The sequence below is a fragment of the Pseudomonas sp. CFBP 8772 genome, from assembly GCF_014841665.1.
Taxonomy (GTDB): Bacteria; Pseudomonadota; Gammaproteobacteria; order Pseudomonadales; family Pseudomonadaceae; genus Aquipseudomonas; species Aquipseudomonas graminis_B.
In genome coordinates this window covers 1-55,914 of sequence record NZ_JACYUI010000005.1, presented here as the reverse complement: position 1 = coordinate 55,914, position 55,914 = coordinate 1, and the positions used below count along the sequence as shown (strand labels likewise).

Genomic DNA, 55,914 nt, shown 5'->3' with positions numbered 1-55,914 from the left:
ACCCGAACGCCGGCAAATCCCCAACGGCGCCCAGTAAATGACGCCCGGTGATGTGGGACTCGATGCCTTCGCTGGCGAGCATGGCCTGCAGCAGCTCACCTTCCATCAGGTGTTCGGGCTCATAAATCTTGCGCATCACTCGTTCTCGCTGCGGACGTCCAGCGTCCATTCTTCTCCATCGGTCTGCAGGCTGAAGATGATCGGCCGGCAGCAGACGGAACAATCTTCAATGTAGGTCTGATCGCCGCCGGACAGATCCAGCACCGCTTCCACCGGTTCGCCGCAATAAGGGCAGTCGTAATCCTGTATTTCCTGCATCGCAGTCTCCGGGCCCAGTTTTGCGTATAATCGCCGACTTGTTTGCCGGTCGAGCTTTATTCCTCAGCATCCGGGCATCAGCCTGAGTCGACATCTTCAGCGAAGCCGCTTTATCGAGCGGCCGCCGCCCAGGCACCACGCCTGCGGTGTCGTGACTCGCTGCGGCACCGGACTCGACCTCCTTTACCTTAGCCGTTTCCGACAAGAGAGCATGATGGGCGAATTCGATGCCATCCGACCATACGACGACACCGAAGTAAAAGCCGTGCTTGATCGGCTGCTGGGTGACAAGGCGTTCCTCGCGATCCTCACGCATTTCCGATTTCCGCGTCTGGCCGGCTCCCTCGGCTGGATTCTGCAGCCGGCCATCGCGCGCAAGCTGCGTCGCCAGTTCGCCGGTATCGATACCGTCGCGGCCTTGCAGGACAAGGTCGAGCATTACGTCGACCACACCATCGAACGCGCCACTGACGGTGTGACCTACACCGGCGTCGAGCAGTTCAAGTCGGGGGTGGCGTACCTGTTTCTGGCCAACCACCGGGACATCGTGATGGACCCGGCTTTTGTCAACTACGCGGTCTACCACGCGGGCCTGCCAACCCCACGCATTGCCATTGGCGACAACCTGCTGCAAAAGCCCTTCGTCAGCGACCTGATGCGCCTGAACAAGAGCTTCATCGTGCACCGCTCGATCATCGGGCGTCGCGAGAAGATGGCGGCCTACCAGTTGCTGTCGGCGTACATCAATCATTCGATCCGCAATGACTGCCAGTCGATCTGGATCGCCCAGGCTGAGGGCCGCGCCAAAGACGGCGACGACCGCACCGAATCGGCCATCCTCAAGATGTTCCACATGAGCCGCAAGGACGAGCCGTTTGGCGAGGTCATTCAGTCGTTGAACCTGACGCCGGTGTCCATCAGCTATGAGTACGATCCGTGTGATCACGCCAAGGCGCGGGAGCTGTACATCCGCGCCACCACCGGCAGTTACACCAAAGTGCCGGGCGAGGACGACGTCAGCATTGCGCTGGGGATCACCGGCTACAAAGGCCGCGTGCACGTGAACTTTGCCCCGCCGATCACCGAGCTGTTCGAGGACACCAAATTGCTGGCCATCGAAATGGATCGGCAGATCCTCGGCGGCTATCGGCTGTTCCCGGTGCATTACCTGGCGTACGCGCAGTGGGCTGACGCCGACCCCGAACTCAAGGTGCCGAAGGCCGCCGAGGTGTTCCCGGCGGACGAGCTGGAGCGTGCGGAGGATGAATGGCAGCGCCGCCTCAATGGCTGCCCCGCCGAGCACCGTCCGTTTCTGATTCAGCAATACGCTATGCCGGTACGCAATCAGTACCGGGTGAAGGCCGGTTTGCCACTTTAAGGCCGCCTTCCCTTCCAAGAATAAACGGCGCTCTCAGGGCGCCGTTTTTCGCTGTGCGCCTCCGTTGGTTGTCGATACCCGCCTTCACAAATGTGTCACCGCTGACACACTCAAGCGTAAGACTGGCTTGCTAGGGTCGTCGCCTATCCAAACGAGTGAAGGCGTACGCTATGCGATCCAGCAAACCGGTTGCCCATGTGATGGTGTCTTCCCTGGTACTTTCGTTGCTCGCCGTGTCGGTTCAGGCAGCGAGCCGTGCGGGAGACGACACCATCAACGGTGTCGACCTGCTTTCCGGATTCGACACGCTGTGGACGACCGGTGCGACCTGGGACACGGGCACACCCACCGCCCTGGGTCAGAGCCTGCTACGGCGCAACCTGCAAATCGTGGTCGACCGCGCCAACACCCGGACCCTTGCCCAGGAAACAGCCGCCTACTTCGACGACCGTCGCGACCAGAGCTATAGCGCAATCAGCGGCCTCGGCTCGTTGAGCGCTGCCTTCAAAGCGGGCGCTGGAGCCTTCACGACCATCACCCAGTTCGACGACAGCAACAAAACCGTCAAATACGACGACAAAGGCAACGGCGCAGGCAGTTCGTCTTCGGCACTGGGCAAAGTCGTCGATCTGGTCAGCGCTGTGCGCAACGATGCCTCGACCACGCCCGCCAAATCCCACTATTTGTATCCGCGACCGTGGCGGCAAAGTCTCGACGGCCAGAGTCTGGCCTTCGTGGTGGCGCCCTCCCTGCGCCCGGCAGAAAGCACCACGCCGGCCAGCGACTCGGGATTCCCCAGCGGCCATACCAACGCCGCGTACCTGTCTTCATACGCCCTGGCCTACGCGATTCCCGAGCGTTTCAGCGAGTTGATGCTGCGCGCCTCGGAAATTGGCGACAACCGCATTGAGGCCGGCATGCATTCGCCGTTCGACGTGATGGGCGGGCGCATCACCGCAACCTATTTCGCCATCGACAACCTCTCCAACCCGGCCAATGCCCAACTGCGCGCCGATGCTCGCGCACAGGCACTGAGCTATTTCACGGCGCAGTGCGGCGGTGACGTCAACAACTGCATGGCGACCATCGACCCGGCGACCGATCGCACGTCTCAACACGCTCAGGACAAGGCGCTGTTCACCTCGCGCATGACCTATGGCTTCGATCCGGTGGGCCCGACCAACCTGGCCGCCGTGGTGCCGACCAACGCCGAAGTGTTGCTGGAAACCCGCTTCCCGTACCTGGACGCCAGTCAGCGCCGCGAGATTCTGGCAACCACCGAGATTACGTCCGGGTACGCGGTGATCGATCAGTCAGGGGGCTACGGCCGTCTGAACCTGTACGCAGCGGGCGATGGGTATGCGGCGTTCAACTCCAACGTCACGGTCAACATGGACGCCAGCCTCGGCGGCTATAACGCCATCGACGCCTGGCGCAACGACATCAGCGGCAGCGGCGGGCTGATCAAGAACGGCAGCGGCAATCTGATCCTGACGGGCGACAACACGTACTCGGGCGGCACGGTGATCAACGGTGGCGTGCTGACCGGCCATGCCAAGGCATTCGGCAGCGGAACGATCACCGACAACGCGACGCTGGTACTCGATCAGTCGACCAACGACACCCTCGCCAACACCCTCACGGGCAACGGTGCGTTGATCAAACGGGGCGTTGGCTCGCTGAACCTGACCGGGAACAACAGCCTGTCCGGCGCAACGACGGTGCAAGCAGGTCGGCTGGCGGTCAATGGCAACCTGGGCAACTCCATCGTCAGCGTGCAGCAAGGCGCAACGTTGGGCGGCAATGGCACCGTCGGCGGCATCAATGTCGCTCAGGGCGGCGTGGTGGCACCGGGTAATTCGGTCGGGCAACTGAACGTCAATGGTGACGTGAACCTTGCTCAGGGCTCGGTCTACCAGGTCGAATCGGACGCCAACGGCAAAGCCGATCGCATCGTCGCCAGCGGCCGTGCGACCCTCAATAACAGCACGCTGTCGCTGGTTGAGGGCGGTAACTGGGTGGCCGCGAGCCGTTACTCGATCCTCTCGGCAGCCGGTGGCGTCAGCGGTGCATTTGCCAACGTGCAAACCAACTTCGCTTTCCTCACTCCGACGCTGAATTACACGGCGACCGATGTCGGACTGACGCTGGACCGCAACGCACAGACCTTCGCCAGCCTGGCGACGACCCGCAATGCCAGAGCCGTCGCGCAAGGGCTGGACAGCGCAGGGGCTGGCAACGCGCTCTGGGGTCAGGTGGTGCAGGACGACGCGTCGACCGCGCAGGCCACGTTCAAGGCGCTGTCCAATGAGCTGCATGCGTCGACCCAGTCCGCGCTGATCGAAGACAGCCGCCTGGTGCGCAACGCGGTGAACGATCGCTTGCAGCAAGCGCAGTCGGCACCGGCACTTCGCGGCACGACGCAGACCCTCGCCGGAGATGATTCCCGTGGCGTGGTGTGGACTCAGGCCATCGGCGCGACCGGCAAAATCGACAGCACCGGTGACGTTTCGGGCCTCGATACGCACACCAGCGGCTTGTTGTTCGGCGCTGACGTGCCGCTCGACGAGACCTGGCGCGTGGGTGCGCTGGCCGGTTTCAGCAACAGCAGCTTCGACCTGCGCCATGCCTCCGGTTCCACTGACAGCGACAACTACCATCTGGGCGTGTATGCGGGCGCCAAGTGGGGCCAACTGAGCCTGCGCCTCGGCGCGGTCCGCACTTGGCACGAGCTGACGGCCAAGCGCACGCTGGACTTGCCGGGTGCTTCCGAGCGTTTCAAGGAAGATTACAACGCAGCGACCAATCAGGTGTTTGGCGAACTGGGTTACGCCATCGAGCTGGGCAACGCGCAGGTTGAACCCTTCGCCAACCTCGCCCATGTGCGACTGGACACGGACTCCTTCGATGAGAACAGCAACGCGATCAGGCTGGAAAACAAGTCTCAGGACAACGACATCACCTTCAGCACCCTCGGCCTGCGTGCCGCCACGCGGTTGAACGCTGGCACCGTCGCGATCAAACCCAACGCGACACTGGGCTGGCGTCGAGCCTACGGCGACGTGACGCCAGAAAGCCGTGCGGCCTTCAGCGGCGGCGACACTTTCGAACTCTCCGGCGCACCGATTGCCCGCAGCGCAGCGGTCCTTGGCGCAGGTGTCGATCTGGGGTTGAGCGACACGCTGAGTGTCGGGCTCAGCTACAACGGACAGGTGAGCAACGATGCGTCGGATCAGACGTTGAATGCGCGGGTGACGCTGGCTTTTTAAGCGATCAAAGCTTGGTGCTCACCCACGACAACAATAGCGCGAACGCCAGGCACGCCGTGCCGAACCGATAGCTCAGGCGGATCATGCGCAAGGTGGGCACATCCATCAGGTGCATGGGCTCGTCGATCGGGGCTTGCTCGGTGAGGTGGTGCAAGTGGGCCATCTCTCGCTGCTCGCGAGTGCGGGTGGTATGGAGCAGCCAGATGCCGGGGCCCGCAGCGAGCAAGGCGCAGAGGTTGACGGCGAGACCGGGGGCGTGATGGATAAGCGACATGGTGCCTCGATGGCGCCTGGTTCTTGGGCGCCGCAGACTCGGTTTGGATCTGCCGCTCACACTAATCGCTGTCACCTTAACGTCACCTGAACCGGGCACTGTGTGGGACCTCAAACCGACCCACCGCCACGGAGAGCGTCATGCTGCACGCCCACAACCAGGACCGCCTTTACCTCATCGCCCCCAGCGACGAACAGGAAGCATTGATCGACGCGCTGGCGTTCAACGTCCAGGACAGGCACTGGCTGGTGTATTGCGCCCTTGGCGGCCATGCGCACAACGACCTGCCGGAAGTGGATCTTCAAACCGGTTTCAGTTTTCTGGATTTCTATCAGGCGGCTTGAGTGCGCCGCGATGAAAATCCCGAGTGCCCTCCCGCTGAATGAACAAAAGCCCCGGCTTCTCGCGAAACCGGGGCTTTTTGTTTATCAGCATCAGGCGTTGAGCTTATTGGCCGAGGGTGCGGCCAATGGTCTGATCCTGGAACAGGCGAGTCAGGGCGTCGCTGAGCACGTCGCTGATCAGCTTGGTATTGGTCTCTTCGTTTGGCGCCATGCCGAAACGTTGATCCATCGAAGCCGCATAACGGCCGCTGTAGTTACGACCGCCATTCTGAACGTCAGCGCGGAACGTGGAACTGATGTTGGCTTCGGTGACGTACAGGCCTTCTTTCGGCGACTGATACTTTAGGTCAGCCAGGGTGACGGTCAACTGCGGGCCACTGCCGTTTGGCACGGGCGTGAAACCGAGCAACCGCACACCTGCTTCAGCCTGAGCCTGCAACCTTGGCAGCAACTGCTGACCGTTGACAGTGATCGAACTGGTTTCCGGGTACAGGCCACCACGGGTGCCCAGCTGCTGCGACTGACGACCGTCAACCACGCGCACGACCACTTGCTGGCCGTGACCGACCGGAGCCAGTTGAGCGTTCAGCTTGGGTTCCGGGGTGAGGGATTGCGGGCTGTGGGCACAGCCCGCCAGGGTCAGACTGCCAGCGGCAAGCAAACCGAACAGAACGCGACGCAACATGCTCATTTCTCCATGGGCCAAGGCACAAAATGTGCCGCAGTATAGCGACCTCCCAAGGCCGCTCACTAGGGTAAACATACGACAAAGTGCCATTGCAGCGGTTCCGGCCAGGCAGGAATGCTCCCGCGGTCAAAATGAACACAATTGCGCAATCGCAACGTCACAGCGGTGTCATGCCTGGCGGCCATACTTTTTTCAACTCTCCAGCAAGGAGTCCTGCCATGGACTTTCTTTGGTCGTTGTTCTCGCTGCGCCGCCGTCATCGCCACTATGCACGTCTGGACACCCACGGCATCTGCCTGGCGTTCAAGCACTGCGCCGAAACGCCTTGCGGTCAGGGCTGGGTCGAGGTCCACGAGGCAAACCTGTGCTGGCTGCAGCGCCCGCTTCCTGCGAGCGCCCGCGTGACTTCCCGGTCACGTGCGATTACCGCCCGGCATATGCTCAGCATCTGACCAAAAGCCGAATAAAAGTCATTTTTCCTGGATCATTTCTGACCGTTTCATCGCTATAATCTTCCCCCGATTATAAGGACGTCTCCTGATCGGGCCTCGCAGCATCGTCGATAACCACTGTCGACTCCTCCGTACCGCCCACAGAGAGCCTTCCACACAGACATGTGCAGCCCGATGTGGCCGCGGCGCAGACGCCGGATCGTCGATCCATTCGATCGTCCTGCGCCAGTCCTTGCCTCACATCGCGTATGAACCTGATCTGCCAGAGCTGCCATCGCGCAGCCCTTTTTGAGGTTCGCGTCTCCAAAAGAGCGTGAAAAAAACGGGTTTTCACAACTTCACAAGAGTGTGGCAAGCAAATGAATAGTTTCGCGTTTGTAAATGCACCGTTAGCGTCTGACCCAGCCCCCTTGCAAAGGACCGACCGCAACGCAGTCTCCGTCAAAAGAGCCTGAAGCCTGTCCGCTACGGATTTGGTTGCACAACCGGACGCCTTGACGATAGTCGAATGGCTGCACGGGCCGAAAAATGCGTTCATGCTTGCCTCATAAAAGCATCAACCAGGCTCGTTCGGTGGCGTCCGCTGAAGATGCAAAAAATTGCGAAGAATCGGACATGGCGATCCCGGCCAGGTTGAACGAGGCACTGCGCGAACACCGCGCCGCCCGAACCTGGCGACTGACCACGGGAACGCATGCCGTCAATTTGGTGCTGCAGATTTTGGAGACGCGTTAATGGCGTATAACGAAGCAGTCGACGTAGTGCTGGTCGGGGCAGGCATCATGAGTGCCACCCTCGCCGTACTGCTCAAAGAGCTGGACCCGAACCTCAAGGTTGAAGTCGTCGAGCTGATGGATTCCGGTGCTGCAGAGAGCTCCAACCCCTGGAACAACGCGGGCACCGGCCACGCCGGGCTGTGCGAGCTGAACTACACGCCGGAAGCGGCCGATGGCTCGATCGATACCAAAAAAGCGATTCACATCAACACCCAGTTCGAGGTCTCGAAGCAGTTCTGGGCCTACCTGGCCCGCAAAGGCACGTTTGGCTCATCGCGCTCGTTCATCACGCCGGTTCCGCACCTGAGTTTCGTTCAGGGTGAAAAGGGCATGGCGTACCTGAAAAAGCGTTACGAAGCCCTGCGTACCCACCACTCCTTCTCCTCCATGGAATACACCGAAGACAAAGCCAGACTGGCCGAGTGGATGCCGCTGATGATGCCTGGCCGTCCTGTCGATGAGCCTATCGCAGCGACCCGGGTCATGCACGGCACCGACGTCAACTTCGGCAACCTGACCAACCTGCTGCTCAAGCATCTGGCCAGCGCACCCGATGCGCAGGTCAAATACTGCAAACGGGTTACCGATCTGAGCCGCAAGGGCGACGGCTGGACCGTCACCATCAAAGACGTGAACAGCGGCAGCACCCGTGACATCGACGCCAAATTCGTGTTTCTGGGCGCGGGCGGTGCAGCACTGCCATTGCTGCAGATGTCCGGCATCGAGGAAGGCAAGGGTTTCGGCGGCTTCCCGGTGAGCGGCCAGTGGCTGCGTTGCGACAACCCTGAAGTGGTCAAGCGCCATCAGGCCAAGGTGTACAGCCAGGCGGCGGTGGGTTCGCCGCCGATGTCGGTGCCGCACCTGGACACCCGCGTCGTTGACGGCAAGACCTCCCTGCTGTTCGGCCCGTACGCCGGTTTTACCACCAAGTTCCTCAAGCACGGTTCGCTCATGGACCTGCCGCTGTCGATCCGCGCGGCCAACATCGCGCCGATGCTGGCGGTGGCCCGCGACAACATGGACCTGACCAAATACCTGATCAGCGAAGTGCGGCAGTCGATGGAGCAGCGGCTCGATGCACTGCGCCGTTTCTACCCGGAAGCCAAAGCCGAAGACTGGCGTCTGGAAGTGGCCGGCCAGCGCGTACAGATCATCAAGAAAGACCCGAAAAAAGGCGGCGTCCTGCAGTTCGGTACCGAGTTGGTGTCGGCGAAGGACGGTTCCCTCGCCGCACTGCTGGGCGCCTCGCCAGGCGCTTCGGTGACGGTTTCGATCATGCTGGATCTGATCGAGCGCTGCTTCCCGGACAAAGCCCGCACCGAGTGGGCCGCCAAGCTGAACGAGATCTTTCCGGCGCGTGAAAAGGCACTGGAAACCGATGCGCAGCTTTATCAGCGCGTCAGTGCCCAGAGCGACGCCAGTCTGGATCTGGCGCAGAACAGCGCAGCGGCAACGTTCGCCTGATCGCTGGCCTGCTCTAAGAAAGCTGTAAAACAAAACCCCGCCACATCAGGCGGGGTTTTATTTTTTGCATTAGGCCGGATTGGCTGTAGCCGCAAAGCAATTTTGCGGCTTGAACATCACTTCATCACGAATCTGACGGAATACGCCTGCATCGAGTTCGTGCCTTTGATCACCGAGGCAATGCACTCGGCTGGGACCTTCCCGATTGATGTGCCCGTTGCAGATTTCTCCGGCGCCGGCGTGATCGAGACCCAACTGAACGTCACTGAGTGGGCCGCCCTGAACTCACAGACTTTGCCCTCCCCGCTCACGCGGAAGCTCGCCGCATCATTGCGCGGATTCTTCAGCGGGATGGACACAGACGCGGTGGGTGCGTCAGCCGAAAAGCCATAGCCGGTGTAATCGGCATTGGCCGGCGCCCAACTGGCCCATACCAGCGCGAGGTCGGTGCCAGACTGATTCCACATTTCGATGTTGAGCTGGATTTTGCTGGGATAAGCCGCCTGAGCGGATACTGCCGCAACCATCATGGTGATGACGGCGATACTGCGAGTGACGTAATTTCCTATCGTTTGCATGTCATGAATTCCCTTTCCAATCATTAAGGCGAGCGTCCTGCTCGCGTCCTTGTGAACGGTGTCACAGGTCTGATTATGGTTTGACGCACGGCTTTCGGTAGTCGCAAACGCCGAAGGCTGCGGTAGGAAGGGTCTTTCGATTATGTAGTGACGGGGTGGAAGCAGGAACCTGCTGAATAACCGGAGGGGAGCATTGGGCGCCGGAGGATGGCGCCCGGGAATTGCATGATTCAGCCTTTAGCGTTCTTGATCAGCTCAATGTATTCGTCGGCGTTGCGTTGATCCTTGATCAGCGTAACGAAGTCATCGCCGTGCTCGTCTTTGCCGTCGAGGTCGTAACCGGCTTCCTTGAAGAACGTCAGAAAACGCCCGAAGTCGTCGACGCGCAGGCCACGGTAGGCCTTGATCAGCTTGTGCAGCGAAGGCGAAGTGGCGTCGACCGGTTCGAAATCGAGGAACAGCTTGATCTGGGCGTCGCCGATTTCATCGCCAATCACCTGCTTCTTATCTTTACGCATTGCTGACTCCAACTGACTTGCGGGACATATCACGGGCGGGCAGTTTACCCCCCGCCCGGCCGCGGGCTCAACGCGCGCGTACGCTGCCGGTGTGCAGGTCAGCCCAGACGTGACCGTTGGCATAGCTGAGGAACTGGCAGTAGACCTTTTCGTTACGCAGCAAATCCACGAGCACGCGGTATTGCGTTGCCGGGTAATACAGCGTCAGCGTGCGCGAAGGTTCGTCGTAGGTCGGTTTTTTCAGGCTTTTGCTTTCGCCGTCGAAGTGGATCAGCACGTCGGCAATGGTCGCCCCCTTGTTCATGGGTTTGCCTTTGAGGCGCAGGATCAGCGGTGAAGTGACCGGGATCGGCTGCTGATTCGACTGCCGCTGGCTGCCGACCACCACCGAATACTCGGTGATCTGCAGCAATTGCTGCTGCTCGGGTTCGCCCTCGCGCACAGACAACTCGTCCGGCGGCAGGTATTGCGCGTGCATGGGTTCAGAGAAGGCGGGGAGTGGCAGCGTCAACAGCAACATAAACGCAGCGGTACTTCGAAACGATAACGTCATGGGCGCCTCCCGAAAAAGTGGGGGGCACTCTAGCATGCGGAGTCATGCCGCCCCTCCACACTCTCCGGTCCCTGCAACACCCGAAATCTTTGTTGACTGTGGCATCTGTGGAGCGAGCAAGCTCACCCCGACACTATGATGATGCTTGTCTTACATGCCTTTGACGGCATAGATCCCGGCTGCGTTGCGCCAGTAGCCTTTGTAGTCCATGCCGTAACCGAAGATGTAGCGGTCGATGCAAGGCAGGCCGACGAAATCGGCCTTCAGGTCAGGACGCGCCTTGCGGTCGTGGTCCTTGTCGATCAGCACCGCGGTGTGAACAGCGCGCGCGCCGGCATGTTTGCAGAAGTCGATGATCGCGCCGAGGGTGTGACCTTCGTCGAGGATGTCGTCAATGATCAGCACATCACGGTCGATGAACGAGACTTCGGGCTTGGCTTTCCAGAACAGGTCACCGCCGCTGGTTTCGTTACGATAGCGGGTGGCGTGCAGGTAGGACGCTTCCAGCGGGAAATTCAGATGAGTGAGCAGCTTGCCGGCGAAGATCAGGCCACCGTTCATGACGCAAAACACCACCGGGTTACGGTCGGCCAGCACGCCATTGATTTGCTCGCCGACGCGGGCGATGGAGGCCTCGACTTCGGCCTCGTTGTAAAGGCAGTCAGCCTCGCGCATGACTTGACGGATATGCTCGAGATCAGCGGACATGACTCTCTCCAAGGGGGCTGTGTAAGGAAAAGCGGGCAAAGGTACGCATCCGCCGACATCAGGGCAAGTGTTTCTGGACTAATGTTGCACTGCCGTTCCAGAAATGTCGGCGCCCGAACCTAACCGTAAGGACAAGTTACAGCTGAATAGATTAATCTAAGCCGTTTTTTTTGCCCGCCCGCTGGAGCCTTTCCCCTATGCCCATTCGTGAGATCCGCCATCCGCTGATCCGCCACAAGCTCGGCCTGATGCGCCGTGCCGATATCAGCACCAAGAATTTTCGTGAACTGGCTCAGGAAGTCGGCGCGCTGCTGACGTACGAAGCGACCAAGGATCTGCCGCTGGAAACCTACGAGATTCAGGGTTGGGCCGGCACGGTTCAGGTCGAGAAGATCGCCGGCAAGAAGATCACCGTGGTGCCCATCCTGCGGGCCGGCATCGGCATGCTTGAAGGCGTCCTCAGCCTGATCCCGGGCGCCAAGGTCAGTGCCGTGGGCGTCGCGCGCAATGAAGAAACCCTCGAAGCCCACACGTATCTGGAAAAGCTCGCTCCCGAGATCGACCAGCGTCTGGCGCTGATCATCGACCCGATGCTCGCCACCGGTTCCTCCATGGTTGCCACCATCGACCTGCTGAAAAAAGCCGGTTGCCGCGACATTCGCGCGATGGTCCTGGTGGCTGCGCCGGAAGGCATCGCCACGGTCGAGAAGGCCCACCCGGACGTCAACATCTATACCGCGTCCATCGATCAGCAACTGAACGAACACGGCTACATCATTCCGGGCCTGGGCGACGCCGGCGACAAGATTTTCGGCACCAAGCAGAAGGACGCCTGATGAAGCCGGATGAGTTCAACGATCCACTCTGGCGCACGATCTTGTCGGGCGCGCAGATGCTGTTCGTGGCATTCGGCGCGCTGGTATTGATGCCACTGATCACTGGCCTCGATCCCAACGTGGCGCTGTTCACGGCGGGTCTGGGCACCTTGTGCTTCCAGGTGGTGACAGGCCGTCAGGTGCCGGTCTTCCTTGCGTCGAGCTTTGCGTTCATTACCCCGATCATCCTCGCCAAGGGCCAGTTCGGTCTTGCTGCGACCATGGGCGGCGTGATGGCAGCGGGCTTTGTCTACACTTTCCTTGGCCTGGCCGTGAAGGTCAAAGGCACCGGCTTCATCGACCGCCTGCTGCCGCCGGTGGTGATTGGCCCGGTGATCATTTCCATCGGTCTGGCGATGGCACCCATTGCCGCCAACATGGCGATGGGCCGGACGGGTGATGGAGCCGCTGAGCTCATCCCATACAACACCGCCATCATCATTTCGATGGCGGCGCTGCTGACGACGTTGATCGTCGCGGTGTTCGGCAAAGGCATCTTTCGCCTGGTGCCGATCATCTCGGGCGTACTGGTGGGTTTTGCGCTGTCGTTCTATTTCGGCGTGGTCGATGTAGCGAAGATCGCCGCCGCACCCTGGCTGGCTTTGCCAGACTTCACGGCGCCGGAATTCAACTGGCAGGCCATCCTGTTCATCGTGCCGGTGGCACTGGCTCCGGCCATCGAGCACATCGGTGGCGTGATTGCAGTGGGCAGCGTGACGGGCCGTGATTATCTGAAGAAGCCCGGCCTGCACCGGACATTGCTGGGTGACGGCATCGCGACCACCGTGGCCGGCGCTTTCGGTGGCCCGCCCAACACCACCTACGCCGAAGTCACCGGCGCGGTGATGCTCACGAAAAACTACAACCCGAAGATCATGACCTGGGCGGCAATCTTCGCCATTACCCTGGCGTTCATTGGCAAGTTCGGCGCGTTGCTGCAAAGCATTCCGGTGCCGGTCATGGGCGGGATTCTGTGCCTGCTGTTCGGCTCGATCGCGGCGGTGGGCATGAACACGCTGATCCGCCACAAGGTTGATCTGGCCGAAGCGCGCAATCTGGTGATCGTGTCCGTCACGCTGGTGTTCGGCATTGGCGGCGTGCTGATCGGCACCGGCAACGGCCCTGATGATTTCGGCATGAAAGGCATCGCGCTGTGCGCCGTCACGGCCATCGTGCTGAACCTGATCCTGCCGGGCAATGACGCGTGGAAGAACAAGCACCTGGATGATCAGCTGCCGTAGTTCTACAGCGTTATGAAAAGGGGGCATCATTCACGTGATGCCCCCTTTTTTTGGGATTCTGTGGGAGTAGCTTAGATTTGCGGCATACACCGAAACTGTGGGAGTGAGCTTGCTCACGAAGGCGGCGCATCAGGTTCATCAATGCCGCTTGAGCAGACGCATTCGCGAGCAAGGTGGAACGCCACTCCGGTCGCTCCCACGGGGAATGAACACAACACCTAATTTCAGGTTATTACACCACCATCGCCGGTGCCTTTTCGCACAATGTATTCAGCGCCTTCGCCCAGTTCGGGTCGTCATTGAGGCATGGAATAAGCACCAGCTCCTCGCCCCCGGCTTCCCTGAACACTTCAGCCCCGCGATCACCAATTTCTTCCAGCGTTTCGATGCAGTCCGCGACAAACGCCGGGCACATGACCAGCAGTCGCTTCACGCCTTGAGCAGCAAGCTCCTCCAGATGCGGTTCGGTGTAGGGTTCGATCCACTTGGCGCGGCCCAGGCGCGACTGAAACGACACTGACCACTTGCCATCGGCAATCCCCATCAGCTTGGCGAACTCTGCCGCTGAGCGCATGCACTGCGCGCGGTAGCAGACCGCCAGGACCTCGGGCGACGCTGTTTCGCAGCAGTTGCCGCTTTTGAAACAGTGATTGCCCGTCGGGTCGAGCTTGGTGAGATGCCGCTCGGGCAAGCCGTGAAAACTCAGCAACAGATGATCGTATTCCTGCTGCAAATGCGGTCGCACACTGGCCACCAACGCGTCGAGGTATTCCTGCTGATTGAAGAACGGTGTCAGCAGCGAGAAATCGAAATTCAACTTTTTGTCACTGACGACGCGTTTGGCTTCTTCAATCACCGTGGTCACTGTGCTGTCGGCGAACTGTGGATACAGCGGCGCCAGGGTGACCTTTTTGATGCCCTGGGCTGCCAGGCGCGTGAGCACGGTCTCGATCGAGGGCTCGCCGTAACGCATCGCCAGTTCGACCGGGCCGTGTTTCCATTCCTTGACCATGGCCTGCTGAAGTCGCTTGCTCAGCACCACCAGCGGCGAACCCTCGTCCCACCAGATTGACGCGTACGCATGGGCCGACTGCTCCGGGCGCTTGATCAGAATCAGCGAGACGATCAAGCGACGTACTGGCCACGGCACGTCAATAACGTAAGGGTCCATCAGGAACTGATTGAGGTAGCGGCGCACGTCAGCGACCGACGTGGACGCCGGTGAGCCCAGGTTAACCAGCAATAAAGCGTGATCGGTCATGCAACACCTTGATGTCAGTGGCGGCCCAGAAGATTTTCCAGGGCTGCGCGCAGATCAGTGAATCGGAAAGTGAAACCCGCCTCTTGCAGACGGTCTGGCCGAGCGCGTTGACCGCCCAGCAGCAGGATTGACAGCTCGCCCAGCAATAAGCGAAGTGCTACGGCCGGCATCGGCATGAATGATGGTCGGTGCAGCACGGACGCAAGCGTCTTGGCAAAATCCCGATTGCGAGCCGGTGAAGGCGCGCAGGCATTATATGGACCTCGTGCGTCATCCCGGTTCATCAGAAAATCAATCAGGGCGATTTGATCCTCGATGTGAACCCACGGCATCCACTGGCGTCCGTTGCCGATCGGCCCGCCCATGCCCATCTTGAAGGGCGGCAGCAGGCGTTGCAGCATGCCGCCTTCGTCGGCCAACACCAGACCGGTGCGCACCAGCACCACGCGAATGCCCAGCGTTTCCGCACGTTGCGCGGTTTCTTCCCAGGCAATGCACAGGCGACTGGCGAAATCCTCGCTGACCGGTTGCGCGTCTTCGTCGAGTTCGCGCTCACCGCCATCGCCATACCAACCTACGGCGGAACCGGAAATCAACACGCCGGGTTTCTGCTCGCGGCGTTCAAGCCAGGTGACCAATTGCTCGGTGAGGGTAATGCGACTGTCCCACAGCAGTATTTTCCGTTTGCGGGTCCACGGGCGATCCGCGATGGGCGCGCCGGCCAGATTGACCACAGCATCGACGTGCTGACTGCCGATGTCATCGAAGTGTGCAATCCCGCGAACACTGGCGCCGCATAGCCGCTCCACTTCCTCGGGTTTGCGACTCAAGACCGTCAGTTGATGGCCCTGCGCGAGCCAGTGTTTACACAAACGACGCCCTATCAAGCCTGTACCGCCGGTCAGCAAGATGTGCATGACTGAGTTCCTTACGTGGCGTTCATCGCAATTGCGGAGTCTATTTCTTCACAAGCCATGAGCTCGTGCGCGGAATGATCACTCAACTTTAGGTCAAGTTACGGCGCTCCACTCCACCGCTGTTCTTTAGGACAGCCCGATCGTGCAGTTGAACGATTGCAGCAAAGCGTCAGACTTGTCAGCGAGCCCTTGGAAGGTCCGCGTCCTGCCTCTGCAGGGCGACAACTTATACCGAAAAACGGCATTGTACAGCTTTTGCCTGAGGCGTAGTCTGTGCAGACAAGGTAACGAGGCCCCTATGACTGTCCCCATTGCAATCATCGGTACCGGCATCGCCGGACTCTCCGCCGCCCAGGCGCTGCAAGCCGCCGGGCATAGCATTCATCTCTTCGACAAGAGCCGCGGCAGTGGCGGCCGCATGTCCAGCAAACGCAGCGATGCCGGCGCACTGGACATGGGTGCGCAGTACTTCACCGCCCGCGATCGCCGCTTTGCCGCCGCCGTGCAGCAGTGGCAGGCCGAGGGCCACGTGGCCGAGTGGAAGCCGCTGCTTTACAACTTTCATGGTGGAAAACTCAGCCTGTCGCCCGATGAGCAAGTGCGCTGGGTCGGCGCGCCGCGCATGAGTGCAATCACCCGGGCCATGCTCGGCGACCTGCCGGTGACGTTTTCCTGCCGCATCACCGAAGTCTTTCGTGGCGAACAACACTGGAATCTGCTGGATGCCGACGGCCAAAGCCATGGCCCGTTCAGTCATGTCGTCATCGCCATTCCCGCGCCCCAGGCCACTACCCTGCTGGCCGACGCACCGAAACTGGCAAGCGTTGTGGCGGGCGTGAAAATGGAGCCGACCTGGGCCGTCGCGCTGGCCTTCGACACCCCGCTGGATACGCCACTTGAAGGCTGCTTCGTGCAGGACAGCGCCATCGACTGGCTGGCCCGCAACCGCAGCAAGCCCGGACGCGACAGCCAGATGGATACGTGGATTTTGCACGCCACCAGCGCCTGGAGCCGTCAGCATGTCGACATGCCCAAAGAAGAGGTCATCGATCAGTTGCACGGCGCATTTGCCGAGCTGATGAATTGCGCAATGCCGGCCCCGGCGTTCACCCTCGCCCACCGCTGGCTGTACGCTAGACCGGCTGGCGGGCGCGAAGTCGGCGCGTTGTCGGATGCGGATCTGGGCCTTTACGTCTGCGGCGACTGGTGCCTGTCAGGTCGTGTCGAGGGCGCATGGCTGAGCGGCCAGGAAGCCGCACGGCGTTTGCTGGAACACCTCAAATGAATCGACTCAATCCGCGCAAGCTGCTGCTGTCGAAGTGGACTGCAGCATCCCCTCAACATCGTGAGAAGCACTTTCTGGTCACCGAACTTTTTTGTGATGAAGAAGGCACAGTGCTGGAGATTGAGCTGCAGGCGGTGATGACCAAACGCAGCCAGAAGCTGCCCTGGCAGACGCTGCAAAATGACCAGAGCTGGAAGATGGGCTGGAAATAATCCCCTCCAAATCGTCCCACCACCCCCGTAATTTCAGCTAAATCCCCGCATCTTGTCGTTTCATTCCGCGATCTTGTACAAATTATTTGACTTGCACTGCCACAAACCTATCATGGGCAAATGTTGTACAGAGAAACGAATCTGTATAAGAAGTCCATCGAGGGTTTGTCCATGTCTGCTGTACTCGATCATTCATCAGATCAAGCCTCCAAACCCAAGTTGGGCGTCAGCGCCTGCCTGATGGGTGTGGAGGTCAGGTTCAACGGCGGGCATAAGGAATCTCACCTTCTGACCCGAGCCCTCACTGAATATTTCGATTTCGTGCCCGCGTGCCCCGAAGTCGCCATCGGCATGGGCATTCCTCGCGAAGCCATCCGTTTGGTGGGTGACCCGGAGCATCCCCAAGCGGTCGGCAGTGTTCACCACGCCATGAACGTGACCGAGCAACTGGCTGATTACGGCGAACACATGGCCACCGAGATGTCCGACATCTGCGGCTACATCTTCATGCAGAAATCGCCGTCGTGCGGCCTGGAGCGCGTGAAGGTTTACCGCGACAACGGCGTGCCGTTTGAAACCGGCGGACGCGGCATTTATGCCCAGGCGTTTTGCGCACGCCACCCTGATCTGCCGGTGGAAGAAGACGGTCGCTTGAACGATCCGGTCCTGCGAGAGAACTTCATTACCCGTGTGTTTGCCTATGCCGCCTGGCAGACGCTGCTGAAAAACGGCATCACTCGCCGCGCGCTTACCGAGTTTCATGCCCGCTATAAATACCAGCTGATGGCCAACGACCCCATCCAGTACAAGACGCTGGGGAATCTGCTGGGCACCATGGGCCGAAATGACCCGGCCGAGATCGCCCCGCGCTATTTCAGTCAGTTGATGAGCGCGCTCAAGAAACCGGCGACACGGCGCACCCATACCAACGTATTGCAGCATCTGTGCGGCTATCTGCGCCAGACACTCAGTGCGTCCGACAAGAAAGAAATCCAGGGCCTCATCAATCAATACCACCAGGGCATCGTGCCGCTGGTTGTACCGCTGACGCTGCTCAAACACCATTTCCGTCGACACCCCGACCCGTACATTGCACTGCAGGTGTACCTGCAGCCGCATCCGGAAAACCTCAGTCTGCGCAACGCGATTTGACCATGACCCCTAATGAGCAACAACCGCCGGAAGGCGACCCGCAGGACCCCGCGAGCGCGTTTGAAAACGGCTGGCTGCCGATTCGCGAAATCGCCCGCCTGACCGGCGTAAACGCTGTGACATTGCGCGCCTGGGAACGCCGCTACGGCCTCATCGTTCCCCACCGCACGCCCAAGGGCCACCGGCTCTACAGCCACGAGCATGTCGACCGCGTGCTGACCATTCTTACGTGGCTGAACCGCGGCGTGTCGGTCAGTCAGGTCAAGCAACTGATCGACGATCAGCAGGCACCCGCGCCGAGTGTCGAGAATGATTGGGACATTCTTCGCCAGACCCTTCAGGACGCCATCGGCGCCCTGGCCGAGCGACGCCTGGATGATTCGCTCAACCGCGCGATGTCGCTGTATCCACCGCGCACGCTCTGTGAACAACTGTTACTGCCGTTGCTGGCGTCCCTCGAGCAGCGCTGGCAAGGCCAGTTCGGCGCGCAGCTGGAGCGGGTGTTTTTCTACTCGTGGCTGCGCAGCAAGTTCGGCGCCCGGCTGTATCACAACAATCGTCAGGTCAGCGGCGCGCCCTTGCTGCTGGTCAACCAGTCCGATCTGCCGCTCGAACCGCATTTGTGGCTGACCGCGTGGCTGCTCAGCAGTGCCGATTGCCCGGTTGAAGTGTTCGACTGGCCTTTGCCCGCCGGCGAACTCGCCCTGGCCTGCGAATACCTCAAGCCACGCGCAGTGCTGTTGTATTCCAGCAAATCACTGAATGTCGGCCACTTGCCTCGTCTGCTGCACAACATCGAGTGCCCGAAGTTGATCGTCGGGCCCGCGGTGCGCATTCATTCGACGGAATTATCCGTAGCCGAGGCTGAAGTCTCCGGCCTCTCCCTCGCCGAAGACCCTTTGACCGCCCAGGCCGCGTTGCAGCGGCTGGGGCTCATCTAAGGAATAACCATGCAATTGATATGGCTGCGCAGCGATCTGCGTGTGCACGACAACACCGCGCTGAGCGCTGCCATGGAGCAGGGCCCGACTCTGGCTGTGTACATGATCAGCCCGGGCCAGTGGCAGAGCCATGACGATGCCCCATGCAAAGTCGATTTCTGGCTGCGCAACCTCCGCGAATTGAGCAAGGCACTTGCGGCGCTGAACGTCCCTCTGCTGATGGTCCAGGCAGACACGTGGGCGCAGGCACCCAAGGCGATCCTTACCTTGTGTCAGCAACACGGGATCGACAGCGTGCACGTCAACGACGAGTACGGCATCAACGAGACCAAACGTGATCGTGAGGTGGAGAGCGCACTCGACGGCGCGGGCATTCTGTTTCATCGCCACCTCGACCAGCTGTTTTTTCAGCCGGGCAGCGTGCTGACCAAAAGCGGCGGTTACTTCAAGGTCTTCACGCAATTTCGCAAGGTCTGTTACGCCCGCTTGCATTACTCCATGCCAGCGCTGGTTGCATTGCCCAAGGCACAGCAGAAGCTGTCCATCAAAAGCGATGTCGTGCCGGACGCTGTCAAGGGTTTCGCCGCGCCGACCGAAAGCCTGCGCTCGCTCTGGCCTGCCGGTGAGGACGAGGCGCGTGATCGCCTGCACAACTTCACCGACGAGCAAGTGCATTACTACGATCAAGAGCGCGACTTTCCTGCCAAGCCTGGCACCAGCCAGCTGTCTGCGTACCTGGCGGCCGGTGTGATTTCGCCCCGCCAGTGTCTGCATTCGGCGCTGCGCAGCAACAATGGGGAGTTTGAAACCGGCAATTCGGGTTCGGTGACCTGGATCAACGAGCTGCTCTGGCGTGAGTTCTACAAGCATGTGCTCGTAGGCTTTCCCCGTGTCTCCCGTCATCGCGCCTTCCGGCCGGAAACCGAAGCGCTGAAATGGCGCCATTCGCCGGAGGATCTGCAAGCCTGGCAACAGGGCCGTACGGGTCTGCCGATTGTCGATGCAGCCATGCGTCAGTTGCTTGAAACCGGCTGGATGCACAATCGCCTGCGGATGATCTCGGCGATGTTCCTGACCAAGAATCTGCTGATCGACTGGCGTGAAGGTGAACGCTATTTCATGCAGCACCTGATCGACGGCGATCTCGCGTCGAACAATGGCGGCTGGCAATGGAGTTCATCAACCGGCACCGACGCGTCGCCTTACTTCCGGATCTTCAATCCGCAAAGTCAGTCGGAGCGCTTTGACCCGGAAGGTCGATTCATCAAGCAGTGGGTGCCTGAACTGGCTGAGTTGAACAAGCGCGACATCCATAAACCCACCGCTCAGGGCGGGCTGTTCGGCGTGGAAAGTTACCCCGCGCCCATCGTCGATTTGAAAGCCAGCCGCGAACGCGCGCTGCAAGCGTTCAAGTCGCTGCCCCAGCGCAAGGCCGAGACGCAGGAGAATGGGTGAGCATTCGTCACACCGGTTAGCCGTCCGCTGCGCGGTGATTTAAACTGCCGCCCATGACGACTGTGATCCCTTCGCTTCAACTCCCTGCCGAACCCGCTATCACGTGTTCCACCTGTGCGGCCTGCTGCTGTCAGCTGGAAGTCATGCTGATCACCGACACCGGCGTGCCCGAGCGGTACATTGACACCGATGACTGGGGCGGCGAAGTCATGCTGCGCCTGGACGATGGATGGTGCGCAGCGCTGGATCGCGACACGATGATGTGCACGATCTACGACCGTCGGCCGTTGATTTGCAGGGAATTCGAAATGGGTGCGCCGGAGTGCATTGCCGAAAGAGAAGGGATTGCGACGGCCTATTTGTGATGGTCGCGACAAACAGGAAGCCTAGGGGTTGATGTTCGCCTGCACCAGCCGCGTTGGCTGATACATTCCCGGCCAAAGCCGGTCCTACGAGGTTTTTTCAGTAGGACCGGCCTCAGCCGGGAAGAAGCGGGTGGTACGTTGCAGGTGCGGTTAAACCCGCTCGCGCAATACGCAATCAAACGCTTAGAACGGCATCGTGTAGTGAATCGCGTAGCTTTCGATACCGTCGTTATTTGTGGTCATGCCGCCGTTGGAGTAGTGAGTGGCGCGCAGGCCAACTTCATGTCCGCCCGCGAAGCGCAGACCAAAACCCAGACGGTCTTCAAACTGGAACGCGCTGCCCAGTTTGTTACCTTCCACTTCGGTGCGCTGGAATACAGCGGCGCCGATACCGGCCTCGATGTACGGCTTGACGCTCTCACCCGAGAACTCATAAACGAATACCGGGGAAAAAGACAGGCTGTTATTACTGGAATTCTTGTCGCCTTCCCAGTATGTATAGGCACCGCTCCAGTAGCCGGTCAGGCGACCAACACCGGTTTGCCACCAGCTTTTATCCCAATCAAACTGCGCGCCCAGACGATAAGTCATGGTGGATTCGCCAGTCTGTCCTACGGAAAACTCGACCCCATCAGCTTGTGCAATTGCGCTTTGCCCCAACAAAGCAGCCGCAATCGCAGCCAAACAAAACAGTCGCTTCATCTGAAACATCCTATTTTCGAAAGCAGTTAGAAATTTTTTATATCGACAGAAGTGCTGTAGAAGCCGGCGGCTGAACTTTAGTTCACCCACAGACGAAGCGATTCACGTTTTTTTCACGAAACGAAGCTTCGCACATTGTCGGAGTTGTTACAAAGCACGCGTAGGACGTTTCTGAAATCTTCTGGATCGCCGGTCGTCCAGAACTGGGCAGTCCGAGGATGACCGCTCGCCAGCAGCTCGCGCTCACCCAATAACCGCTGCAACTGCCGGGCTACAGCGGCGCCGGTATCGATGAGCGTAATGGACGCCGGGATCATTTCCCGCAGCAACTGCTTGAGAAACGGGTAATGGGTGCAGCCCAGAATGATGGTGTCGCAGCCCGCGGCGAGTAGCGGCGCGACGTAACCCTGCAGCAGCTGGCGAATCGTTGGGCTGACCAGATCGCCCGTCTCGATCAACTCGACCAGTCCCGGACAAGGCTGCGTGATGACGTGCACGTCTGCCGCGAAGCGATCGAGCAATGCGGCAAACTTGGCGCTTTGCAAGGTGCCCGTGGTCGCCAGCACACCCACGACACCGGTTCGTGTCGCTGCGGCCGCAGGTTTGACCGCCGGCTCCATTCCCACCAGCGGCCAGTCAGGATAGCGGGCGCGCAAGTCAGCGATGCCCGCCACCGTCGCCGTATTGCAGGCGATCACCAGCGCCTTGGCGCGCTGAAGCTGGAAGAACTCGGCAATCGTCGCGCAACGTTCGCGAATGAATTCGGGGGTTTTCTCGCCGTAGGGGATGTGGCCGCAGTCGGCGACGTAGAGCAACGATTCCCGTGGCAGCAACTGCTGTATTTCCGCCAGCACCGACAACCCGCCGACGCCGGAATCGAACACCGCCACCGGGGCATCGCTGTCTCTATTCATGCTCGGCGGCAGCTCGGAGCCCGGTACCGCAGACGCTGCAGCCAGGATCGCGTTTGACTTTCAATTCGCGGAATCGCGTGCTCATGGCATCGATCAGCAGCAGTCGCCCCACCATTGGTTCGCCAAAGCCGGCCAGCAGCTTGAGGGCCTCAAGGGCCTGCAAACTGCCGACCAACCCTACCAACGGGCCGATCACGCCGGCTTCGCTGCAGGTCAGTTCGGTCTCGCTGCCGTGCCCGTACAGGCAGTGGTAGCAAGGACTCTCCGGACGGCGCGGGTCGAATACCGACAGCTGCGCTTCGAGGCGGATCGCAGCGCCGCTGACCAATGGCTTGCACGCGGCGACGCAGGCCGCATTGACCGCCTCGCGCGTCGAGAAATTGTCCGAGCAGTCCAGGACCAGATCGACCCCGGCAACGGCTGCCGCCAGTGAGTCGACATCAAGGGCCGCGCGATGGGCGACCAGTGTGATCTGTGGATTGATGGCGGTCAGCCGGGTGATGGCTGAATCGACTTTGCTTAAGCCCACGCTCGGGGTGTCATGAATGATCTGGCGTTGCAGGTTTGTCAGATCGACGCTGTCGAAATCCGCCAGATGCAATTCTCCGACGCCGGCCGCCGCCAGGTACAACGCCACCGGCGAACCCAGTCCGCCGAGGCCGACAATCAGCACGCGGCTCTGCTTGAGGCGCAGTTGACCGTCGATATCGACTTGTTGCAGAAGGATCTGCCGGCTGTAGCGCAGCAGCTCCTCGTCCGTCAGCACGGGACCCGCCCGAAGGTGATGCGTTCGTGGTCGCCCAGATCGCGGCGAGTCTTGATCTCTTCGAACCCGTGCTCAAGCAACAGCTCGCGCACCGCCGCGCCTTGATCGTAGCCATGCTCCAGCAACAGCCAGCCACCGGCTTCAAGGTGCGCGGGCGCTTGCGACACAATCAGACGCAGATCATCCAGCCCATCGGTGCCGGAGACCAGCGCGCTGCTTGGCTCGAAGCGCACGTCACCTTCAACCAGGTGCGGATCGTTAGAGGCAATATAAGGCGGGTTGCTCAGGATCAGGTCAAAACGCTGACCCTCGACAGCACTGAACCAGTGGCTGTGCAGGACCTTGGCGTTATCCAGGTGCAGGCGCTGACGATTGCGCTCGGCAAGCTCGACCGCCTCTTCAACGCGATCCACCGCCGTGACGTTCCACTGCGGACGATCCTTGGCCAGCGAAAGCGCGATGGCGCCGGTGCCAGTGCCCAGATCGAGCAGCGTGTGGGGAATCGCACCGGGCAAAAGCTCCAGCGCGGTTTCCACCAGCATCTCGGTTTCAGGCCGCGGGATCAGCGTATGGGGCGCGACTTCCAGGTCGATATTCCAGAACCCTTGCAGGCCCAGGATGTACGCGACGGGTTCGCCGGTCCGTCGACGCTTGAGATAGCCGTCGAAGGCATGCGCCGCTTCGGTGCTGACAATACGCTCGGGCCAGGTGTGGAGAAAACTGCGCGGCTTGCCCAGGGCAGCGGCCAGCAACAATTCTGCATCCAGACGCGCTGTCGGAGAGTCCGGCAGCTCGGCGCTTCTTAACAAGCTGGCGATGATGGTCATTTAATCACCCAGTGCCGCAAGTTGATCTGCCTGATACTCGGCAAGTAACGGTTCTATCACTGCATCGACCCCGCCGGCCAGAACTTCATCAAGGGAATAGAGCGTCAGGTTCACGCGGTGATCCGTGACTCGCCCCTGTGGAAAATTGTATGTACGAATGCGTTCCGAGCGATCCCCGGAACCTACCAGCAATTTGCGCTCGCTGGCGATAGCGTTGGCCGCCGCAGCGGTCTGCTGATCGTTGAGCTTGGCCGACAGCCAGGACATCGCCCGCGCGCGGTTTTTGTGCTGCGACCGTTCTTCCTGACACTCCACCACAATGCCGGACGGCAAGTGCGTGATGCGGATGGCCGAATCGGTCTTGTTGACGTGCTGACCACCGGCGCCGGATGAGCGATAGGTGTCAACGCGCAAGTCGGACGGGTTGATCTCGATGGTCTGCTGTTCGTCAGGCTCTGGCAACACCGCCACCGTACACGCGGAGGTGTGAATTCGGCCCTGGGATTCGGTTTCCGGGACGCGCTGAACACGATGCACACCCGACTCGAATTTCAGCTTGCCGTAGACATGCTCGCCTTCGACCCGCGCGATGACTTCCTTGTAGCCGCCATGTTCGCCTATGTTCTCGGACAGGATCTCGACACGCCATCCACGTCGCTCGGCATAACGGGAATACATGCGGAACAGGTCGCCGGCGAAAATCGCTGCTTCGTCGCCGCCGGTGCCGGCGCGGATTTCCAGAAACACGTTGCGGCCATCGTTCGGGTCTTTGGGCAGTAGCATTTTCTGCAGATCAGCCTCAAGCACCAGCAACTGATCCTTGGCATCGCGCACCTCTTCGACTGCCATTTCGCGCATGTCGGGATCGCTGTCCTTGAGCAGCGCCTGCGCGCCTTCGAGGTCGGCCTGCACTTTCTGCAGTTGCCGGTACACCTGAATCACTGGCTCGACTTCGGCGTACTCGCGGGAGTACGCGCGAAATTTGGTTTGATCAGAGATGACTTCGCCATCGCCGAGCAGCGCGGTCAATTCCTCGAAACGGTCGCTGAGCACGTCCAGCTTATTAAGCAGTGAAGCTTTCATTGCGGGGATTTATCCGTGGAGCCCTCGTTGAGGGCAAAGAGTTCCTGGGCCATGGCCAGCGCATCGACGCGGCCTTCAGCGGACAGCTTTTTGAGTTGCACGCTGGGGGCGTGCATCAATTTATTCGTCAGGCCACGTGCCAGCGCCATCAACACGTCTTCGGCGTTGCTGCCATTGGCGAGCATGCGCTGGGCCTTCTGCAGTTCTTCGTCACGCAGGCGTTCGCTCTGCTGACGATACGCCTTGAGCACGTCGACCGCCGCCAGTTCGCGCAGCCGCGACATGAAATCGTCGACGCCCACGCTGACCAGTTCTTCGGCCGCCTGCGCCGCGCCCTGACGGCTCTTGAGGTTTTCGGCGACGACTTCGTGCAGATCGTCCACGGTATAGAGGTAGACGTCGTCGAGCTCGCCGACCTCAGGCTCGATGTCGCGCGGCACGGCGATGTCGACCATGAAGATCGGCTTGTGCTTGCGCAGTTTCAGCGCACTTTCAACGGCGCCCTTGCCCAGAATCGGCAACTGGCTGGCCGTGGAACTGATAACAATGTCGCTGTTGACCAGCTCGGCCGGAATGTCGGCCAACAGCACCGCGTGGGCACCGAACTGCTCGGCGAGAATATTCGCGCGTTCGAGGGTGCGGTTGGCAACGACGATACGCTTGACCCCGAGATCGTGCAGGTGACGCGCGACCAGAGTGATGGTCTCCCCTGCCCCGATCAGCAACGCCTGACTGCGCTGCAGGTCGCTGAAAATCTGCTTGGCCAGGCTGACGGCGGCAAAGGCGACGGAGACCGGGTTCTCGCCGATGGCTGTGTCGGTGCGCACCTGCTTGGCAGCGCTGAAGGTGGCCTGAAACAGTCGCCCGAGCAACGGCCCAACCGTGCCGGCCTCCCGGGCCACGGCATACGCCGATTTCATCTGGCCAAGGATCTGCGGCTCGCCGAGCACCAGCGAATCCAGCCCCGACGCCACGCGCATCATGTGCCGCACCGCCGCGTCGTCTTCGTGCACATAGGCACTGGCGCGCAGCTCATCGACATTCAGGTGGTGATAATCCGCCAGCCAGCGCAACACGGCTTCGGCGGTCAGCTGATCCTGCTCGATATACAGTTCGCTGCGATTGCAGGTGGAGAGAATGGCCGCTTCCCGGCTTCGGGTCAGGCGGCAAAGCTGCTGCAGCGCCTCAACCAGCTGTTCAGGCGTAAATGCCACGCGCTCGCGGACATCGACTGATGCAGTCTTATGGTTGATACCCAGAGCAAGAAAGGCCATTCAAGGTCGCTGATGGTGACGTGAAGCCGGCAATTGTCCTACTTCGATAGAGGGAGGACAACCACCGCAATACATTCAGAACGTCCGCAGCCCGCTATTGTCCCTATACAGATTGCGTATCACCGCGTCCGGCCTGCGACAAAATGTCCGCGCGCAGGCTGTAGATTGAGCGTATCCAGATTTCGCGCGGGCTGTGGGTTTGCTCCCGGCCTTGTGTCATGATGCTTCCAAACCGCAGGTAAGCCGCCCCTCTTCTATATGAATAAATCCTCCGCGCTGTTCCTTGCCCTCGTCGCTCTGAGTGGCTGCCAGTCTACGGCTTCCGTTTCTACGGAGCCCTCCGCTCCGGCGAAAGAAGCGCCGCCCGCACCCGATGCCAAACCTCAGGTGTACGGCTCGTTTACTCAGGAAACCGTCGTCAGCCTGCTGACAGCCGAACTTGCCGGCCAGCGCAACCGTTTCGACATCGCGCTGGACAACTATGTGACCCAGGCGATTCAGACCCAGGATCCAGGGATTTCCGAGCGTGCCTTCCGCATCGCCGAGTATCTGGGCGCCGATCAGGCCGCCCTCGACACATCGATGATCTGGGCGAAAAACGATCCGAGCAATCTCGAGGCACAGCGCGCGGCAGCGATCCAGCTGGCGCGGGCCGGGCGCTACGACGACTCCATGCGCTATATGGAGAAGGTCCTTCAGGGCCAGGGCGACACGCATTTTGATTTTCTCGCGCTGTCGGCGTCGGAAACCGATTCCAATACGCGCAAAGGGCTGATCACCAGCTTTGATCGCCTGCTGATGAAGTACCCGAAAAACGGCCAGCTGATCTTCGGCAAGGCGTTGCTCCTTCAGCAGGAAGGCGACAGTGCCGCCTCCCTGAAACTGCTCGAAGACAACCCGCCGGGCGAAGGCGAAGTGGCGCCGATCCTGCTGCGCGCTCGCTTGCTGCAAAGCATGGACCGCGGCAAGGAAGCGATCCCGCTGCTGGAAAAAAGCATCAAGAAATACCCGGACGACAAGCGTCTGCGCCTGACTTATGCGCGCATGCTGGTGGAACAGAACCGCATGGAAGACGCCAAAGTGCAGTTCTCCAGCCTGGTTCAGCAGTACCCGGATGACGACGAGTTGCGCTATTCCCTTGCCCTCGTGTGCCTGGAAAACAAGGCATGGGACGAAGCGCAGGGTTACCTCGAAGACCTCGTCGCCCGCGGCAGTCACGTCGACTCAGCCCACGTCAACCTCGGTCGCATCTACGAAGAGCGCAGCGACCCACAGACGGCGCTGGCCGAATACGCTCAGGTGGGCCCCGGCAATGACTTCCTGCCTGCGCAACTGCGTCAGGCCGATATCCTCATGAGCAACGGCAACAGCGCCGAAGCCTCGAAGCGGCTGGCTCAGGCCCGCGCCGACCAACCCGACTACGCCATTCAGCTGTTTCTGGTCGAAGCCGAGACCCTGGCCAACAACAACCAGAGTGATCGCGCCTGGCAAGTGTTGAGCCAGGCGCTCAAGCAGTACCCGGACGATCTGAATCTGCTCTACACCCGCTCGATGCTGGCGGAGAAGCGCAACGATCTGAAACAGATGGAGAGCGACCTTCGGGCGATTCTCAAACGCGAGCCGGATAACGCCATGGCGCTGAACGCGCTGGGCTACACGCTCTCGGATCGTACGACGCGCTACGCCGAAGCCAAGGAACTGATCGAGCGCGCGCACAAGATCAATCCGGAAGACCCGGCGGTGCTCGACAGCCTCGGCTGGGTCAATTACCGCCTGGGCAATCTGGATGAGGCCGAACGTCTGCTGCGCCAGGCGCTGGAGCGTTTTCCGGACCACGAAGTCGCTGCGCACCTGGGCGAAGTCCTCTGGGCCAAAGGCGAGCAGCGTGAAGCCCGCAAAGTGTGGGCCAAGGCCCTTGAACAACAACCTGACAGCCCGGTCCTGCGCAGCACCATCAAACGCCTGACCGGCGCCGAGACTCTTTGAATTTATGCAATTGCGCCACGTACTCGTATTCAGTCTGATCGCCCTGCTCGCTGGCTGTGCCGGCATGTCCTCCCGAGAAGCCGTACAAGGCAAGGGCGACGCCAATCAATGGCGTGCGAACAAGGAACAACTCAGCAGCCTTGATGGCTGGCAGATCAACGGCAAGGTTGGCATCCGCGCACCAAAGGATTCCGGCAGCGGCACGCTGTTCTGGCTGCAACGCCAGGATTACTACGACATTCGCTTGTCCGGCCCGCTGGGCCGCGGTGCTGCCCGCTTGACCGGTCGCCCTGGCGCAGTCTCACTGGAAGTGGCCAATCAGGGCCGCTACGACGCGCCGGATCCGGAAACCCTGCTCAAGGACCAATTGGGCTGGAAACTGCCGGTGTCCCATCTGGTCTGGTGGGTGCGCGGCTTGCCCGCCCCGGACAGTAAAAGCAGCCTGACGCTCGACGGTGACAGTCGCTTGTCCAGCCTGGCGCAGGATGGCTGGCAGATCGAATACCTGAGCTACACCCAGCAGAACGGTTTCTGGTTGCCTGAACGCATGAAGCTGCACGGGCAGGACCTGGACGTCACGCTGGTCATCAAGGACTGGCAACCACGCAAACTGGGGCGATGAGCATGTCGCAACCACGACTGACACTGCCCGCCCCAGCCAAACTGAATCTGATGCTGCACATCACCGGGCGCCGCGCTGACGGTTATCACGAACTGCAGACGCTGTTTCAGTTTCTCGATTACGGCGACGAGCTCAGTTTCGCGCTTCGGAATGATGGAGAGGTGCGCCTTCAGACGGAAATCGCCGACGTCCCCCACGACAGTAATCTGATCGTCAGAGCGGCTCGCGCCCTCAAAGAGCAATCCGGTTGCTCGCTTGGCGTTGATATCTGGCTGAAAAAAGTCCTGCCCATGGGTGGCGGCATTGGCGGCGGAAGCTCCGATGCGGCAACGACATTGCTCGGCCTGAATCATCTCTGGCAGCTTGGCTGGGATGAAGATCGGCTAGCGGCGCTGGGCCTCAAGCTTGGGGCAGACGTGCCGGTTTTCGTGCGTGGACATGCCGCTTTTGCGGAGGGCATCGGCGAGATACTGACCCCCGTAACCCCCGAAGAACCTTGGTATCTGGTGCTGGTGCCGCAAGTATCTGTAAGTACAGCAGAAATTTTTTCAGATCCGCTGTTGACACGTGACACTCCGCCCATTAAAGTGCGCCCCGTTCCCAAGGGAAACAGTCGAAACGACTGCTTACCGGTTGTAACGAGGCGGTATCCAGAAGTTGGTAACGCTTTGAATTTGTTAGGTAAATTTACCGAAGCAAAATTAACCGGAACTGGAAGTTGTGTGTTTGGGGCCTTCCCAAGCAAAGCTGAAGCTGATAAAGTCTCGGCCCTTCTTACAGAGACCCTTACGGGGTTTGTAGCAAAAGGCGCAAACATCTCGATGTTGCACCGGAAGTTACAAACGCTGCTCTAAAAGGAACCGAGTGCCAGGCACTCGTGCAACAGATACAGGGGCGTCGCCAAGCGGTAAGGCAGCAGGTTTTGATCCTGCCATGCGTTGGTTCGAATCCAGCCGCCCCTGCCATTTTCCTATAGTCATCCAGGCATACCCTAAGCCTCCAGGTACTGCGCGTGTCCAAGATGATGGTCTTTACGGGGAACGCCAACCCCGATCTGGCTCGGCGTGTCGTACGTCAGCTGCATATCCCTCTCGGTGACATCTCTGTTGGAAAGTTTTCCGACGGTGAGATTACCGCTGAGATCAATGAAAACGTTCGCGGTAAAGACGTCTTCATTATCCAGCCGACCTGCGCTCCGACCAACGATAACCTGATGGAACTCGTCGTGATGGCTGACGCCTTCCGTCGCTCCTCGGCCACTCGTATCACTGCTGTGATCCCTTACTTTGGTTATGCCCGCCAGGATCGCCGTCCGCGTTCCGCCCGTGTGGCTATCAGCGCTAAAGTGGTTGCGGACATGCTCACCGTCGTCGGTATCGACCGTGTGCTGACTGTCGACCTGCACGCCGACCAGATTCAAGGCTTCTTCGATATTCCGGTAGATAACATCTACGGCTCCCCGGTTCTGGTGGATGACATCGAAGACCAACGCTTCGAAAACCTGATGATTGTCTCCCCGGATATCGGCGGCGTCGTGCGTGCACGTGCTGTTGCCAAGTCCCTGGGTGTGGATCTGGGCATCATCGACAAGCGCCGCGAGAAGGCCAACCACTCCGAAGTGATGCACATCATCGGTGATGTCGAAGGCCGTACCTGTATTCTCGTCGACGACATGGTCGATACCGCCGGCACCTTGTGCCACGCGGCCAAGGCGCTGAAAGAACACGGCGCTGCCAAGGTTTTCGCGTATTGCACACACCCCGTTCTGTCGGGCCGTGCAATCGAGAACATCGAAAATTCCGTGCTGGACGAACTGGTGGTGACGAACACCATCCCGTTGTCCGCTGCAGCACAGGCCTGTGACCGTATCCGTCAACTGGATATCGCACCGGTAGTCGCTGAGGCGATGCGTCGCATCAGCAATGAAGAATCGATCAGCGCGATGTTCCGATAAGGGCCCTGCCCTGCCGAACCATCCGTTGACGAAAAGCGCCCCGCCCCGACACTCAATGCCGGGGCGGGGCTTTTTTGCCCATACCGTGTCTGGCGCTGGTCGCAAACGCCGCTCGGTCATGGCTATATTGGAGATGCAAAATGAACGAATTTACTCTGAACGCCCAAGCGCGTACTGACCTGGGGAAAGGTGCGAGCCGCCGCCTGCGTCGTCTCGCCGCCTCCGTCCCAGCCGTTGTTTACGGTGGTGGCCAGGAAGCAACTTCGATCACCATCGAAGCCAAAGAACTGGCAAAAATGTTCGAAAACGAAGCTGCCTACAGCCACGTTATCGAGCTGAACATTGCTGGCGCCAAGCAGAACGTCATCGTTAAAGCGATGCAGCGTCACCCTGCCAAGCAGTTCATCATGCACGCTGACTTCATCCGCGTCGTGGCTGGCCAGAAACTGACCGCTATCGTTCCAGTGCACTTCATCAACGAAGAAGCACCGGTCAAGAAAGGCGGCGAGATCTCGCACACCACCACCGAGCTGGAAGTGACCTGCCTGCCGAAAGACCTGCCTGAGTTCATCGAAGTTGACCTGGGCGCTCTGGAAATCGGCGACAACGTTCACCTGTCCGACGTTAAAGCACCTAAAGGTGTTGAATTCGTTGCTCTGGCGCACGGCAAGGACCTGGACATCGCTAACGTCCACGCTCCTCGCATCGTCCAGGACGAAGAAGAAGGCACCGCAGAAGGCGAAGCAGAGTAATTATTACTCGCTAGCCGGTTGAACCCGTGATGATGCTCGCCATCATCACACTCGACCCAAGGAAGAGCCCCTGACGTGACCGCCATCCAACTGATCGTCGGCCTGGGAAATCCAGGCCCCGAATACGAACAGACCCGGCATAACGCAGGGGCTCTTTTCGTTGAGCGCATTGCCAGCGCACAGCGTGTCAATCTGACCGCTGACCGCAAATATTTCGGCCTGACGGCTAAATTCAGTCATCAGGGCCAAGACGTTCGTCTGCTGATCCCCACCACCTACATGAACCGCAGCGGCCAGTCCGTGGCAGCTCTGGCGGGTTTCTTTCGGATTCCTCCGCAAGCCATTCTGGTGGCCCACGACGAACTCGACCTGCCTCCGGGCGTCGCCAAACTCAAACTGGGTGGCGGGCACGGCGGGCATAACGGGTTGCGCGACATTATTGCGCAGCTCGGCAACCAGAACGGCTTCCACCGCCTGCGGCTTGGCATCGGCCACCCGGGCGACGCCAGTCTGGTGTCCAACTTCGTCCTGGGTCGAGCGCCACGCGCCGAGCAGGAAAAGCTGGATGCCAGCATCGACTTTGCCCTCGGCGTGCTGCCGGATGTACTCGCTGGCGACTTCGCCAAGGCGATGCGCGTCCTGCACAGCCAGAAGGCCTGACATCACTCGAGGGGAAACACCATGGGATTCAACTGCGGCATCGTCGGCCTGCCCAACGTCGGCAAGTCCACCCTGTTCAACGCCCTGACCAAATCCGGTATCGCGGCGGAGAACTTTCCCTTCTGCACCATCGAACCGAACACAGGCATCGTGCCCATGCCGGACCCGCGCCTGCAGGCCCTGGCCGACATCGTCAACCCGAAGCGCATCCTGCCGACCACCATGGAGTTCGTCGACATCGCCGGGCTGGTAGCCGGTGCATCCAAAGGTGAAGGCCTGGGCAACAAGTTCCTCGCCAATATCCGCGAGACCGACGCCATTGCTCACGTGGTGCGCTGCTTCGAAGACGAGAACGTGATTCACGTCTCCAACAGCGTCGACCCGAAGCGCGACATCGAGATCATCGACCTGGAACTGATTTTTGCTGACCTCGACAGCTGCGAGAAGCAACTGCAGAAAGTCACGCGCAATGCCAAGGGCGGCGACAAGGACGCAGTGGTCCAGAAAGGCCTGCTGGAGCAACTCATCGCTCACTTCACGCTGGGCAAACCCGCGCGCAGCCTGATGAAGAGCATGAGCGCCGATGAGAAAGCCGTCATCAAGGGCTTCCATCTGCTGACCACCAAACCGGTCATGTACATCGCCAACGTCGCTGAAGACGGTTTCGAGAACAACCCTCACCTTGACGTGGTTCGCGCGATCGCCGAAGAAGAAGGCGCCATGCTGGTGCCGGTCTGCAACAAGATCGAAGCGGAAATCGCCGAACTCGACGACGGCGAAGAAAAGGACATGTTCCTGGAGGCTCTGGGCCTTGAAGAACCTGGTCTGAACCGCGTGATCCGTGCCGGATACGAAATGCTGCACCTGCAGACCTACTTCACTGCCGGCGTCGAAGAAGTGCGTGCATGGACAGTCCGTGTCGGCGCCACCGCGCCACAGGCTGCCGGCGTGATCCACACCGACTTCGAAAAAGGCTTCATCCGCGCCGAGTGCGTAGCCTACAACGACTTCATCCAGTACAAGGGTGAAGCCGGTGCCAAGGAAGCGGGCAAATGGCGTCTGGAAGGTAAGGATTACATCGTCAAGGACGGCGACGTTCTGCACTTCCGTTTCAACGTCTAACGCCCTCGTGGACCTCCACGAACCTCGTTGAACGTCAAAGCCCGCGTATCACTCAGTGATCCGCGGGCTTTGTGGTTTTAGTGCAACTCAGACAATCGGCTGCGCTACGCGAAACAGCAGCACCACGCCTTCGCGCTTCAGCGTGACCTCGCGAAAGTGCGTCCGCAAATGCACTTCGAAGCCGGCCTGAGTGTCCCCGCTATTTCCGAAAATGCCTTTCTTGTTGTAGACCGCCATCAGCTTGCGACCGAAGCCGTTGTGCCCCGCCTCGTCCCCTAGAATCGTTGCGCCAAACAAAACGCCGTCCGGGTTCAGGTTGTGCTTGAGCTGAGCGAAGATCGCCGCCTTGGCATCCGTCGGGCCTGGCAGGCAGTGCAGCAGGTAAAACAGCGATATCGAGTCGAAGCGTTCGTTGCCCGGGATCGGCGTCATTACGTCATGCTGAAGGGTGTGCGTGTCTGGCCGGCCGATCCTGCTTTTAGCGGCGGAGAGGCTGCTTGGATTGAGGTCCATGAGGGTGATGCGGGTGTTCGGCGGCAGCTTGGCTTTCGCCAGGTAATAACCCGTGCCGACGCCGATATCCAGATGGTGGGCACGCACATTGGCGCGGAAGAACGGCAAAAGCACCTCATCGGTTGGGCAGCGCCAGGCATACCGATTGGAAATGCCCAACACCCAGGCGTCGTACAACGCTAACGTCAGGGGCGAATAAACCGCCGCACCTGCGGCACTGCTGTCGGTCATGGAGAAATCCCCTACGGCGATGGGTATCAGAAGACGATGAGAAGGCGACGAATCTTATACGTCGCCAGCCGTTCTTCTTTCAACCCACGGCGCAGGGTGCGGCATGATGGCGCGCATGCAATCGCAGGCCGATCACCCTCACGCTTCGCCTGCGCGGCTCACCCCAACCGGAATCTCGCGGTGTTGTCGCTCAAGGCCCGGCTGCCTTTGGTCAGGGTGTCTGCGGCATGATTTACCGCACGCGCACCGTCAAGCAAGCGGCCAGCGGCCTGATCCACCTGCTGAATATTGCCGCTGACCTCGTCCGCCGTCGCGGCCTGCTCTTCGACTGCGGTAGCGATCTGCGCCAGCGTGTCAGTGACGATTTGCACCGCGCTGGCGATCTCTTCCAGCCGCTCGCCCAAGCCGGTCACCGACTGCGCGTCACTCACCGCCTGACCACACGCCGCCTCCATCAGGCTAACGGCCTGGCTGACGGTCGACCGCAGGCTGTCCACGGTCCCGGCAATTTGCGCGGTGGAAGCCTGTGTCCGCTGGGACAGGCTGCGCACCTCGTCAGCGACCACGGCGAAGCCACGGCCCTGCTCGCCCGCACGCGCCGCTTCAATGGCAGCATTGAGCGCCAGCAGGTTGGTCTGTTCGGCGATGCCGCGAATGGTGTCCACCACGGACTGGATCTGCTGCCCCTGCTCGCTGACCTTGCTCAACGCATTAGCAGTGTCGGTCAACTTCTGGTTCAGTTGCTGAATACTCGCCGTGGTGCGCTGACTGTCGCGGCTGCTGTCTTCGGCGATGCGTCGGGTGGCCTGGGCGCTGCCGGATGCGGCTTCGCAACTGCGGGCAACCCCCATGGACGTCGCGGCCAGCTCGGTGGCCGCAGCGGCGATCTGGCTGATCTGCTGTTGTTGATCTTCCACTTCGTTGAGCGTGCTGCCGGACTGCGCGTTGAGGGTCAGCACCGCAGAACCCAGTTGCTGGGTTTCGTGGTTGACACCCAAGAGACTGGTGCGCAGTTGCACCACTGCTACGTTGAGGGCGGTGCTGATGGCTGCGAGTTCGTCACGCCCCTGAACGGCGACCTCGACGCACAGATTGCCGTCACGCAGCGACTCGGCCAGGGTCGTTATGCCCTTGGCGCTGCGCTGGATCGACGCCTGGAGGCACATGAAGAGATACAGCGCCGCGAGCGCTAGAATGCTGAAAATCGCAGCGATCGGCACGAACTGCAGAGTGGACTGCTCATGGTAATAATCGAGCCGGCTGGTCAATGATGAGAGCGATTGCTTGCGTAAGGCCGCCAATCCATCGCTGACACCGTCGACGCTGCGCTCGAACGCAGCAGGGTCGAGCTTGATGCTGCCGCCGAACACGCCGTCGTCGAGCACTTTCAATTCGTTATCAAGGCGCTGAAGACTGTCTTCATACTGACGCGTCCAGACCTCCATGCCCGGGTACGCTTTCGATTTCAGCGAGCTCACGGCTTTGACCAGTTGATCACGGGCGTCACCGATGCGACTGCGCAGGTCGCGCATCTGAAGACGGCTCTGCAGCGAGAACTGCCCTGATGCGATCGACGACTGGCCGATACTCGCCATCCGCCCTACTCGCTCGACCAGTTCCGGCGCCTGCTGTGTGGCGATTTGCATCAGCAAGTAGGTTTCAAGCCAGGGATCAAGGATCAAGCCGCTGTCCATGGCCATCTGTTCACGCAGACTCTGCAGCGCCGTAAGGGCAGAGGTAAAACGATCGTAGCCGTCCGGCCACCAACCGACGCTGCGCAGAGATTCCGAATCCATGCCTTTGACCGAGGCCTGCAGCGCTTGATACCGCGTCATGATGTCCGCGCTGGCGTTCTGTGCCTTGAGTTCATCGCCCAGGGACGCCAGGGTGCGGGTCAGGTCAGGGTTGGCGGCATCCAGCGCGTTCATGGCTGCCTTCGCGGCCGGCGTCGGATCACGAAGAATGTCGGCAGCCTTCCAGCGCGCGGCGCGGTTGCGCTGTGCTGTCAGTTGCACATCCAGCGCATCGAGTGCCATGAGCTGGCGCACACCGGCTTGCTCCTGAGAAATCACCTCCAGCTTGCTGCGGTAATCCTGGCCGATCATCCACAGGCTGCCCGCGAGCGGCAAGATGAACAGAAAGAAGAGCACCTGAAACTTGCGCGCGAACCCGAGACGTCCGAGCAGGCGGATGCCTGGCGACAAAAGACTCTGCATAGCCAACCACTCCTCACCGACAGACGCTGCGCGACGAATAATCATCGCTGCGCTGCCTTACATTTTTACCGGCAAAATGCCATGTCTGTGTTTTAAAAACGATAACCGCCCATCTTTTGAACGAGGGCCGCACTCAGACTTATCGAAAGCCGCAGCCACCTAGTTCTATAACGGCATCGTTGCGGCAGGCATAAGCAAGAACCGGACCGATAGCACGAGGCCATCAAACCGGGCACGAGATCGAGGACAGTGCACGCTGAGTGCGCGAAAGTGGGGCAAAAGCACTCAGCGCAAGGAGTGAAACTGTCACCAGCGTGCAGGGGTGAGAAAATGGTAGAAGAGCCGTGAGGCTAACCGATTGATCGCGTGGATAAATTTTTTCAAAGAGACGCTTGACACATATGTGATCTGAGCGAATAATGCGCGCCACTTGGCTACATAGCTCAGTTGGTTAGAGCATAGCATTCATAATGCTGGGGTCCGGGGTTCAAGTCCCTGTGTAGCCACCAAGTACCTCAACAAAGCCCGCCTTGTGCGGGCTTTGTTGTTTCTGGCGTTCTGTGCCTAAAGCGGGATCCCAAATCGCCGATAGCCCTGTACTGCATCTCGCAGTGCACGGAGGCAATATGAAAAAGATCGCTATCGCTGGACTGGTTGCTCTGCTTTCAATCGTTTCACTTTCCGCGTCGGCGTGTCCGAAAGGGACGCATCCAACAGGCGGGACGGGCTCACACCATAAAGGTGGCACCTGCGTGTAAGACTAGCCCGGCAATTGCCGGGCTTTTTGATTCCGTAGTCTGCGCGCATCCAACGCCAATCGCCCTGCGGTCCGGGCGAAGACGGCAATCCGTGACAACCGCGCCCTCGTCCAATAGATTACGCCCCTCGAAACGCCCCGAGCTTTTCGCGCCTCAACCCCAGTTAACGAAGCAGTGGATGTTCAATGTCTGATTCCCATACCGATCCGGCGGCAAACGCCGTGTCGTCGAAGCAAGCCTACGAAGAAGCCATCAACCTTTCACAACATGTGCCACAGGCCAAAACCATCAGCGAGATGGTGCTGGACGCATTCCAGAGCGCCAAGGAAAGCGACCAGATTCGCGATCTGCGCCTGGCCATACGCGCCGCCCATGACCGATTCGATGATGACCAGGCCTACGAGCTGATGGGTCAGCTTAAGCAGCTCAAGGACGCCGAAGCCGCCGACATGGCCGCGCTCGAAGACCTGAGCGCGAAGTTTCCGATCAGCCGGATTCTCTCCAGCTATAAAGACGACCCGAGTTTTCAGGAGCTCGTCTACAGCCTGGCGTTGAAGGTGCTCAATCAGACGCATCAAGCGGTCAGCAACCCGAGCGGCGGCAAGGGCAAAGCGGCGCGGCCGAAGAAGGAAGCAGAAGTTTTCGTCATCAGCAAGGACGGCGCCAGCGTCACCCTGCCCCTGCGCACGCCGCGCTCGAAAGCCAACGCGGACCGCGAAGCCTTTGAATTCCTCGGCTTCTCGTTCATCGGTGAAGGCGATGACGCCGAGCTGCAGAGCGAAGTGTTCGTGGACAAGGACGGCAACCAGCAGCCGGCCACGCGCAAGAACATTGTCAGCGCGATCCAGCAGCAAACTGCGTTTGAGGGATTCAGCGCCGTTCAGCAATAAGCTGCAGCAATAGGCGCGTCCATAAGCTCAACAGCAAGCTCAACACCGGCACCGGCACCGGTGGCGATCGCAGCGCCATGATGTAACCTCAATGGCTGGCCACAGCGGTACCCACTGGCGGTCGCCGCCCTCGAGAGGTGTTGAGCAATGCAGATTCTTGGTGAAACGATCATCGGACAACGCGCTGTACAAGGTCAGGGCGGAGAAGTTTTCGCCCTCGCCGCCGCCACCGGTGAAACCCTGACGCCGTCATTTGGTGCCAGCACGCTGGAAGACGTCAACGTTGCGTGCGAACTGGCCGAGGCGTCATTCGACCGCTACCGGCAATTGAGTGATGATCAACGCGCCGCCTTTCTAGAAGCCATCGCCCAAGGCCTTCTGGACCTGGGCGATGTGCTGACCGAGCGCGTTCATGTCGAAAGCGGCCTGCCCAAGCCACGCCTGGAAGGCGAGCGGATGCGCACGGTCAATCAGCTGAAACTGTTTGCCAGTCTGCTGCGTGACGGACGCTGGCACGGTGCCGTGGTCGACACTGCGATGCCGGAGCGCCAACCACTGCCGCGCGCCGACCTGCGTCTGCGGCGCATCGGTCTTGGTCCGGTGGCGGTGTTCGGTGCGAGCAACTTCCCCCTTGCCTTCTCGGTTGCCGGCGGCGATACCGCTTCTGCGTTGGCGGCCGGTTGCCCGGTCATCGTCAAGGCGCACCCGGCCCACTTGGGCACCAGCGAACTGGTGGGACGCGTGATCCAGAAAGCGGCGCGCGACACCGGCATGCCGGAAGGCGTGTTCTCACTGCTGATCGACAAGGACATTGCTGTCGGCCAGGCGCTGGTCAGTCATCCCTTGATTCAAGCAGTGGGCTTCACTGGCTCGCGTCGTGGGGGTTTGGCGCTAGTGGCGGCCGCCCAGGCGCGTCCGGTGCCGATCCCGGTGTATGCCGAGATGAGCAGCATCAACCCGGTGTTCCTGCTGCCGGCTGCTTTGCTGGCCCGCGCCGAAACCATCGCCAAGGGGTTTGTCGAGTCGCTGGTCATGGGCGCCGGGCAGTTCTGTACCAACCCGGGCATCCTGCTGGCACTGGAAAGCGACGCGCTGGAAACATTCGTGTCGGCCTCGGCCAAGGCGCTGTCTGACAAGCTGCCGACCACCATGCTGACGCCGAACATCCACGGCGCTTACTGCAACGGCCTGAATAACCTGCACAGCGCATCCGGCGTGACGCTGGTGGCTGAAGGTCAGGAGGCCGACGGTTCATTCCAGGCCCGCCCTGCCTTGTTCCGCACCGACTCAGCCACGTTCCTCGCCAACCCCGCGCTGGAGGACGAGAACTTCGGCCCAAGCGCGCTGCTGATCGTCTGCTCCGACGTCGCCGATCTGCAGAAAGTGGCTGCCAGCTTCGATGGGCAACTGACCGTGACGCTGCAGTTCGACGACGGCGACGAGGCGACCGCTCAGTCGCTGCTGCCGATCCTGGAACGCAAGGCGGGACGGATTCTGTTCAATGACTTCCCGACCGGCGTCGAAGTGAGCTATTCAATGGTCCATGGCGGCCCGTTCCCGGCAACCTCCGACAGCCGCAGCACTTCGGTGGGCGCAACGGCCATTGATCGTTTCCTGCGCCCTGTTTGTTATCAGAACGTGCCGGACTCGCTGCTGCCTCCTGCGTTGAAAGCCAGCAATCCGTTGAAGACCTGGCGTCTGGTCAACGGCGAGCTGTCAAAGGACTGAGCGGCATCAACGCCGGCCATTGAAGCTGCTTCACCGCGCGCCTTCCAATCCGGGGCGCGCGCTTCCAAGCCGGGCGTGGGTCAGTCAGCGGATCGCTGCAGCACCTTGCCGTCCACCCCATCACCGATTACCAGAAAATGCCCGCCCGCCACATGGTGAAGGGTGCGCAGCGCGTCATGCCCCTCGAAATGCCAGTGCCCTTCGGAGAACACGCGTTCATCCGCCCACGCCGCAACCACTTCGCCGATGAACAGGTCGTGGGCGCTCTGATTATGTGGCTCGGGAATCAATCTGCACTCCAGCCAGCCTGCGCAACCTTCCAGCAGCGGCGCTTCAACGTGGGAGCCCGCGAAGGTCTCCAGTCCATACGCTTTGAATTTATCCAGGCCTTGCTCATGGGAGATGTCCAGCCCTGAGGTCGAGCCAACCGTTTCAACAATATCGATCTGGCTGAGGGTCGGCACGTTGATTACAAACGTCCCGGAGCCCTCGAGCAACTGCCGCGTCCAGACGGACTTATCCAGCACAACCGTGACTTTCGGCGGCTGGAAATCCAGCGGCATCGCCCACGCTGCCGCCATGATGTTGCGTTGCCCGTCGTGGGCAGCGCTGATCAAGACCGTCGGGCCGTGGTTGAGCAGGCGGTAGCATTTGGCGAGGGGTACCGGACGCCGGTGAGAAACAGTCATGGCAATCATCCTGGCAAAGAGAAAATTCATCGAAAACTACAGGGTTTCTCGTGCCGGGGAAACGCCACCCTCCCCAGCGCGATGGAAACTGTCGCCTCCCTGAACTTCACCCAAATCACACTTTGCAGATCACGCTAAAGGTGATGTAATACTATAACAAATTATTTCAGGCAGTCCTTGTTGTGAAACGCGATCCCCGGCTTCCTCCCTCCCTTGCAACGTCCGCACTGGCTAAATCGGCCAGCAAGCGCGTGATGATTTCCCTCGCCGTGCTGGTCGTGCTGTGGATCGGCGTTACCTGGGCGGTAGCGATTCCATGAGCGCTGCCATCGACCTCCACGACCTGACACTGACCTACGAACGCCGGCCAGCGGTGCATCACGCCAACGGCCGATTCGCGGCGGGCAGCCTGACGGCGATCGTCGGCCCCAACGGCGCCGGTAAGTCCACGCTGATCAAAGCCATCGCCGGCACGCTCAAACCCGCGGTCGGGCGCGTCGAGCGCAACCAGTTGGCAACGCGGCACATCGGTTATCTGCCCCAAGCCGCCGAGATCGACCGCAGCTTTCCCCTCAGCGTGGCCGACACCGTAATGATGGGCGCCTGGCGCAGCATCGGGGCGTTTCGGGGCGCCACGCGCAAGCACGCTCAACAGGCCAAGGAGGCGCTGGGTGCCGTGGGTTTGGCGGGATTCGAGCAACGCAGCATCAGCTCGCTGTCGTCGGGGCAGTTTCAGCGCGTGCTGTTCGCCCGGCTTTTATTGCAGGACGCTTCGGTGATTCTGCTCGACGAGCCCTTCACCGCCATCGATGCACGCACCACGCGGGACTTGCTGGAATTGATCCGCACATGGCACGGCCAAGGGCGCACCGTCATCGCCGTCCTGCATGACATCGAGCAGGTGCGTCAGCACTTCCCGAGCACGCTGCTGCTGGCCCGGGAAATCATTGCCTGGGGCGACACCGCCGACATCCTCAACGACGAAAACCTGCGCCGCGCCAAGAACATGGCCGAGCACTGGAACCCTGACGCGCAGCCGTGCGACGCCGATGCGGAGCAAACCCTGTGACGCTCTATAGCCTGTTGATTCAGCCCTTTGTCGATTTTGGTTTCATGCGCCGCGCTTTGGTGGCGTGCCTGGCGCTGGGCATCGGCTCCGGCCCGGTCGGCGTGCTGCTGATGCTGCGGCGCATGAGTCTGGTGGGCGACGCCATGAGTCACGCGGTCTTGCCGGGTGCCGCCGTGGGTTTTCTGTTTGCCGGGTTGTCACTCCCGGCGATGGGCTTTGGCGGCCTGATCGCAGGCCTCGCCGTTGCGTTGCTATCGGGGTTGGTGAGCCGTTACACAACACTGCGTGAAGACGCCAGCTTCGCCAGCTTTTACCTGACGTCGCTGGCTGCCGGCGTGCTGATCGTTTCCCTGCACGGCTCCAACGTTGACCTGCTTCACGTGCTGTTCGGGACCATTCTGGCGATCGACGATCAGGCGATTTTCATGGTTGGCGGCATCGCCTCGTTCACTTTGATTCTGCTGGCGCTGATCTATCGCCCGTTGATCCTCGAATGCTTCGACCCGGGTTTCCTGCGCGCGGTGGGCGGTCGAGGTTCGCTGTATCACGTGCTGTTTCTGCTGCTGGTGGTGCTCAATCTGGTGGCGGGGTTTCAGGCGTTGGGCACGTTGATGGCCGTCGGCATGATGATGCTGCCCGCCACAGTCGCACGGTTCTGGGCTCGCTCGCTCACCGGCATGATCGTGGTTTCGACCGCAGTGGCGACGCTTTCAGGCTTCATCGGCCTGATCGTTTCCTACCACGCCAGCGTCGCGTCGGGCCCGGCCATCGTGCTCACCGCCAGCGCCTTCTACGGGTTCTCACTGTTCTTTGGACGCAGCGGTTTTGTACGCCGACTGTTCCCGAGGGTTCATCTGTCCGGCTGATCGTCCTCTTACCGCAAGGAAACCACCATGAAACGTTTTACGCTTCTGACCGCCGCGCTGGCGTTGTCGGGCCTGGCCAACTTCGCCCAGGCAAAAACCCTGGAGACTGTCGCCTCGTTCACCGTTATCGCCGATATGGTGCACAACGTCGGTGGCGATCACGTGCACGTGACCTCGCTCATCGGGCCCAATGGCGACCCTCATGTCTACGAGCCCACGCCCAATGACGCCCAGGCACTGAAAAAAGCCGACGTCGTGTTCGTCAGCGGCTTGCATCTGGAGGGTTGGCTGGATCGGCTGATCACCGCCTCCGGCTACAAAGGCCAACCCGTCGTGCTGTCTGACGGGATCATGACCCGCAGCATGGAAGAAGACGGCAAGAAGATCACCGACCCCCATGCCTGGAACAGCGCGGTAAACGGCGTCGTTTACGTGAGAAACATCATCAAGGCCCTGCAGAAAGCCGATCCTGAAAATGCCGCCGATTACCAAGCCAACGGTGAGAAATACATCGCCCAACTCCAGGACATGGACGCCTACGCCCGCGCGCAGATCAGCACTATCCCGGTCGCACAGCGCAAGGTGCTCACGTCCCACGACGCCTTCGGCTATTTCGGCGATGCCTACGGCGTGACCTTCCTCTCACCGCTGGGCTTTTCCACTGAAACCGAGGCCTCGGCGGCTGACGTCGGCAAGCTGATTAATCAGATCAAGCAGGAGCACGTCAGCGCCTACTTCTTCGAGAACTCTGGCGACCCGCGCCTGGTGCAACAGATCGCCAAAGCCAGCGGCGCACACCCGGGCGGCGAGCTGTATGTGGAATCGCTGTCACCGGCCGACGGCCCGGCGGCCACCTATGTGACGATGTTTCGCTACAACGTGGACAAGCTGGCGGCGGCCATGAAAGGTCAGTGATGCAACGTCGCAACGCTGACTGATCTCTGCTGCGCGACGTGCGTGGCAGGGATCAGCAACCCGGCTCAGCGAACCGGCAGCGCTGATGCGGGTCAATCTGTATGCTGGCGCACCGTTCGCCGACATCGACAGGATGATCCATGACCGCCCTCTCCTTCGCGCCTTTTCAGTCCCTCGCCGACCTCCTGATTCCCCACACCGTGGCAGAGAGGCTCGACGGCTCCCACGACGTATCCCATCTGCACCGGGTCTGGAGCAACGTCTGCGCCATTCGTGACACGGAGGGAGGCGATCACCAGATCCTGCTCGCCGCCACCCTGCTCCACGACTGCGTCTCCGTGGAAAAGAACTCGCCCTTTCGCTCAAGCGCCTCACGCCTGGCCGCGGCGAAGGCGACCGAACTGCTCGCAGAAATGGGCTGGGACGAAGAGCGGACCCAGGCCGTCGCCCACGCCATCGAGTGCCACAGCTATTCGGCCAACATCACGCCCACCTCGCTGGAAGCGAAGATCCTGCAAGACGCCGACCGTCTCGACGCCCTTGGCATGGTCGGCGTGGCGCGGCTGTTCTACGTGTCCGGGCGCATGGGCAGCCACCTCTACGACCCGGTCGATCCGCAGGCGCAACAGCGCGATCTGGACGACAAACGCTTCGCCGTCGATCACTTCACAACCAAGATCTTCACCCTGGCGCAGGGCTTTCAAACGGCCGCGGGGCGCAACATGGCGCAGGTCAGGCATGCACGGGCCGAGCGGTTCTTGCGGGAGTTTATGGAAGAGATTGGTGCGTAGGGTGCGTGGAAGGTCATAGCGATATTTCGGACGGCTCATGGGTTTTTAGCCAGTCGACCAGTGCAGCATTCATACGCGTTTGCCAGCCGGGTCCTGATGCCCGGAACTGCTCCACCACGTCGTGCTCCAGGCGAATGGTAATTCGCTCCCGCACAATCACAGAACGTGGTCGGCCACGCTTGACCAATTGGTCACCCACATATTCATCAGCATGATCGAAGTATGCATCTGACAATTCGGGTGCATCGCCGGGATCAACCCAGTCGGTGCCGGTAGAGGGTTTGTTCACGCTCATTGGCCTTTCTCATGGAAATGATACGGCGAGCCGCGCCGCGCGGTTTCCAGACCAGGACAACCATACGTTCTGACAACGCTCCAACCGTGATATATCGGGTTTCCCCGTAGTCCTGCCGGCAATCTTCGAGGGTCAAATGCCTGCCGGCGAATACCAAGCCGGCATCCCTAAAGTCGAGGCCACGCTTCAGAAAGGTGATGTCGCGTTTTGCAATGTCGAAGATTATCTGCATTGAATTATTGTATGTACAGCAAATAACGGAGCAAGGCCGCCGAGGCTTGCAAAGACGTATCCCACAATCAGCGCTGACAATGCCCACTCGTATCCCTGCTGACATCACGCTGGCCTCCAGCATCTGACCGTACCGCAACAATTCAGAAACATCTCCAACAATGTCACAAAGACATCACGGAACACCTCTATAACCATCTCTCCGGTGTTTTCGTCGATGGGATGGGTGGCAGTGAAAAGGTTATTGCGTCGTGTGGTCCGTCCTTCTTCCAGGCCTGCTTTCCTGCGTCGTTTCAGGATTACCCAGCGGTTGGTGCTGTGCTTCGGGGTGACCGCGCTGTTGCTGGTGGCGCTCGGTGTGTTCTGCCTGTTGCAGATGCAGAGCATCCGCGATCAGGGGGAGGCGGTTGAGAGTGGATCGCTGCCCAGTATTGCCATGGCCGACGCGATCGCCATCGACCTGATCAAGTTGCGTGGCGAGAGCGCCAGGCTGATCGCCAATGCCGACGACCCCGGCGCGGTAGTGACCAGCAAGATCAATGTCGAGCAGCTGAAGAACGAAGTCGAAAAAGGCTTCGCCGATTATCTTGCCCACGCCACCGACAGCACCGAGCGAGACTCCATCAAGGCCCTTCAAGACGCCTATGGCGCTTTCATGCCGGGGCTGCACGACGAAATCGCTTTGATCGAGCAACGCAAACTCGACGACGCGCGCATGCTGCTCAACACCACGCTGAGCCTGCAGGGCGACCTGATGGACATGCAGGTGCAATTGCTGCGCGAGCTGAACAAGCAAAGTGCGGCGGGCACCGTCGAAGCGGCCGGCGCGCGGTTCCAGCAGACCCGAATCATCGCCGTCAGCGCCATCGTGGTGGCGCTGGTGCTCACCTTGTTACTCGCGTGGCGGCTCAGCCTGAGCATCATCCGCCCCCTGCGTCAGTCGCTGCACATTGCCAGCACCATTGCCCAAGGCGATTTGAGCCCGCAGCCGATTCCGGAAGGCAAGGATGAAACCGCTCAATTGCTCAAAACCTTGGGCCTGATGCGCGCCAATCTGCACGGCACGATCGATCAGATTTATGCCGCAGCTCGCCAGCTAAGCCAGTCCGTCCAGGAGATGGGGGCGATTGCCGATGCCAGCGCGAAGAACCTGCAACTGCAGAACGATGAGATCGAACAGGCGGCAGTTGCCGTGAACCAGATGAGTCAGGCTGCCGGGGAAGTCGCCGACAATGCCAGCAGCACGTCGAGCGAATCGAAGGCGTCCAACGAAGCGGCCGCCGAAGGGCGTATGCGCCTGACCGGCACCATCGATTCGATCAAGGAGCTGACCGACAACGTTCTTGATTCCTCTCACCAGGCCGACGGTCTCGCCGAGCGCACGCTGAGCATCAGCAAGATTCTCGAGGTCATCCGGGCGATCGCCAACCAGACCAACCTGCTTGCACTGAATGCCGCCATCGAAGCCGCACGGGCGGGTGAAGCGGGCCGCGGGTTCGCGGTGGTGGCTGATGAAGTCCGCTCACTCGCCCAACGCACCAGCGCGTCGACCACCGAGATCGAGACCCTGATCAACGATGTGCAGAAAAGCACTCAGGAAACCGCGCAAACGTTACGCGTCACCGCGGCCCAGGCCAATCTAACCCTGGAGCAAGCCGCTGCCACTGGTCACGCACTGACCGTCATCATCAGCGCAACCTCGACCATCAGCGACCGGAACATGCTGATCGCCAGCGCCGCCGAACAACAGGCGCAAGTGGCTAACGAAGTTGATCGCAACCTGAGCAGCATTCGTGACCTGTCGACGCAATCGGCGTCGGGCGCTCAGCAAACCACGGTGGCGAGCAATGCGCTGTCGATGCTGGCAACCGACCTGAACACGATGGTTCAGCGGTTTGTGTTGTAAGGCGCGCGCCATTAAAAAACAGCCCGCAGTCATCGCCACCCATTCCCAGCCCTGTCCAAGTGTTTCATGATCGAAACACCACCCACGCAGAGGGGTGTCTACGCCAACAAGGACATGAGCATGAAAAAAACAGCCGTATTGAGCATCGCCCTGACCGCATTGACGCTGAGCATCACCGCCCAGGCTGAAGTCAGCGTAAAACTGGGGAGCAAGGAACGCGTCACACACCTGTTTGCCTACCCGAATAACTGCAATGTCATCTGCTTCCGAAACTGGACGCTCGAACAGACCGTCGAGCACTACCTCACACAAAGCGTGCAGCGTGACGGGTACGGCGCGGCCAAGGTTGCGGTACACAACGACAACGACGTGATTTACGCCGACATCAGCGGGGTGCCGGACGGCTACGACAAACCACTTTCAGCGCTGCTCGACGCCGGCGACCTGGCCTACGCCGGCGCGAGCAAACTCAACGCCGATAACAAATTTGCCTACAACTGGTATCTGTTTCTGCCGCTGGGTATGGCGCTGGAAAATCGCAAGAGCGTCGAGCTGCTGCATTTCCCGCCGGACTACTCCCTGACTCAGGCTCAGGACTATCTGTTCTCGGCCACGACCGACCGCTGGTCCGAGCTGCTGACGGATAACGGGATTCCCAAAGAGCAGACGCCGGCCTATCAGACCATCATCGACATCGCGCCCATTGCTGCGCCCTCCAACGCCGGTAAGGACCTCGAAAACGTTTACAGCTACTTTACCGATTACCAGACGAACATGGTCAAGCAGCTGACGCAAAGCGCGGCGGGCTCATCGCTGCCGATGGTCGCGTTCGGTGCGCCGGTACGCGCCTGGCTCAAGCAGCAGTACAACGTGACGGTTCCGGTGTTAGGTCTGGCGAGCATCAGCCCGGCTGGCGGGCAAAGCGTCGCGGTGCTGGGTTCGAATCACCCGAGCTATATCTGGAATGCAGCGGACAAAAGCAATTACGGCGGGGACGAAGCCAAGGCGAATGAAGCCGGTTTGAAGGTCATGGGCCAAGACCTGAGCGCGGCGTGCTGGCAAGCGGGCATGGGCCAGAAACCAACGACCGACCCGGCGGCGCTGTTGAACCAGTGCACGACCCACTGGCAGGTGACCAACAAGGTTGAAACCTGCAAGTTGTTCTTCAACACGGTCCGCAAGTTGACGCCGGATCAGGCGGCAGCGAAGTGCCGGACAGGCGAGGTGTCGCGGCAGATTAAGCAGCTGCAGAAGCCGCTGCCTCAGATGAAGAGCGCTCAGCTTTAACGCATCGATCCTAGGAGTGAGCTTGCTCGCGTTGTCTTCAACTCACATAGATGAGCCTGACTAACGCTATCGCGAGCAAGCTCACTCCTACCATTGGATGGACGCTTGCCCTACCCGATCACTCCCCCTGCGGACGCAGACGATACTGCGGCGGCAATTGCTCCGGGCCGCTGATGGTCGCGTTCAGACTCTTCCAGCGCCCATCCTTGATGCCGTAGATGCAGCCGTGGACCGACAACTTCTGCCCGCGATGCCAGGCGTTTTGCACAATGCTGGTGTGGCCGACGTTGGCGACCTGCTGAATCACGTTCAGCTCGCACAGCCGGTCGACTTGTTCTTCTTCCGTCGGCAGTTTTGCCAGCAGCTCACGGTTTTCGTAGTACAGATCGCGAATGGTGCGCAGCCAGCCATCGATCAGGCCGAACTGGCGATCCTGCATCGAGGCGCGCACGCCGCCGCAACCGTAGTGACCGGTGACGAGAATGTGTTTGACCTTGAGCACATCGACGGCGTACTGAATCACCGACAGGCAATTGAGGTCGGTGTGCAGCACGACGTTGGCCACGTTGCGGTGCACGAACAGATCGCCCGGCAGCATGCCGACGATTTCATTGGCGGGTACACGGGCGTCCGAACAACCGATCCATAGGAATTCCGGCGTCTGCTGGCGTGCCAGCTTGGCAAAGAACTCGGGGTCTTCTTCCTTGATGGCGGCAGCCCAACGTTCGTTGTTGTCGATCAAGTCTTGTAGTTCGTTCATGCGTTGATGCCTCGGAAATGATGCTCAGCTATGACTGGGGCTCGGCGCTTCAAGTCACGCGCAGTGATCGACCGATGTGCGGCACCGATCAGGAACTGAATGGAATCTTCGCCATGTCGTCCGGTCCACCCATTAGGCCCGACATTATTGAGGATTTGCCATGAACGATTCACGCCGTCCATTCGATGCCACTCAACCTGAGCCCATCGATGACAACGAAGACCGCATGGGATCGATGGAGGAGCTCAACTTCAACGACAACAATGAGCCGAGCGGGCGCATTGGCGACGTTATTCCTGAAGATGAGCTTGAGACCTTGATCCCTGATGAACGCGTACGTGAAGCCGGGCTGACCGGTGCCTCCACCGATGATCACAACCCGACCGACGACGACATGAGCCCGGAAACACTGATCCGGGAGGACGGCGCACGATCGTCTCGTGAAGCTGGCGAAGGTGGCCCGGCTGATCTGGACCTGAGCATCGTCGATGAAGATGACATTGGCGGTGGCGATGGCCTGGACGAGGAAGAAATGGCCATTCTTGATCCGCTGGACGGCAAGCCTGGCGTCTGATCAGCGTCTTCAGTCTCGTGGGAGCGAACCCGGTTCGCCCCATGAAGGCCACCTACTCTTCGAACAGCGTGCAGGCCATGACGATTGCGTCTTCACGTCCGCCCACTGCAGGGTAATAGTCCCGACGTCGGCCTATTTCGTTGAAGCCATAACGTTCGTATAGACGGTAGGCCGATCGGTTACTGTCACGCAGCTCAAGAAAGCATTCCCGACCATTCATCTCATAGGCGCGCTTCATCAGTTGCTCAAGCAGCACCAGCCCCAGGCCGCGCCCCTGACTCTCCGGCTTGACGGTGATATTGAGCAAGTGCGCTTCATCGATGATCACGTTGATCACCCCGTGCCCCACTTGTTGACTGCCTTCGAACATCAGCCAGACTTCGTATGACTTCAGCGCATCAAGATAAATGCCCCGCGTCCAGGGATGGCTGAATGCGGCGTATTCGATCTTCAGGACGGCATCGAGGTCAGCTTCGGTCATTCGGCGAAACGTTACTGCATCATTCATCTACGGTCTTCCAACGGCCCATCAACTGACGCATGGAGCGCCACACTTCGGCCTTGCGCTGCGGCTCGTCCATCAATAGTTCCAGACCTGGCAGCGCCCAGGCCAAGCCCAGGCCGTCAACCTGGAGTTCGAGATTGAAGGATTCCGCATCCGTTTCAGCCGCAAAGCGCAGCGCCGGAAGTCCGATCAGCCACAGGCAGGTGCAGGGTTGTTCTTCGACCCGGGCGTACAGAAAACCCTGGACGAAATCGCGCGCCGCTTCCGGACCTTGATCCATTTGCCCGCGCACCAACAGCGGCCAGCGCACAGGCTCGCCGATGATCTGCGGGCTGTCCGGCAAACCGGCGGCGCGCAGCATGTCTTTGAGCAACAGATAGGAAGGGTCGCGGCTCTGAAACGGCTCGCCGGTCACCAACTCCACCAGCAACAGGCAACTCCCGGCGCGCAGCAGTTGCAGGGCAAACCGTGGCGGCGGCGCTACAGGCGCTTTGACCACGACCGGTGCGGCCTCTTCTTCGTGCACAGGCTTTGGCTTGGGCGCACTGGATGGGCGGGGTATATCGATCTTCGGCCGCTCGACGGTACGCACAACGGGTGTCGGCGCGACGGAGGGCGAATCGCGATCCGGCGCGCGAGGCGCATCCGCCTGAACCACCGGCGCAGGCGCCTCCTCAATCTGCGGTACGGGCGCAAGCAGCTCGGGACGCGACGGCGCGGCGAAAGGCAATTCAGTGCGCGGCAGCCAGCTGACCACCTGCATGGCGGTCAGATAAGCGCGACGGCGAGGCTCGTTGAGCAAAGGTCAGCTACCTGTGGATAAAGTCAGGCGGGAGATTCTACAGGCCTTCATCGCTTCCCGCCGCTGTTGATCGACTGAGGGTGAAAAACGATCCCGGCGATGCAGTACAATCGCCGCTTTTATTTGCCAGTCAGCGACCATCCGATGATCGAACCTAAGCGCGTCCTGCGCGCCCTTGCCGAGCACTGGGCGCTTCTCGAGCCACTCTGCGAGCATTTCGACCAAGGCACTCTGAGCCTGAGCGAACTGCGCTTGCAGCTGGCGGCCCAGCAACTGGAGAGCACGCCCCAGGACATTACCACTCTGCTGGACGTCTGGATTCGGCTCGACATTCTGGTCCCGGTGGCGAAAAGCCCGAACCGTTTTGAGCTGAACGCGCAGATCCACGACTTCCTGTCGTACCTGCGTCGCGAGCATCGGCTGGGCTTGTGCCTGGAAATCGAAGCGTACCTGCGCCACCTCGAACGGCTGGCCGGCTATATACAGGAAGCCTTCGACGCCCGCGATGCCAGTGACCTCGCGCGGCAATTGCGCCTGCTCGACATGCGCGTGCGCGATGTCCTGAAAAAGCTCGCCAACGATGAGCAGGCGCTGGTGGCCGTGGCCGAACGTGCCAAGACCAGCGACCGGCAGATCCCACTGCGTCAGCGTTACGCGGAAGTGCTGGCGACCTGGGATGAATACGTCGAGCCGATGATCCAATTGGTGAACGCCGATGGCGCCTTCGAACAGGGCGTGCGCAAGGTCGAGAACGTGCTGCTGCGCATGCTCACCGACCAGCAGCGTCTCGGCCATCTGGTAGACGACGATATGCTGCTGCGCACCCATGCGCGCATCCTCGAAATGCAGACCAGCGCGCAACTGACCTTGCGTCATGCGCGTGAACTGCTGCTGCCGCTGCGTGAGGAGGCCCGTCGCCACAATGCCGTGACCCGCGGTGCGGCACTCGCGCTGTCGGCGATTCGTCGACGAGGCCTGGACGCCGTGCCGCAGGCCGCGATGCCGATGTTCACCCGCCCGCAAAGCACCTTCCTCGGCAGTGCCAATCAGGTTGAAGCGTACGTGTATGCGCTGGCGCGCTTCGAGCCCAAGCCCGCGCGGTTTCCCAAGGCCAACATCACCCGAAACGGCGAGTCGCCGCGCGCGCCGCGTACGGTCAAAGAGATGGTGGAGCGCTGCGAAGACGCCCTGCCAATGCCGGATCTGATGGTCTGGCTTTTGGAACAGGAGCCCACCGGAGCGACTGATGAATTGCTGTACTGGTTTTCGCGGCTGTCGCGGGACAAACGCTTCAAGCGCGAGCGCCTTGAGCGCGGCGAATACCTGACCCGGGAGCACCGCGTCAGCCTGCGCTCCTTCGCCCTGCTCTCGAGCAAAGACGCCACCCCAGAGAATTCCGAGGGCACCGCCCATGCATCTTGATCTATCCGAAATGACCCAGCTGGCGCCGATCTTCCGCGAGCTGTTCAAGGGCTACCACGTCAGCCGCCGCGACCCCGAACTGTACGCGCAGCTGTCCAATCTGCAGGATCAGTACCGCGGCCTGTTCAAGGCGCTGGGCTTCGAGCTGGTCTGCGACACCCGTGGTTTCTACTACTTCGTGCCTGATCTGGCGGCCGCACAGGTCAACAAGACGGCCCAACGTCTGGCGCTGTTCACGTTCATCCTCGTCGAGCACCTGGCCGATCAGGGCCGCGACCCGGTCGCGGTGCTCGATGGCGGCAGCCTGGGCCGTGACGAGCTGCCCTCGCTGCTGGAAAAGTACCGCGATCTGTTCCTGCAAGCTGAAGTACAGACCCAGGAAGAGCTGGAAGAAAAAATCATGCGCCGCATGACCCAGCTGGGATTCGCCGCAGAAGAAGTCGGTATCTATCGCTTCCTGCCGCCCATGCATCGCTTCCTCGACGTCTGCCTGTCCGTACAGCAAGACCGTGATCTGGCGGCCAGCTTGCATAGCGCACTGCCGTTGCCAGCCCCGGTGTTGATCGACGATGACAGCGATGAGCGACTGCTGGAAACCGACGATCCGCTGGACCTCACCGAATTCGATGAACCCGCAGAAACCGAAGAGCAAGCGCTAGCCCGGGCGATCGCTGAAGAACAGGAGCATGACGCATGAGCCAGGAACGCTACGGCATACGCCGTTTCGCGCTGCTGAACACGGCCGGTTACAGCCTCGGGTTGTTCCCACTGGAGCATCCGCTGTCGGTCTACGGCGCGAACAACCTGGGCAAGAGTGCGTCGATCAACGCTTTGCAGTTCCCGATTCTCGCGCGCATGTCGGACATGAGCTTCGGCAAATACAGCCTTGATCAATCGCGCCGCTTCTATTTCGCCTCTGATACCAGCTACATCCTCGTCGAGGTCTCCCTGCCCCACGGCCCCCATGTGATTGGCGTGGTCGGTCGCGGCCCGGGCGGCGGTTTCGGTCACCAGTTCTTCGCCTATGCCGGCAAACTGGACTTGGCTCACTACCAGAAGAACGACACCTGCCTGCGCCAGAAGGAGCTGTTTGCCAATCTGGAAAGCCAGGGCCTGAAAGCCTATGAGCTGAAGCCCGATGAACTGCGCCGTTTGCTGGTCGGTGGCCACACGTCGATCCCGCTGGACCTGACGCTGATTCCCTTGCGCTCGACCAGTGAACAGAGCCTGAAGACCTTCCGCGCACTGTTCATCAACTTGCTGCACATGCGCGAGATCACTGCTGCCAAACTCAAGCAGCTGTTCCTCGACGCCTTCGAGCACAGCCTGCGTTCCGGCAGCGTCGATTACATAGCAGCGTGCGAAGAAGCGTTCCGTGACGTACGCCGCATGGAGCAAGACTACAACGCACTGGTGCTCGCCGGGCCGCTGGTCGAAGCGTTGGCCAATGGCGTCAGACAGCGCGACATCCTGCGGGGCAAGCTGCATCGCCTGTCGCCATTGCTCGACTCGTTGCTGGGCACATGGCAGGACTACTCCAATGCGCGCAAAGAAGAGCTGGTCATCCAGAGCGAGCACTACCGTAACGAACAGGATTCGCTGCAGAACGATCAGCGCGGCGGCACGCAAGAGCTGATGCGGCTGGAGCGCGAAATCAGCAACATCCAGCGCTGGATCGGCGAACTGTCGGTCCTGAAGAACCGCTTCGCGCTGGTCGACGACGTCAGGATTCTGGAACAGCAGCTACTGGCTGCAAAAGATGCTCATGATGAACTGGCCGGTGCCCTTGCGCAGTCGCGCCAATTCAGCGCCGAGGATCTGGATGAGCGTCTTCGTGATCTGGAAAAACGTCTGAAGTCAGTGAAGCAACAGCTCGATCATGCGGACAACAACAGCTATGCCCGCCTACGCGAAGAGTTCTCGCAACCTGATGTCGAGCGCCTCATGCGCCTGTTCAACAGCGCGCTGTTCAGCTTGCCACTGGGCGAGCAAGGCATCGCGCTGGATGATGGCGACGCGTGGGTCAAATCCCTCGAAGCGATTCTCGATGGTTTCAAGGGCGAGCGCTTCGAAGTGCCCGGCCTGACGGTCAATCTGTCGAACATCGAGCCCCCTGCCCTCCAGGCGCTGGCCGATCGCGCCGCGCTGCGGGATCAGAAGGAGCGCCTGGAGAAAGAGCTCAAGCAACTTAAGACGCAGCAAGCCGTAGCAGCGGACCGTGCGGCGAGCAAAACCCAGACTGAAGCGCTGTACCAGCAGGTGCTGGATGCGCAGAAAGCGCTCGAAGACTTCCGCCGCGCTCAAACATTGAGCGCTGAAGAAGGCGAGAAGCTTGAGCAGCTGGCTCAGATGGAAGCGGCGCAAGACGAGCTCAAGCGCGCCAGTGATGCTTTCACCGAGCGTGTTCAACAGCTGTCAGCCAAGCTGCAGCTGATCGGTCGTCAGATCGGCGATCTCGAATCCAAGCAACGCACGCTGGATGACGCGCTGCGTCGTCGACAGCTGCTCCCCGCCGATCTGCCCTTCGGTACGCCGTTCATGGAGCCGGTGGATGACTCGCTGGAGAACTTGCTGCCGCTGCTCAATGACTACCAAGACAGCTGGCAGGGCCTCTTGCGCTGCGATGGTCAGATCGAAGCACTGTACGCGCAGGTTCGTTTGAAAGGCGTTGCGAAGTTCGACAGCGAGGACGACATGGAGCGGCGTCTGCAATTGCTGATCAACGCCTATGCTCATCGCACTGATGAGGCCCTTACCCTGGGGAAGGCGCGGCGTGCTGCTGTGACCGACATCGCGCGGACGCTACGCAACATCCGCAGCGACTACGACAGCCTCGAGCACCAATTGGCGTTATTCAACCGAGAGATCAATCGCCGGCAGGTTTCCAACCTGGAGAGCTTCCGCATTGTTCTCGCGCCGAACAAGGAAGCACTCAAGCACATCGATCAGATCATTCACAGCGCCGGTCAGTACGAAGAGGGCGAAACACTGTCGGTGTTCGATCTGAGCCAGAGCGCCGAGCAGGACGACAAGAACGAGGAAGCCAAGGAGTATCTGGCACGCCTGGTTGCGGCTAACCACAACCAGCTCGGTCTGAAAGACTTGTTTGAACTTGCATTCGAGATCACCAAGGTCAACAGCCAGCCGGTTATCCATACCGACATTGATGGCGCCGCGTCCAACGGCACGACCATGACCATCAAGGCACTGACCAACATGTACCTCTTGCTGCACCTCATGGATCGCGAGCAGGCCGGGCGAATTCGTCTGCCCTACTACCTCGACGAAGCCGCTGACATCGATGAAAGAAACCAGGCAGCACTGCTGGAAACAAGCTTGCAGCTGGGCTTTGTCCCCATTCTGGCGAGCGTTAAGCCCCAAGTCTCGGCCCATGTGGCGATTGACCTTGAAGGCGGCAGTGGGCCTGCCGGGATCTACATCGACGAGGCGGACTGGAAATACATTCAACGTCGTGACGAGGTTGCTCCGGTGAAAGTAACCCCAGCCACTGAAACGCTCAGCGAGTAACTAAAGCATGTAACAAAGCCCCGCAGTGATGCGGGGCTTTTTTATGGGCGTGAGTTGGGCGACTGTTGGCTGTTGGCTGTTGGCTGTTGGCTGTTGGCTGTTGGCTGTTGGTACAGCCTGAAACTTTTTCGCGCGCAAAAACAAAACCCCATCTGCTTTCGCAAATGGGGTTTCGGAATTTAATCTTGACGATGACCTACTCTCACATGGGGAAACCCCACACTACCATCGGCGATGCATCGTTTCACTGCT

Annotated in this window: 57 protein-coding genes, 2 tRNA genes and 1 pseudogene (1 of these 60 only partly in view); 36 read left to right on the top strand and 24 right to left on the bottom strand. The window is 60.3% G+C overall.

What is annotated here, in order from left to right:
- Positions 1-136: the 5' portion of a putative signal transducing protein gene (locus tag IFT99_RS12230; protein ID WP_192132565.1), read on the bottom strand. 125 nt of this gene lie to the left of the window's left edge; the window shows 136 of its 261 coding nt (coding positions 1-136); it begins with the start codon at positions 134-136; its stop codon lies off the left edge, out of view.
- A complete protein-coding gene (locus IFT99_RS12225; protein WP_192132563.1) occupies positions 136-318 on the bottom strand; it encodes a CPXCG motif-containing cysteine-rich protein in 183 nt (60 codons plus the stop codon). The genes IFT99_RS12230 and IFT99_RS12225 overlap by 1 nt, the downstream gene beginning before the upstream one ends.
- A 214-nt stretch (positions 319-532) precedes the next feature.
- Here IFT99_RS12225 and IFT99_RS12220 point away from each other — a divergent pair, with 214 nt between their 5' ends.
- Entirely contained in the window at positions 533-1,696 is a 1,164-nt protein-coding gene (locus IFT99_RS12220) for a 1-acyl-sn-glycerol-3-phosphate acyltransferase (protein WP_192132561.1), read from the top strand.
- Between the two features lie 170 nt (positions 1,697-1,866).
- Complete coding sequence (locus IFT99_RS12215; protein ID WP_192132559.1) at positions 1,867-4,965, top strand: autotransporter domain-containing protein; 3,099 nt, start codon at positions 1,867-1,869, stop codon at positions 4,963-4,965.
- 4 nt (positions 4,966-4,969) lie between these two features.
- Here the strand turns inward: IFT99_RS12215 and IFT99_RS12210 are convergent, their stop codons facing one another.
- Positions 4,970-5,239, bottom strand: a complete 270-nt coding sequence (locus tag IFT99_RS12210) for a hypothetical protein (RefSeq protein WP_192132557.1) — start codon at positions 5,237-5,239, stop codon at positions 4,970-4,972.
- Positions 5,240-5,379: 140 nt separating this feature from the next.
- Between IFT99_RS12210 and IFT99_RS12205 the strand changes: the two genes are divergently transcribed.
- Positions 5,380-5,583 carry a hypothetical protein gene (locus tag IFT99_RS12205; protein WP_065991803.1) on the top strand — a complete coding sequence of 68 codons (204 nt, stop codon included), beginning with the start codon at positions 5,380-5,382 and terminating at the stop codon, positions 5,581-5,583.
- A gap of 103 nt (positions 5,584-5,686) precedes the next feature.
- Here the strand turns inward: IFT99_RS12205 and IFT99_RS12200 are convergent, their stop codons facing one another.
- Positions 5,687-6,268 carry a YajG family lipoprotein gene (locus IFT99_RS12200; protein ID WP_065991802.1) on the bottom strand — a complete coding sequence of 194 codons (582 nt, stop codon included), beginning with the start codon at positions 6,266-6,268 and terminating at the stop codon, positions 5,687-5,689.
- Positions 6,269-6,489: 221 nt separating this feature from the next.
- Here IFT99_RS12200 and IFT99_RS12195 point away from each other — a divergent pair, with 221 nt between their 5' ends.
- Together IFT99_RS12195 and mqo are read left to right on the top strand one after the other, a co-directional pair.
- Positions 6,490-6,723: a hypothetical protein gene (locus tag IFT99_RS12195; RefSeq protein ID WP_065991801.1), complete on the top strand. Its 234-nt coding sequence runs from the start codon at positions 6,490-6,492 to the stop codon at positions 6,721-6,723.
- Positions 6,724-7,457: 734 nt separating this feature from the next.
- A complete protein-coding gene (gene mqo, locus IFT99_RS12190; protein ID WP_192132555.1) occupies positions 7,458-8,963 on the top strand; it encodes a malate dehydrogenase (quinone) in 1,506 nt (501 codons plus the stop codon).
- 116 nt (positions 8,964-9,079) lie between these two features.
- On the opposite strand, the gene IFT99_RS12185 is transcribed toward mqo, so the two are convergent.
- The 4 genes from IFT99_RS12185 to IFT99_RS12170 all read right to left on the bottom strand — a co-directional run bounded on the left by IFT99_RS12185 (position 9,080) and on the right by IFT99_RS12170 (position 11,320).
- Positions 9,080-9,541 carry a hypothetical protein gene (locus IFT99_RS12185; protein WP_192132553.1) on the bottom strand — a complete coding sequence of 154 codons (462 nt, stop codon included), beginning with the start codon at positions 9,539-9,541 and terminating at the stop codon, positions 9,080-9,082.
- A gap of 230 nt (positions 9,542-9,771) precedes the next feature.
- Positions 9,772-10,059, bottom strand: a complete 288-nt coding sequence (locus tag IFT99_RS12180; protein ID WP_192132551.1) for a PA4642 family protein — start codon at positions 10,057-10,059, stop codon at positions 9,772-9,774.
- A 67-nt stretch (positions 10,060-10,126) separates the two neighbouring features.
- Entirely contained in the window at positions 10,127-10,612 is a 486-nt protein-coding gene (locus IFT99_RS12175; RefSeq protein WP_065991795.1) for a hypothetical protein, read from the bottom strand.
- A gap of 150 nt (positions 10,613-10,762) precedes the next feature.
- Entirely contained in the window at positions 10,763-11,320 is a 558-nt protein-coding gene (locus IFT99_RS12170; protein WP_037018287.1) for a hypoxanthine-guanine phosphoribosyltransferase, read from the bottom strand.
- A gap of 197 nt (positions 11,321-11,517) precedes the next feature.
- On the opposite strand from IFT99_RS12170, the gene upp reads away from it, so the two are divergent.
- Entirely contained in the window at positions 11,518-12,156 is a 639-nt protein-coding gene (gene upp / locus IFT99_RS12165; RefSeq protein WP_065991794.1) for a uracil phosphoribosyltransferase, read from the top strand.
- Positions 12,156-13,436 carry a uracil-xanthine permease family protein gene (locus IFT99_RS12160; RefSeq protein ID WP_192132549.1) on the top strand — a complete coding sequence of 427 codons (1,281 nt, stop codon included), beginning with the start codon at positions 12,156-12,158 and terminating at the stop codon, positions 13,434-13,436. Before upp ends, IFT99_RS12160 begins: the two co-directional genes overlap by 1 nt.
- Positions 13,437-13,668: 232 nt before the next feature.
- Here IFT99_RS12160 and hemH read toward each other — a convergent pair whose 3' ends face one another.
- Both hemH and IFT99_RS12150 read right to left on the bottom strand, forming a co-directional pair.
- Positions 13,669-14,697, bottom strand: a complete 1,029-nt coding sequence (gene hemH, locus IFT99_RS12155) for a ferrochelatase (protein WP_192132547.1) — start codon at positions 14,695-14,697, stop codon at positions 13,669-13,671.
- 14 nt (positions 14,698-14,711) lie between these two features.
- Positions 14,712-15,614 (bottom strand): TIGR01777 family oxidoreductase, encoded by a 903-nt coding sequence (locus IFT99_RS12150; RefSeq protein ID WP_192132545.1) that lies wholly within the window; start codon positions 15,612-15,614, stop codon positions 14,712-14,714.
- 298 nt (positions 15,615-15,912) lie between these two features.
- Here IFT99_RS12150 and IFT99_RS12145 point away from each other — a divergent pair, with 298 nt between their 5' ends.
- From IFT99_RS12145 to IFT99_RS12120, 6 genes are all read left to right on the top strand, one after another.
- Positions 15,913-16,899, top strand: a complete 987-nt coding sequence (locus IFT99_RS12145; RefSeq protein ID WP_065991790.1) for an NAD(P)/FAD-dependent oxidoreductase — start codon at positions 15,913-15,915, stop codon at positions 16,897-16,899.
- Positions 16,896-17,111: a TIGR02450 family Trp-rich protein gene (locus IFT99_RS12140; protein ID WP_065991789.1), complete on the top strand. Its 216-nt coding sequence runs from the start codon at positions 16,896-16,898 to the stop codon at positions 17,109-17,111. Before IFT99_RS12145 ends, IFT99_RS12140 begins: the two co-directional genes overlap by 4 nt.
- Positions 17,112-17,282: 171 nt before the next feature.
- Positions 17,283-18,263 (top strand): 2-thiouracil desulfurase family protein, encoded by a 981-nt coding sequence (locus tag IFT99_RS12135; protein ID WP_065991788.1) that lies wholly within the window; start codon positions 17,283-17,285, stop codon positions 18,261-18,263.
- Positions 18,264-18,265: 2 nt separating this feature from the next.
- Positions 18,266-19,204, top strand: a complete 939-nt coding sequence (locus tag IFT99_RS12130) for a MerR family transcriptional regulator (protein ID WP_192132543.1) — start codon at positions 18,266-18,268, stop codon at positions 19,202-19,204.
- A 9-nt stretch (positions 19,205-19,213) separates the two neighbouring features.
- The gene (gene phrB / locus IFT99_RS12125) at positions 19,214-20,659 is read left to right on the top strand and encodes a deoxyribodipyrimidine photo-lyase (protein WP_192132541.1); all 1,446 of its coding nucleotides are present in this window, start codon (positions 19,214-19,216) and stop codon (positions 20,657-20,659) included.
- Between the two features lie 53 nt (positions 20,660-20,712).
- Entirely contained in the window at positions 20,713-21,024 is a 312-nt protein-coding gene (locus IFT99_RS12120) for a YkgJ family cysteine cluster protein (protein WP_074883972.1), read from the top strand.
- Positions 21,025-21,207: 183 nt separating this feature from the next.
- Here IFT99_RS12120 and IFT99_RS12115 read toward each other — a convergent pair whose 3' ends face one another.
- The 6 genes from IFT99_RS12115 to hemA all read right to left on the bottom strand — a co-directional run bounded on the left by IFT99_RS12115 (position 21,208) and on the right by hemA (position 26,590).
- Positions 21,208-21,726: an acyloxyacyl hydrolase gene (locus tag IFT99_RS12115; RefSeq protein WP_065991785.1), complete on the bottom strand. Its 519-nt coding sequence runs from the start codon at positions 21,724-21,726 to the stop codon at positions 21,208-21,210.
- 113 nt (positions 21,727-21,839) lie between these two features.
- Positions 21,840-22,640: a glutamate racemase gene (murI, locus tag IFT99_RS12110; RefSeq protein ID WP_192132539.1), complete on the bottom strand. Its 801-nt coding sequence runs from the start codon at positions 22,638-22,640 to the stop codon at positions 21,840-21,842.
- Complete coding sequence (locus IFT99_RS12105) at positions 22,633-23,406, bottom strand: molybdopterin-synthase adenylyltransferase MoeB (protein ID WP_192132537.1); 774 nt, start codon at positions 23,404-23,406, stop codon at positions 22,633-22,635. Before IFT99_RS12105 ends, murI begins: the two co-directional genes overlap by 8 nt.
- The gene (gene prmC / locus IFT99_RS12100) at positions 23,400-24,233 is read right to left on the bottom strand and encodes a peptide chain release factor N(5)-glutamine methyltransferase (protein ID WP_065991782.1); all 834 of its coding nucleotides are present in this window, start codon (positions 24,231-24,233) and stop codon (positions 23,400-23,402) included. Before prmC ends, IFT99_RS12105 begins: the two co-directional genes overlap by 7 nt.
- Positions 24,234-25,316 (bottom strand): peptide chain release factor 1, encoded by a 1,083-nt coding sequence (prfA, locus tag IFT99_RS12095; RefSeq protein WP_065991781.1) that lies wholly within the window; start codon positions 25,314-25,316, stop codon positions 24,234-24,236. It abuts the gene before it with no gap.
- The gene (gene hemA, locus IFT99_RS12090) at positions 25,313-26,590 is read right to left on the bottom strand and encodes a glutamyl-tRNA reductase (protein ID WP_065991780.1); all 1,278 of its coding nucleotides are present in this window, start codon (positions 26,588-26,590) and stop codon (positions 25,313-25,315) included. Before hemA ends, prfA begins: the two co-directional genes overlap by 4 nt.
- 258 nt (positions 26,591-26,848) lie before the next feature.
- On the opposite strand from hemA, the gene IFT99_RS12085 reads away from it, so the two are divergent.
- From IFT99_RS12085 to ychF, 8 genes are all read left to right on the top strand, one after another.
- Positions 26,849-28,576: a tetratricopeptide repeat protein gene (locus tag IFT99_RS12085; protein WP_083233232.1), complete on the top strand. Its 1,728-nt coding sequence runs from the start codon at positions 26,849-26,851 to the stop codon at positions 28,574-28,576.
- A gap of 4 nt (positions 28,577-28,580) precedes the next feature.
- Positions 28,581-29,198 (top strand): lipoprotein insertase outer membrane protein LolB, encoded by a 618-nt coding sequence (lolB, locus tag IFT99_RS12080; protein WP_192132535.1) that lies wholly within the window; start codon positions 28,581-28,583, stop codon positions 29,196-29,198.
- 2 nt (positions 29,199-29,200) lie between these two features.
- Positions 29,201-30,052, top strand: coding sequence for a 4-(cytidine 5'-diphospho)-2-C-methyl-D-erythritol kinase (ispE, locus tag IFT99_RS12075; RefSeq protein ID WP_192132533.1), 852 nt, complete (start codon positions 29,201-29,203; stop codon positions 30,050-30,052).
- A gap of 36 nt (positions 30,053-30,088) precedes the next feature.
- A tRNA-Gln gene (locus tag IFT99_RS12070) sits at positions 30,089-30,163 on the top strand.
- Positions 30,164-30,210: 47 nt separating this feature from the next.
- Positions 30,211-31,152, top strand: coding sequence for a ribose-phosphate pyrophosphokinase (locus tag IFT99_RS12065; protein ID WP_037018241.1), 942 nt, complete (start codon positions 30,211-30,213; stop codon positions 31,150-31,152).
- A 140-nt stretch (positions 31,153-31,292) separates the two neighbouring features.
- Positions 31,293-31,904, top strand: a complete 612-nt coding sequence (locus tag IFT99_RS12060) for a 50S ribosomal protein L25/general stress protein Ctc (protein WP_065991778.1) — start codon at positions 31,293-31,295, stop codon at positions 31,902-31,904.
- 75 nt (positions 31,905-31,979) lie between these two features.
- Positions 31,980-32,564, top strand: coding sequence for an aminoacyl-tRNA hydrolase (gene pth, locus IFT99_RS12055; protein ID WP_108120616.1), 585 nt, complete (start codon positions 31,980-31,982; stop codon positions 32,562-32,564).
- Positions 32,565-32,585: 21 nt separating this feature from the next.
- Positions 32,586-33,686, top strand: coding sequence for a redox-regulated ATPase YchF (gene ychF, locus IFT99_RS12050; RefSeq protein WP_065991776.1), 1,101 nt, complete (start codon positions 32,586-32,588; stop codon positions 33,684-33,686).
- An 87-nt stretch (positions 33,687-33,773) separates the two neighbouring features.
- Here the strand turns inward: ychF and IFT99_RS12045 are convergent, their stop codons facing one another.
- Complete coding sequence (locus IFT99_RS12045; RefSeq protein ID WP_192132531.1) at positions 33,774-34,430, bottom strand: class I SAM-dependent methyltransferase; 657 nt, start codon at positions 34,428-34,430, stop codon at positions 33,774-33,776.
- Between the two features lie 158 nt (positions 34,431-34,588).
- Positions 34,589-36,646: a methyl-accepting chemotaxis protein gene (locus IFT99_RS12040; protein WP_192132529.1), complete on the bottom strand. Its 2,058-nt coding sequence runs from the start codon at positions 36,644-36,646 to the stop codon at positions 34,589-34,591.
- A gap of 432 nt (positions 36,647-37,078) precedes the next feature.
- Between IFT99_RS12040 and IFT99_RS12035 the strand changes: the two genes are divergently transcribed.
- The 3 genes from IFT99_RS12035 (at position 37,079) to IFT99_RS12025 (ending at position 40,022) form a co-directional block, all read left to right on the top strand.
- A tRNA-Met gene (locus IFT99_RS12035) sits at positions 37,079-37,155 on the top strand.
- A gap of 434 nt (positions 37,156-37,589) precedes the next feature.
- Positions 37,590-38,294: a hypothetical protein gene (locus tag IFT99_RS12030; RefSeq protein ID WP_192132527.1), complete on the top strand. Its 705-nt coding sequence runs from the start codon at positions 37,590-37,592 to the stop codon at positions 38,292-38,294.
- Positions 38,295-38,441: 147 nt separating this feature from the next.
- Entirely contained in the window at positions 38,442-40,022 is a 1,581-nt protein-coding gene (locus tag IFT99_RS12025; protein WP_192132525.1) for an aldehyde dehydrogenase (NADP(+)), read from the top strand.
- Positions 40,023-40,102: 80 nt separating this feature from the next.
- Here the strand turns inward: IFT99_RS12025 and IFT99_RS12020 are convergent, their stop codons facing one another.
- Positions 40,103-40,711, bottom strand: a complete 609-nt coding sequence (locus tag IFT99_RS12020) for a flavin reductase family protein (protein WP_065991771.1) — start codon at positions 40,709-40,711, stop codon at positions 40,103-40,105.
- A gap of 182 nt (positions 40,712-40,893) precedes the next feature.
- Between IFT99_RS12020 and IFT99_RS12015 the strand changes: the two genes are divergently transcribed.
- The 5 genes from IFT99_RS12015 to IFT99_RS11995 all read left to right on the top strand — a co-directional run bounded on the left by IFT99_RS12015 (position 40,894) and on the right by IFT99_RS11995 (position 44,352).
- Positions 40,894-41,031 carry a hypothetical protein gene (locus tag IFT99_RS12015; protein ID WP_192132852.1) on the top strand — a complete coding sequence of 46 codons (138 nt, stop codon included), beginning with the start codon at positions 40,894-40,896 and terminating at the stop codon, positions 41,029-41,031.
- Positions 41,028-41,780 (top strand): zinc ABC transporter ATP-binding protein AztA, encoded by a 753-nt coding sequence (aztA, locus tag IFT99_RS12010; RefSeq protein WP_192132523.1) that lies wholly within the window; start codon positions 41,028-41,030, stop codon positions 41,778-41,780. The genes IFT99_RS12015 and aztA overlap by 4 nt, the downstream gene beginning before the upstream one ends.
- Positions 41,777-42,646: a metal ABC transporter permease gene (locus IFT99_RS12005; RefSeq protein ID WP_065991769.1), complete on the top strand. Its 870-nt coding sequence runs from the start codon at positions 41,777-41,779 to the stop codon at positions 42,644-42,646. Before aztA ends, IFT99_RS12005 begins: the two co-directional genes overlap by 4 nt.
- 27 nt (positions 42,647-42,673) lie before the next feature.
- Positions 42,674-43,561 carry a metal ABC transporter substrate-binding protein gene (locus IFT99_RS12000; protein WP_065991768.1) on the top strand — a complete coding sequence of 296 codons (888 nt, stop codon included), beginning with the start codon at positions 42,674-42,676 and terminating at the stop codon, positions 43,559-43,561.
- Positions 43,562-43,701: 140 nt separating this feature from the next.
- Complete coding sequence (locus tag IFT99_RS11995; protein ID WP_192132520.1) at positions 43,702-44,352, top strand: HD domain-containing protein; 651 nt, start codon at positions 43,702-43,704, stop codon at positions 44,350-44,352.
- A 13-nt stretch (positions 44,353-44,365) separates the two neighbouring features.
- On the opposite strand, the gene IFT99_RS11990 is transcribed toward IFT99_RS11995, so the two are convergent.
- Positions 44,366-44,647, bottom strand: a complete 282-nt coding sequence (locus IFT99_RS11990; protein WP_065991766.1) for a BrnA antitoxin family protein — start codon at positions 44,645-44,647, stop codon at positions 44,366-44,368.
- Positions 44,607-44,879: a BrnT family toxin gene (locus IFT99_RS11985; RefSeq protein ID WP_192132518.1), complete on the bottom strand. Its 273-nt coding sequence runs from the start codon at positions 44,877-44,879 to the stop codon at positions 44,607-44,609. Before IFT99_RS11985 ends, IFT99_RS11990 begins: the two co-directional genes overlap by 41 nt.
- A gap of 216 nt (positions 44,880-45,095) precedes the next feature.
- Here IFT99_RS11985 and IFT99_RS26780 point away from each other — a divergent pair.
- From IFT99_RS26780 to IFT99_RS11975, 3 genes and pseudogenes are all read left to right on the top strand, one after another.
- Positions 45,096-45,926: pseudogene (locus tag IFT99_RS26780) on the top strand (MCP four helix bundle domain-containing protein); the annotation flags it as partial.
- Entirely contained in the window at positions 45,921-46,784 is an 864-nt protein-coding gene (locus IFT99_RS26775; protein WP_410928587.1) for a methyl-accepting chemotaxis protein, read from the top strand. The pseudogene IFT99_RS26780 and the gene IFT99_RS26775, both read left to right, overlap by 6 nt.
- A gap of 120 nt (positions 46,785-46,904) precedes the next feature.
- A complete protein-coding gene (locus IFT99_RS11975) occupies positions 46,905-48,071 on the top strand; it encodes a hypothetical protein (RefSeq protein ID WP_192132514.1) in 1,167 nt (388 codons plus the stop codon).
- 118 nt (positions 48,072-48,189) lie between these two features.
- Here the strand turns inward: IFT99_RS11975 and can are convergent, their stop codons facing one another.
- Entirely contained in the window at positions 48,190-48,831 is a 642-nt protein-coding gene (can, locus tag IFT99_RS11970; protein ID WP_065991764.1) for a carbonate dehydratase, read from the bottom strand.
- A gap of 160 nt (positions 48,832-48,991) precedes the next feature.
- Between can and IFT99_RS11965 the strand changes: the two genes are divergently transcribed.
- Positions 48,992-49,405 carry a serine kinase/phosphatase gene (locus tag IFT99_RS11965; protein ID WP_065991763.1) on the top strand — a complete coding sequence of 138 codons (414 nt, stop codon included), beginning with the start codon at positions 48,992-48,994 and terminating at the stop codon, positions 49,403-49,405.
- 52 nt (positions 49,406-49,457) lie between these two features.
- Here the strand turns inward: IFT99_RS11965 and rimI are convergent, their stop codons facing one another.
- Together rimI and IFT99_RS11955 are read right to left on the bottom strand one after the other, a co-directional pair.
- A complete protein-coding gene (rimI, locus tag IFT99_RS11960) occupies positions 49,458-49,913 on the bottom strand; it encodes a ribosomal protein S18-alanine N-acetyltransferase (RefSeq protein WP_065991762.1) in 456 nt (151 codons plus the stop codon).
- Positions 49,906-50,712 (bottom strand): energy transducer TonB, encoded by an 807-nt coding sequence (locus IFT99_RS11955; RefSeq protein ID WP_065991761.1) that lies wholly within the window; start codon positions 50,710-50,712, stop codon positions 49,906-49,908. Before IFT99_RS11955 ends, rimI begins: the two co-directional genes overlap by 8 nt.
- A gap of 144 nt (positions 50,713-50,856) precedes the next feature.
- Here IFT99_RS11955 and mksB point away from each other — a divergent pair, with 144 nt between their 5' ends.
- The 3 genes from mksB to mksF are packed head-to-tail and all read left to right on the top strand — an operon-like array spanning position 50,857 to position 55,662.
- Entirely contained in the window at positions 50,857-52,134 is a 1,278-nt protein-coding gene (gene mksB, locus IFT99_RS11950; protein ID WP_192132834.1) for an Mks condensin complex protein MksB, read from the top strand.
- Positions 52,124-52,831, top strand: a complete 708-nt coding sequence (gene mksE, locus IFT99_RS11945; RefSeq protein ID WP_065991760.1) for an Mks condensin complex protein MksE — start codon at positions 52,124-52,126, stop codon at positions 52,829-52,831. Before mksB ends, mksE begins: the two co-directional genes overlap by 11 nt.
- Positions 52,828-55,662, top strand: coding sequence for an Mks condensin complex protein MksF (gene mksF / locus IFT99_RS11940; protein WP_192132512.1), 2,835 nt, complete (start codon positions 52,828-52,830; stop codon positions 55,660-55,662). Before mksE ends, mksF begins: the two co-directional genes overlap by 4 nt.
- The last annotated feature ends 252 nt before the right edge of the window (positions 55,663-55,914 follow it).

Bases quoted from the DNA above. Each gene is read 5' to 3' on its own strand.
- IFT99_RS12200 (WP_065991802.1), bottom strand. From the start codon at position 6,268: ATGTTGCGTCGCGTTCTGTTCGGTTTGCTTGCCGCTGGCAGTCTGACC.
- IFT99_RS12195 (WP_065991801.1), top strand. From the start codon at position 6,490: ATGGACTTTCTTTGGTCGTTGTTCTCGCTGCGCCGCCGTCATCGCCAC.
- IFT99_RS11985 (WP_192132518.1), bottom strand. From the start codon at position 44,879: ATGCAGATAATCTTCGACATTGCAAAACGCGACATCACCTTTCTGAAG.
- hemA (WP_065991780.1), bottom strand. From the start codon at position 26,590: ATGGCCTTTCTTGCTCTGGGTATCAACCATAAGACTGCATCAGTCGAT.
- IFT99_RS12205 (WP_065991803.1), top strand. From the start codon at position 5,380: ATGCTGCACGCCCACAACCAGGACCGCCTTTACCTCATCGCCCCCAGC.
- prmC (WP_065991782.1), bottom strand. From the start codon at position 24,233: ATGACCATCATCGCCAGCTTGTTAAGAAGCGCCGAGCTGCCGGACTCT.
- IFT99_RS12130 (WP_192132543.1), top strand. From the start codon at position 18,266: ATGACCCCTAATGAGCAACAACCGCCGGAAGGCGACCCGCAGGACCCC.
- IFT99_RS12020 (WP_065991771.1), bottom strand. From the start codon at position 40,711: ATGACTGTTTCTCACCGGCGTCCGGTACCCCTCGCCAAATGCTACCGC.
- IFT99_RS12160 (WP_192132549.1), top strand. From the start codon at position 12,156: ATGAAGCCGGATGAGTTCAACGATCCACTCTGGCGCACGATCTTGTCG.
- prfA (WP_065991781.1), bottom strand. From the start codon at position 25,316: ATGAAAGCTTCACTGCTTAATAAGCTGGACGTGCTCAGCGACCGTTTC.
- IFT99_RS12120 (WP_074883972.1), top strand. From the start codon at position 20,713: ATGACGACTGTGATCCCTTCGCTTCAACTCCCTGCCGAACCCGCTATC.
- IFT99_RS12225 (WP_192132563.1), bottom strand. From the start codon at position 318: ATGCAGGAAATACAGGATTACGACTGCCCTTATTGCGGCGAACCGGTG.
- lolB (WP_192132535.1), top strand. From the start codon at position 28,581: ATGCAATTGCGCCACGTACTCGTATTCAGTCTGATCGCCCTGCTCGCT.
- IFT99_RS12000 (WP_065991768.1), top strand. From the start codon at position 42,674: ATGAAACGTTTTACGCTTCTGACCGCCGCGCTGGCGTTGTCGGGCCTG.
- can (WP_065991764.1), bottom strand. From the start codon at position 48,831: ATGAACGAACTACAAGACTTGATCGACAACAACGAACGTTGGGCTGCC.
- IFT99_RS26775 (WP_410928587.1), top strand. From the start codon at position 45,921: ATGCGCGCCAATCTGCACGGCACGATCGATCAGATTTATGCCGCAGCT.
- IFT99_RS12175 (WP_065991795.1), bottom strand. From the start codon at position 10,612: ATGACGTTATCGTTTCGAAGTACCGCTGCGTTTATGTTGCTGTTGACG.
- IFT99_RS12140 (WP_065991789.1), top strand. From the start codon at position 16,896: ATGAATCGACTCAATCCGCGCAAGCTGCTGCTGTCGAAGTGGACTGCA.
- phrB (WP_192132541.1), top strand. From the start codon at position 19,214: ATGCAATTGATATGGCTGCGCAGCGATCTGCGTGTGCACGACAACACC.
- IFT99_RS11995 (WP_192132520.1), top strand. From the start codon at position 43,702: ATGACCGCCCTCTCCTTCGCGCCTTTTCAGTCCCTCGCCGACCTCCTG.
- IFT99_RS12215 (WP_192132559.1), top strand. From the start codon at position 1,867: ATGCGATCCAGCAAACCGGTTGCCCATGTGATGGTGTCTTCCCTGGTA.
- IFT99_RS12150 (WP_192132545.1), bottom strand. From the start codon at position 15,614: ATGCACATCTTGCTGACCGGCGGTACAGGCTTGATAGGGCGTCGTTTG.
- IFT99_RS12135 (WP_065991788.1), top strand. From the start codon at position 17,283: ATGTCTGCTGTACTCGATCATTCATCAGATCAAGCCTCCAAACCCAAG.
- mqo (WP_192132555.1), top strand. From the start codon at position 7,458: ATGGCGTATAACGAAGCAGTCGACGTAGTGCTGGTCGGGGCAGGCATC.
- IFT99_RS11975 (WP_192132514.1), top strand. From the start codon at position 46,905: ATGAAAAAAACAGCCGTATTGAGCATCGCCCTGACCGCATTGACGCTG.
- IFT99_RS12060 (WP_065991778.1), top strand. From the start codon at position 31,293: ATGAACGAATTTACTCTGAACGCCCAAGCGCGTACTGACCTGGGGAAA.
- mksF (WP_192132512.1), top strand. From the start codon at position 52,828: ATGAGCCAGGAACGCTACGGCATACGCCGTTTCGCGCTGCTGAACACG.
- IFT99_RS12085 (WP_083233232.1), top strand. From the start codon at position 26,849: ATGAATAAATCCTCCGCGCTGTTCCTTGCCCTCGTCGCTCTGAGTGGC.
- IFT99_RS12185 (WP_192132553.1), bottom strand. From the start codon at position 9,541: ATGCAAACGATAGGAAATTACGTCACTCGCAGTATCGCCGTCATCACC.
- IFT99_RS12145 (WP_065991790.1), top strand. From the start codon at position 15,913: ATGACTGTCCCCATTGCAATCATCGGTACCGGCATCGCCGGACTCTCC.
- aztA (WP_192132523.1), top strand. From the start codon at position 41,028: ATGAGCGCTGCCATCGACCTCCACGACCTGACACTGACCTACGAACGC.
- IFT99_RS12115 (WP_065991785.1), bottom strand. From the start codon at position 21,726: ATGAAGCGACTGTTTTGTTTGGCTGCGATTGCGGCTGCTTTGTTGGGG.
- IFT99_RS12170 (WP_037018287.1), bottom strand. From the start codon at position 11,320: ATGTCCGCTGATCTCGAGCATATCCGTCAAGTCATGCGCGAGGCTGAC.
- IFT99_RS12045 (WP_192132531.1), bottom strand. From the start codon at position 34,430: ATGACCGACAGCAGTGCCGCAGGTGCGGCGGTTTATTCGCCCCTGACG.
- IFT99_RS12025 (WP_192132525.1), top strand. From the start codon at position 38,442: ATGCAGATTCTTGGTGAAACGATCATCGGACAACGCGCTGTACAAGGT.
- upp (WP_065991794.1), top strand. From the start codon at position 11,518: ATGCCCATTCGTGAGATCCGCCATCCGCTGATCCGCCACAAGCTCGGC.
- IFT99_RS12040 (WP_192132529.1), bottom strand. From the start codon at position 36,646: ATGCAGAGTCTTTTGTCGCCAGGCATCCGCCTGCTCGGACGTCTCGGG.
- hemH (WP_192132547.1), bottom strand. From the start codon at position 14,697: ATGACCGATCACGCTTTATTGCTGGTTAACCTGGGCTCACCGGCGTCC.
- ychF (WP_065991776.1), top strand. From the start codon at position 32,586: ATGGGATTCAACTGCGGCATCGTCGGCCTGCCCAACGTCGGCAAGTCC.
- mksB (WP_192132834.1), top strand. From the start codon at position 50,857: ATGATCGAACCTAAGCGCGTCCTGCGCGCCCTTGCCGAGCACTGGGCG.
- rimI (WP_065991762.1), bottom strand. From the start codon at position 49,913: ATGAATGATGCAGTAACGTTTCGCCGAATGACCGAAGCTGACCTCGAT.
- IFT99_RS12030 (WP_192132527.1), top strand. From the start codon at position 37,590: ATGTCTGATTCCCATACCGATCCGGCGGCAAACGCCGTGTCGTCGAAG.
- IFT99_RS12220 (WP_192132561.1), top strand. From the start codon at position 533: ATGGGCGAATTCGATGCCATCCGACCATACGACGACACCGAAGTAAAA.
- mksE (WP_065991760.1), top strand. From the start codon at position 52,124: ATGCATCTTGATCTATCCGAAATGACCCAGCTGGCGCCGATCTTCCGC.
- IFT99_RS11990 (WP_065991766.1), bottom strand. From the start codon at position 44,647: ATGAGCGTGAACAAACCCTCTACCGGCACCGACTGGGTTGATCCCGGC.
- IFT99_RS12180 (WP_192132551.1), bottom strand. From the start codon at position 10,059: ATGCGTAAAGATAAGAAGCAGGTGATTGGCGATGAAATCGGCGACGCC.
- IFT99_RS12210 (WP_192132557.1), bottom strand. From the start codon at position 5,239: ATGTCGCTTATCCATCACGCCCCCGGTCTCGCCGTCAACCTCTGCGCC.
- IFT99_RS11965 (WP_065991763.1), top strand. From the start codon at position 48,992: ATGAACGATTCACGCCGTCCATTCGATGCCACTCAACCTGAGCCCATC.
- murI (WP_192132539.1), bottom strand. From the start codon at position 22,640: ATGAATAGAGACAGCGATGCCCCGGTGGCGGTGTTCGATTCCGGCGTC.
- ispE (WP_192132533.1), top strand. From the start codon at position 29,201: ATGTCGCAACCACGACTGACACTGCCCGCCCCAGCCAAACTGAATCTG.